Origin of the sequence: Cellulomonas jepli (assembly GCF_047229345.1) — a bacterium.
In the GTDB taxonomy this organism is placed as follows: Bacteria; Actinomycetota; Actinomycetes; order Actinomycetales; family Cellulomonadaceae; genus Cellulomonas_A.
In genome coordinates this window covers 1-40957 of sequence record NZ_JBFTER010000037.1, presented here as the reverse complement: position 1 = coordinate 40957, position 40957 = coordinate 1, and the positions used below count along the sequence as shown (strand labels likewise).

Here is a 40957-nt window from a genome sequence, read left to right as displayed (position 1 = left end):
GTGGCTGAGCAAGGCCTCCGCCCGGGTCGCGTGCCTGGCGCTGTGGGAGGGCGACCCGGTGGACGGCGTCCTGCGCGGCCCGGCGGTCGACGACGCGCAGGTGCCGCGTGAGCGAGAGCGCGAGCAGGATCGCCGCGACCGCGACCGCGAACGTCACGAGGAAGCCGAGGACCCCGGGGGACGCCTGCTCGGACAGCGGGACCTCGAGGGGCGAGGGGCTCGGCGTCGCCGCGAGCCGCACGACGAACGCCGCGCCGTTCACGGGGTGCCCGTCGCAGGGCTCGTGGGGACGGCCTCACGCACGCCCGCGAACAGGTCGTCCTCGGGCAGCCGGACCGGCACGCGCGACTCGGCGAGCTCGTACTCCTCGTACGGCCACACCTCGCGCTCGAGGTCGCGCGGCATCGCGAAGAAGAAGCCCTCGGGGTCGATCTGGGTCGCGTGCGCCCGCAGCGCGTCGTCGCGCGCACCGAAGAAGTCGGCGCAGGCGATCCGCGTCGTGACCTCGCGCTCGGGGATCTCGCGCGCCGCGCGGGACTCGACCCACTCCCCGAACGGGGACTCGAGGCCGCGCTCGACGAGCGCCTCGTGCGCCGCCCGGATCCGCGCCATCGAGAAGCCGTGGTTGTAGTACAGCTTGAGCGGCGTCCACGGCTCGCCGGAGTCCCGGTAGCGCTCGGGGTCGCCCGCGGCGGCGAACGCCTCCGCGGAGACCCGGTGGCACATGATGTGGTCGGGGTGCGGGTACCCGCCGGTCGGGTCGTACGTCGTGATGACGTGCGGGCGGAAGCGGCGCACGAGCTCGACGAGCGGGCGCGCGGCGACCTCGAGCGGCTGCAGCGCGAAGCACCCCTCGGGCAGCGGCGGGAGCGGGTCGCCCTCGGGCAGCCCCGAGTCGACGAAGCCGAGCCACTCCTGGCGCACGCCGAGCGCCTTCGCGGCCGCCGCCATCTCCTCGCGCCGGATCTCGTGCATCCGGTCCGGGTCGGCCACCGGCGGGTAGCTCGGGTTGAGGACGTCGCCGCGCTCCCCGCCCGTGCAGGTCGCGACGAGGACGTCGACGCCCTCCGCCGCGTACCGCGCGGTCGTCGCGGCTCCCTTGCTCGACTCGTCGTCGGGGTGGGCGTGCACCGCCAGCAGGCGCAGCCGTTCTCCGGTCACGTGGGGCCTCCGTGGGTCGGTCACCCGTGCGCGTGGCGCGCACGGGGCGAGGGACAATGATCGCGCACCTCGCCGCACGCCGGGTGCACGACGCCCGCTCGGGGCCGTCCGTCCCGGACGAGCGTCCGGCAGGAGCCGCCCGCGCCGGGCCGACCGGCAGGCGTGCCCGACGACCAGGAGCGGACCACGTGACGGAGCAGGACGCAGGTGCCCCGGCGGGCCGGTACGGGCACGGGACCCCGGTGCCGCGCCGCACGTGGGTCGTCGTGTCGGTGGTCGCCGGGGTGGTCGTCGTCGCGGTGCTCGCGTGGATCATGTCGGGCATGCAGCGCGACGCGGTGCGCTGGCAGGACCACGGGTTCCGCGTCGAGCCGGACCGCGTCGTCATGACGTTCGAGGTCACGAAGGACCCGGCGGCGACGGTCGAGTGCCGGCTGCTGGCGCTCAACCAGGCGGCCGCCGAGGTCGGGTTCCGCACCGTGACCGTCGGGCCGGCCCGCACGAGCGTCGTGCGCCTCACCGAGACCCTGGCGACCGCGGAGCTCGCGGTCACCGGGACGGTCGAGACCTGCGTCGTGGTCCCCGACGCCTGAGGCGCTCACCCACGCGCGTGCACCACCCGGACACCCGTCTTGCTATCCTTGTCGATTCATACGCCGCCCAGGGTCAGCGAGACCCTCCGGTCGACGCGACCGGCAGGCAGCTGGCAGGGCAGGCTCACCGCACACGTGCACGTCCCTCGTACCCGTGCGCACCGGACGAAGACGGCAAGGAAGGAGCGACCGTGACCGAGACGTCGCAGCCCACGTGGCTGACGCAGGAGGCGCACGACCGGCTCAAGACCGAGCTCGCACGCCTCGAGGGTGAGGGTCGTGCCGAGATCACCGCGCGCATCGCCGCCGCCCGCGACGAGGGTGACCTCAAGGAGAACGGCGGCTACCACGCCGCGCGCGAGGAGCAGGCGAAGCAGGAGGCGCGCATCCGCGAGCTCAAGCAGAAGCTGCGGAACGTGCAGATCGGCACGCCGCCCGACGACGGCGTCGTCGAGCCCGGCATGGTCGTGACCGCCCTCGTCGCCGGCGACGAGATGGTGTTCCTGCTGGGCTCGCGCGAGATCGCCGGCTCCGCGGACATCGAGGTCTTCTCCCCGACGTCGCCGCTGGGCGCCGCGATCAACGGGCGTGCCGTGGGCGACACGGTCGCCTACGAGGCGCCGAACGGTCGCGAGATCGCCGTCGAGATCAAGGCCGCGCACCCCTTCGCGGGCTGACCCACTGCCCGCTCGCGGGCCGCGCAGCACCCGGGACGGCGCCGTCCCACCACGCACGGGCGAGGCCCCGGCGGACCCACGTCCGCCGGGGCCTCGCCCGTCGGCGTCAGTGGTCCGCGAGCCGGAAGCCGCGGGCACGCAGGTGCGCGAGCACCTCGCCGCAGTGCTCGGGGCCCTTGGTCTCGACCTGCACCTCGATCTCGACCTCGTCGATCGCGAGGTCCACGGACGTGCGGACGTGGCCCACGTGCACCACGTTCCCGCCCGTCGCCGCGAGCTCGGACAGCAGGCCCGCCAGCGTCCCGGGCGAGTCGTCGATCCGCACGCGCAGCTGCAGGTAGCGGCCCGCGGACGCGAGGCCGTGCCGCACGACGCGCAGCAGCACGAGCGGGTCGATGTTGCCGCCCGAGAGGATGGCGACGACCGGCCCCTCGAAGGCCCCCGGCGCGGCCATGATCGCCGCGACCCCGGCTGCGCCGGACGGCTCGACGAGGAGCTTCGCCCGCTCGGCGACGAGCAGCAGCGCCCGGGAGAGGTCCTCCTCGGTCACGGTCCGGATCTCGCAGCCGTGCGCGCGCAGCACGTCGAACGGCACCCGCCCGGGTGTGCCGACCGCGATGCCGTCGGCCATCGTGCGCAGGTCCGTCATCGGCACCGGGTGCCCGGCGGCGAGCGACGCCGGGTAGGCGGCGGCGCGTGCGGCCTGCACGCCGACGACCCGGACGTCGGGGCGTGCGGCGGCGACGGCCGCGACCACGCCCGCGGCGAGCCCGCCGCCACCGACGGGCACGACGATCGTGCGGACGTCCGGCACCTGCTCGAGGATCTCGAGCGCGACGGTGCCCTGTCCCGCGACGACGTCCTCGTGGTCGAACGGGTGGATGAGCACGCGGCCCGTGCGGGTGCACTCCTCACGGGCGGCGACGAGCGCGTCGTCGACCGACGTGCCCGCGAGCACCACCCGGGCGCCGTACTCGCGCGTCGCGGCCACCTTCGGCAGCGCGGCGTCGGCGGGCATGAAGACGAGCGCGTCGATCCCCAGCAGCCGTGCCGCGAGCGCGACCCCCTGCGCGTGGTTCCCGGCGCTCGCCGCGACGACACCGCGCGCCCGCTCCTCCGCGGACAGCCGCGCCATCCGCACGTACGCGCCGCGGACCTTGAACGAGCCCGCGCGCTGCAAGTTCTCGCACTTGAGCCACACGTCGGTGCCCGCGACCCGGCTCAGCGCACGGCTGAGGTCGACCGGGGTGCGGGTCGCGACGCCCTCGAGCAGCGCGGCCGCGGACCGGACGTCGTCGAGCCCGACCGCGGTCACGACGTCGAGCCCGCTCACGCCTCACCGGTCAGGCGGGTCGTCCCGGGGGTGCTGCGGTCGACCTCGCTGGGCGGGACGACCGCCGCGGAGTCGGCGTCGTCCGGCTCCTCGGGCGCGGTCGGTTCACCGCGGACGATCGCGTGGTCGTCGTCACCGAGCCCGGGGAACTTGTCGTGCCCGTGCAGGTAGAGCACCACGGTGTTGATCACGGCGACGATCGGGACGGCGAACAGCGCACCGACGATGCCGGCGGCGAGCGAGCCCGCGGCGACGGCGAGCAGGACCGCGACGGGGTGCAGCGACACCGCGTGGCCCATGAGCAGCGGCTGGAGCACGTGGCCCTCGATCTGCTGCACGAGCAGCACGACGCCGACCATGATGAGGGCGACGACCGGTCCGTGCGCGACCAGCGCGACGAGGACGGCGACGGAGCCGCTGACGAGCGCCCCGACGATCGGGATGAACGAGCCCAGGAACACCAGGGTCGCGAGCGGCAGCGCGAGCGGGACCTGGAGGATCAGGGCCCCGAGGCCGATGCCGATCGCGTCGACGAGCGCGACGAGGATCTGCGTGCGCGTGTAGCCGCCGAGCGTCACGACCCCGCGCCGCCCGGCCTGGTGGATGCGGTCCCGCGAGGTCACCGGCATGAGCCCGACGAACCACGCCCACACCTGGCGGCCGTCGTGCAGGAAGAAGAACGTGCAGAAGACCGTGATGAGCGCACCGGCGACGACGTGCCCGAGCGTCGTGCCGACCGAGAGCGCACCCGAGACGAGGGACGACGCGTTGTCGCTGACCTGGGACTGCGCCTGGTCGATGTACTCGTCGATCTGGTCGGTGCTGAGGTCGAGCGGACCCGCCGACAGCCACCGGGCGAGCTCGCGGAAGCCCTCCTGCGCCTGGTCGCTGAGCTCCGCGAACCCGTTGACGAGCGAGCGGCCCGCGAGCGTCAGCAGGCCGGCGACGAGCGCGAGCAGCGCGAGCACCGCGGTCCCGGAGGCCAGCCCGCGGGAGAACCGTGCCCGGCGCTGCAGGAACCGCACGAACGGCGCGAGCAGGACGGTCAGCAGCACCGCGATGGCGACCGAGACGACGAGGACCTTGAAGTACCCGATGACCGCGAGCAGCACCGCGAGCGCCGCGGCGATCACGATGATCCGCCACGACCACGCCGCGGCCGCCTGGACCGACGGCGGGACGGCCGAGCGCGCGTCCGGCTGCGCGGGGCGCCCGGGCGACGTGCTCCCGGTGGGCTCCTTCGTGGTCGGCACAGCCGTGGTCGGGTGGGTCGTCGTCACCGCAGGGCCTTCTCGAGGTCGGCGAGAAGGTCGGCGACGTCCTCGATGCCGACCGAGAGGCGGACGAGGTCGTCGGGGACCTCGAGCACCGTCCCGAGCACCGAGCCGTGCGTCATCTTGCCGGGGTGCTCGATGAGCGACTCGACGCCGCCGAGCGACTCCGCGAGCGTGAAGACGCGCGTGCGCCCGCACACGTCGATCGCCGACTGCTCGCTGCCGGTGCGGAACGCGACCATGCCGCCGAACCCGCTCATCTGGCGCGCGGCGACCTCGTGGTCCGGGTGGCTCGGGAGGCCCGGGTAGATCACCTGCGTGACGCGCGGGTGCGTCGTGAGGAGCTCCGCGACCGCGGCGGCGTTGGCCTGGTGCCGGTCCATCCGGACGGCGAGGGTCCGCAGGCCGCGCAGCGTGAGCCACGAGTCGAACGGGCCGGCGACGGCGCCCGACGCGTTCTGGTGGAAGCCGACGGCGTCGGCGAGCGCGGTCGTCCCGGTGGGGCCGACGAGCCCGACGGGGAGCTGCGCGCCGTCCGCGACGACGACGGCGCCACCGACGACGTCGCTGTGCCCGCCGATGTACTTCGTCGTCGAGTGCACGACCGCGTCGGCGCCGAGCGCGAGCGGCTGCTGCAGGTACGGGGTCGCGAACGTGTTGTCGACGACGAGCAGCGCACCCGCGGACCGCGCGTGCGCGGCGAGGGCCGCGATGTCGGCGATGCCGAGCAGCGGGTTCGTGGGCGTCTCGGCCCAGACGACCTTGGTGCGGCCGGGCTGGATCGCCGCGAGCACCGCGTCGGGGTCGCTCAGGTTCACGGGTGTGTGCTCGACGCCCCACGGGCCGAGCACGCGGGCGAACAGGCGGTACGTCCCGCCGTACGCGTCGTCGGGCACGACGACGTGGTCACCGGGGCGCAGGACCGCGCGCAGCAGCGTGTCCTCCGCGGCGAGGCCCGACGCGAACGCGAAGCCCGCCGCGCCCCCCTCGGCCGCCCGCAGGGCCTCCTCGAGCGCCGCACGCGTCGGGTTGCCCGAGCGCGAGTACTCGTAGCCGCCGCGCAGCCCGCCGACGCCGTCCTGCTTGTAGGTCGACACCTGGTAGATCGGCGGGACGACGGCACCGGTCGCGGCGTCGGGGTCCTGGCCTGCGTGGATGGCCCTCGTCGCGAACCCGGCGGTGGCCCAGTCGTGGTCGAGGTCGGGAGTGGGGAACGGGTCGGTCGTCACGGTCTCAGGCTAGGCCGTGCGCCGGGTGCGCACGCGGTGGACGCGCACCGGGTCGACGCGCGCGGGCCGGGGCGACGGCGCGGGAACGGGACGGGAACAGACGCACCCCGCCGGACCGTTGTGCCTGGCGACGCACCGGGGACCCACCAGGCCCCGGGGCGCCGACCCGACGAGAGGTGGACCCCCCGTGAGCTGGCTGTTCGGATCGGCCCTCAAGACCCAGATGGTGACGCCGGAGCGCGCGCTGCCCGGCCGCGACGACTACCCCTACTCCGTCCCCGCGACGCACGCGGTGCTCGGCACCCCGCTGCGAGGCCCCTGGCCCGAGGGCACGCAGGTGATCTACCTCGCGCTCGGCTGCTTCTGGGGAGCCGAGAAGGAGATGTGGAACCTGCCCGGCGTCGTGACGACGGCCGCGGGCTACCAGGGCGGGATCACGCCGTTCCCGACGTACGAGGAGACGTGCACCGGCCTGACCGGGCACACCGAGACGGTCCTCGTCGCGTACGACCCCGCGGTGCTGCCGACCACGGAGCTGCTGCGCACGTTCTGGACGCTGCACGACCCGACCCAGGGCTACCGCCAGGGCAACGACGTCGGCACGCAGTACCGCTCGGCGGTCTTCACCACGACGCCCGAGCAGGCGGAGGCAGCGGCGGCGACCCGCGCGCTGTACGAGCCCGAGCTGCGGCGCAACGGCTACGGCGAGATCACCACGGAGGTCCGCCCGGTCGACGGCGAGGGCGGCGCCGGGACGTTCTACTACGCCGAGGACTACCACCAGCAGTACCTGCACAAGGTGCCGAACGGCTACTGCCCGGTGCACTCGACGGGCGTCGCGTGCCCGGTCCCGTGACGACGGCCCGGGACGACGCCCGCCTGAGCGGGTGACCGCCTGAGCCGGCGACGTCGGCCCGGTCCCCTCGGGGGCCGGGCCGTCGTTCGTCCGGGTGCATGCCCGGACGCACGGCGCCCGGCGGGTCAGCCCAGCGCGTCGAGGTACACCCAGGCACCGTGGTCGCGCACGAACCGGCTGACCTCGTGCAGCGACCCGGCGCCGTCCACGGAGCGGTAGAACGCCCGGAACTCCACGGTCCCGTGCGTGTCGGCGGGTCCCCCGCCGGTCGACCCGAGCACGTCGAGCCGGTACCACCGCGTGCCGTCGTCGAGGTCGAGCGCGGGCGGGCGTCCGCTCGCGTGCCAGGTCCGCCGCACGTAGTCCGCGTCGCGCACCGCGTAGGCGCTGTACCGCGAGCGCATGAGCTGCTCCGCGGTCGACGCGGCGCGCTCACCACGGTGCAGCGGGCCGCAGCACTCGTCGTAGGTCAGGCCGCTCAGGCACGGGCAGCGGGTCACGGGGTCAGCCTCCGTCGGCCGCGAGCGCGTCGTCGGCGGGCAGGTCGTCGGCCGGCCCGTCGTCCGCGGCACCGTCCCGTGGTGCGGCGTCGGGGGCCTCGGAGGCGGCGGTGCCCGCGCCGGCCGCGGACGCGTCAGGCGCCCCGGACGCGGCCTTGGCGTCGGAGTGCCCGAGCGGCTTGTCGGGCGCGACGCGGTCCCGCACGAGCTGCTTGAGCACCGTGATCTCGGGGAAGCCGCGGCGCTCGGCGCGGTCCCAGAGCAGGTCCCCGTCGACCTCCACCGTGAACACCCCGCCCGTCGCGGGCCGCAGCGCGACCTCCCCGAGCTCGCGGTGGAACGTCGTGAGCAGCTCCTGCGCGAACCACGCGGCACGCAGCAGCCACCGGCACTGCGTGCAGTAGGTGATGGTCACGCGCGGGAGCGGGGCGTCCGTGCTCATGGCGCCAGTCTCGCGCACGCTTGCGATGATCGGGTCATGGCGACGACGGAGACCCTGCGGAACTGGTCCGGCAACTACACCTTCCAGGCGGCCGAGGTGCACCGGCCGGAGACGGTCGAGCAGGTGCAGGAGGTCGTGGCGGCCACGCGGGGCGGCGCGGCCGGCCGGGTGCGGGCCATCGGCACCCGGCACTGCTTCCAGGACATCGCCGACACGACCGGTGGGCTCGTCTCGCTCGAGCGGCTCGAGCCGACGATCGAGCTCGACGAGGCGGCGCGGACCGTGACGGTCTCGGGCGGGACGCGGTACGGGACGCTCGCGGAGCACCTGCACGCGCGCGGCTGGGCGCTGCACAACCTGGCCTCGCTCCCCCACATCTCGGTCGCAGGGGCGGTCGCGACGGCGACGCACGGCTCGGGCGACGCGTCGGCGAACCTCGCGACGGCGGTCACGGCGCTCGAGCTCGTGACCGCCGACGGGAGCCTGCGGACGCTCACCCGGGCCGACGTCGACTTCCCCGGCGCCGTCGTCTCGCTCGGCGCGCTCGGCGTCGTCGTCCGGCTCACCCTCGAGGTCGAGCCGACGTACGACGTCGCGCAGGAGGTGCACACCGGGCTGCCGTGGGACGCCGCGCTCGCGAACCTCGACGCGGTCACGTCGTCGGCCGACAGTGTCAGCCTCTTCGTCGACTGGACCGGCGACGCCGTCCAGCAGGTGTGGCGCAAGACGCGCGTGGTCCCCGGCGAGCGGCACGCGCTGCGCACGGAGCTGTTCGGTGCCACGCCGTCGCCGGTCAAGCTGCACCCGCTGCCCGGGATCGACCCGGTCAACTGCACCGACCAGCTCGGCGTCCCGGGCCCGTGGCACGACCGGCTGCCGCACTTCCGGCTCCGGTACACCCCGAGCAACGGCGACGAGCTGCAGTCGGAGTACCTCGTGCCGCGCGAGCACGCCGTGGGCGCGATCGGGGCGCTGCGCGGGCTGAGCGACCGCATCGCGCCGCTCCTGCAGGTTTCCGAGATCCGCACGATCGGCGCGGACGACCTGTGGCTGTCGACCGCGTACGGCGGGCCGCGCATCGGCCTGCACTTCACCTGGCTCCAGCGGCAGGCCGAGGTCGAGGCGCTGCTGCCGGTGATCGAGGAGGCGCTCGCGCCGTTCGAGGCGCGGCCGCACTGGGGCAAGATCTTCGCCGACACCGGCCGTGACCTCGCGCGGCTCTACCCGCGGATGGACGACTTCCGGGCGCTCGTCGCGCGCAGCGACCCCGGCGGCGTGTTCCGCGGGCCGTTCCTCGACCGGCACGTGCTGCTCGGCTGAGCCGTCGGCCCGCGTCGGCGCGCATCCCCGCGCGTCCGGCCGGGCACCGGTGGACGGTCCGGACGCGCGAGAGGGGCCGCGGCACCGAGGTGTCGCGGCCCCTCTGCGGCGCAGGTGTCAGTTGACGCCGACGACGTCCACGACGAAGACGAGCGTGTCGCCACCCTTGATGCCGGCCTGCGGCACGCCGCGGTCGCCGTAGCCCTGGTGCGGCGGGATCGACAGCAGCACGCGCGAGCCGATCTGCTGCCCGACGAGCCCCTCGTCCCAGCCGGCGATCACGGCGCCGACGCCGATCGGGAAGTTGATCGACGAGCCGCGGTCGTACGAGTTGTCGAACACGTGCCCGTTCCACGTCTGGCCGAGGTAGTGCACGACGAGGTCGTCGCCCGCCTCGACGAGCGCGCCGTCGCCGCGGCTGAGCACCTGGACCTCGAGCTCGGCGGGTGCCGGGCCGTCGGGGAACGTCAGCGTGGGCTTCTCGCCGAACGAGCCGGAGGCCTGGGGCAGCTGTGCGGTCATGGGTGGATCTCCTCGCCTTGATGTCGGTACGTCACCCATCCTCGCCGCTCGGCCCGGCGTCGTGCGCGCCGGGGACGCCTGGTGGACGGGGTGAAGCCTGGCGCCGCGGGCTCACGGCAGGAGCGTCGGCTGCTCCGGGACGCCGCGACGTCGACGGCGCGCCCCGTCGCGTCAGCGCACCCCGGACCGCGCGTTCAGCCACGCGAGCTGGCGCGCGAGCTGCCAGCCCTCGCCGCCCTCGTGGTTGTTGTACCCGTAGACCTCGATCTGCTTGTCGGTGACCCCGGTGCGCTCGCCGTACCAGTTGTAGGCGGCGTACACGGTCGACGGCGGGCAGATCGTGTCCATGAGCGCGACCGAGAACAGCGTCGGGGCGCTCGCACGGCGGCCGAGGTGCACGCCGTCGAGGTAGGACAGCGTGCGGAAGACCTGCTCCTCGGCGTCGCGGTGCACCGCGAGGTAGTTGGTGATCTCGCCGTACGGGTCGGAGCCGGTGATCTGGACGGCGCGTCGGAAGTGGCAGAGGAACGGCACGTCGGCCATGACGGCGAGCAGCCCGTCGACCAGTCCCGCGACGCCCAGGGCGATCCCGCCGCCCTGGCTCGCGCCCGCGACGGTGACGCGCTCGGGGTCGACGAACGGCAGAGACCGGGCGGCCTCGACCGCACGGACCCCGTCGGTGATGACCCGGCGGTAGTAGTGCTCGGCGGGGTCGAGGATGCCCCGGGTCATGAACCCGGGGACGGCCGGCCCCGAGCCGACGGGGTCGGGCGTGTGCCCGCCGTTGCCCCACTTGCTGCCCTGCCCGCGCGTGTCCATCAGCAGGTACGCGTAGCCGGCGGCGGCCCACTGCAGCCGCTCGTGCGCGAACCCGCGCCCACCGCCGTACCCGATGAACTGCACGACCGCCGGGAGCGGCCCGTCGGCGCCGGCGGGCCGCGAGAGCCAGCCCTGGACGGGGTGCCCGCCGAAGCCGGCGAACGTGATCTCCGACGTCTCGATCAGCGTGAGCCCCGCGTCGACCGGCGTGACCTCGACGGCGAGGTCGTGCGTGCGGGTCTCGGCGAGGGTCGCCGCCCAGAACGCGTCGAGGTCGGCCGGCTCGTCGAGCTCGGGGCGGTAGGTCTCGAGCTCGGCGAGCGGCAGGTCGAACAGGGGCATCGTCGCTCCTCGGGGGTGTGCGCCAGGGGCGCGTCGTCCAGCGGTGGGGCCGGCGGGCGTGCCCGCAGCGGCCGGGCAGCAGCGTGTCACACGACGACGCCCGGCCGGCGCAGGCGGCCGACGGGTCGCCGGCCGCTCAGCGCGCCAGGAACCCCAGCAGGTCGTGCCGCGTGAGCACGCCGACCGGCTGCCCGTCGTCGACGACCATGAGCGCGTCGGCCGACTGCAGGGCCTTGCGGGCGTCCTCGACACCCTCGCCCGAGCCGATCAGCGGCAGCGGCGCCGCCATGTGCCGGTCGACGCGGTCGGCGAGCGTCGCCGCCCCCGAGAAGACCGCGTCGAGCAGCCCGCGCTCGCTGACGGACCCGGCGACCTCGCCGATCTTGACGGGCGGCTCGGCCCCGACGACCGGCATCTGGGAGACGCCGTATTCGTGCAGGATCGAGATCGCGTCGCGCACCGTCTCGTTGGGGTGGGTGTGCACGAGCGCCGGCAGCTCCCCGCCCTTGCTCCGCAGCACGTCCGCGACCGTCGCGCCCTGCTCGGAGGACAGGAACCCGTACGAGCGCATCCACGAGTCGTTGAAGATCTTCGAGAGGTACCCGCGTCCGCCGTCGGGCAGCAGCACGACGATCACGGCCTTCGCCGCCGCCTCCGGGTCCTCGTCCTGCAGCCGGCGCGCGAGACGGAGCGCAGCGACGACGGCCATGCCGCACGAGCCACCGACCAGCAGGCCCTCCTCGCGCGCGAGGCGCCGCGTCATCGCGAACGAGTCGGCGTCGGAGACCGCGATGATCTCGTCGGGCACCGACGGGTCGTACGCGGTCGGCCAGAAGTCCTCCCCGACGCCCTCGACGAGGTACGGCCGCCCGTCCCCGCCCGAGTACACCGAGCCCGCAGGGTCGGCGCCGACGACGCGCACGCGCCCGCCGTCCTCGGCCGCACGGTCGGCGGAGGCCTCCTTGAGGAACCGCCCGGTGCCGCTGATCGTGCCGCCCGTGCCGACGCCGAGCACCGCGTGCGTGACGCGCCCGTCGGTGTCCGCCCAGATCTCGGGGCCCGTCGACTCGTAGTGGCTGAGGGGTCCGTTCTGGTTGGCGTACTGGTTCGGCTTCCAGGCGCCCTCGATCTCCTGCGTCAGGCGGTCGGACACCGAGTAGTAGGAGTCGGGGTGGTCCGGCGCGACCGCCGTCGGCGTCACGACGACCTCCGCGCCGTACGCGCGCAGCACGTCGCGCTTGTCCTGCGAGACCTTGTCCGGGCACACGAACACGCAGCGGTAGCCCTTGCGCTGCGCGACGAGCGCGAGCCCGACGCCCGTGTTCCCGCTCGTCGGCTCGACGATCGTCCCGCCGGGGCGCAGCTCGCCGCTGGCCTCCGCGGCCTCGACCATCTTGAGCGCGATCCGGTCCTTCACCGACCCGCCGGGGTTGAGGTACTCGACCTTCGCGAGGACGGTCGCGGCGAGGCCGTCGGTCACCGAGGAGAGCTTCACGAGCGGGGTGTGCCCGACGAGCTCGGAGATGTGCTGCGCGTACTTCACGGCGGGGTGCTCCGGGAGGTGGGAGGGGGCGCGTGCGACGGTCGGCCGCGGGGCGCGGAGAGGGGCGCGGGTGGTCGCCAGGACGCACACGACCGCCCGGAGCGATCATCGCATCCGGGCGGTCGGTCCTGCAGTCGGGGTGGGTGCCGGGCGGGCCGGCACCCGGTCGCGTCAGTCGCCGCGCAGGATGGCGAGCAGGCGCAGCAGCTCGAGGTAGAGCCACACGAGCGTCACGATGAGGCCGAAGGCGGCGGTCCACGCCATCTTCGCCGGGGCGCCCTGCTCGACGCCGCGCTTGATCGAGTCGAAGTCCATGATCAGCGACATCGCCGCGAGGCCCACGGCCACGAGGCCGACGACCACGCCGAGGAGCCCGCCGCGCAGCGGGCCGAACATCTCGCTCGGGAAGACGAACGCCAGCACGAGGTTCAGCACCGAGAACGCGAGGTAGCCCACGAGCCCGATGATCAGGAACCGCGTGAACTTCGGGGTGACCCGGACTTTGCCGGAGCGGAACAGCACGAGCGAGGTGCCGAAGACCGCGAGGGTCGCGAGCACCGCCTGCGGGACGAGCCCGCCGCCGAACGCGTTCTCGTAGAACTTGCTGATGCCACCGACGAACACGCCCTCGGCGACCGCGTACGCCCCGATGAGCAGCGGGCTCGGGTTGCGCCGGAACGCGTTGACCAGGCCGAGCACGAGCCCGACGATCATGCCGAAGACCCACAGGCCCGGCGCGAGCGCGTACGTCGCCGCGGCGACCACCACGAGCAGCGCGAGCAGCCCGCCGGTCTTGACGATGACGTCGTCGTAGGTGAGGCGCCCGGTCTGGGCGGTCGTCGCCGACGGCGCCTCGTACATCTTGTCGAGGCTCACGGCGTCGATCGTCTGCGTGCCCGCGGCACCGTAGCCGGCTGCCTGGCCGGGCTGGACGGTGGTCCGGCCCTGCTGGCGCCCGCGCCTGGCGTTCGGGTCGCGGAATATCTCGCTGTTGTTGAAGACGGGGTTGCTCACGGCTTCCTCCTGGTCGCTGGCGGCCGGTTCTACCGTACGCAACGCTCGCGCGGTCGGCATCGTTCCCAGGTCTCCCCCGGACATCTCCCCGAGGTTCTCGGGGTGCCCTCAGGGTCACCCCAGGGTCGGTTCGGGGGTTGTCCTCCTTACGGCGTATCCCCAGGGCGGAGAAGGATGAGACTCAAGGACGTTCCGGGGGACCACCGCCCCGGCCTACGTTCGAGGAGTCCACCCACCCCTGCTTCTCACGAGGACGTCACATGATCGAGGCACACGGCCTGACCAAGCGGTACGGGCCGAAGACGGCGGTGGACGGCATCAGCTTCACCGTCCAGCCCGGGAAGGTGACCGGCTTCCTCGGCCCGAACGGCGCCGGCAAGTCGACCACGATGCGCATGATCGTCGGGCTCGACCGCCCGACGCACGGCACCGTCACCGTCAACGGCAAGCCCTACGCCCAGCACCGCTCGCCCCTCGTCGAGGTCGGCGCGCTGCTCGAGGCCAAGGCCGTGCACACCGGACGCTCGGCCGCCAACCACCTCGCGGCGCTCGGCGCGACCCACGGCATCGGCAAGGCCCGCGTGCAGGAGGTCATCGAGATGACCGGCCTGCAGACCGTCGCCAAGAAGCGCGTCGGCGGCTTCTCGCTCGGCATGGGCCAGCGGCTCGGCATCGCGTCGGCGCTGCTCGGCGACCCGCGCACGCTCATCCTCGACGAGCCGGTCAACGGCCTCGACCCCGAGGGCGTGCTCTGGGTCCGCAACCTCGTGCGCTACCTCGCGTCCGAGGGCCGCACGGTGTTCCTGTCCTCGCACCTCATGAGCGAGATGGCGCTCACCGCCGACCACCTCATCGTGATCGGGCGGGGGCAGATCATCGCCGACGCGCCCGTCCAGGACGTGATCGCCCGCGCGACGAGCACGACCGTGCGCGTCCGCAGCCCGCACGCGACGCAGCTCGTCGAGCTCCTGCGCAGCGCCGACGTCATCGTGACGACGACCGAGCCGGGGCTGCTCGAGATCACCGGGGCGTCGGCCGAGGTCATCGGCGAGACCGCCGCCGCGAACCGGCTCGTGCTGCACGAGCTCACGCCCCTCAGCGGCTCGCTCGAGGACGCCTACATGCAGCTCACCGCCGACCAGGTCGAGTACCACTCGGTCGCGGCCGGCGCGTCCACCGTCAGCGCAGCAGCCCAGGAGCAGGCCCGATGAGCACCCTGACCAAGCCGACGAGCGCGGCACCGACCGTGCCGCCCCACGCCGTCCGCGCCCACCTGTCGTTCCCGCACCTCGTGCGGTCCGAGTGGATCAAGCTGTGGACCGTCCGCTCCACGTACTGGATCCTGCCGCTGACGGTCCTCGCGTTCGTCGGCATCAGCTTCCTCGTCGCGTTCTTCTCGACGCAGGACGACGCCCAGGCCAACGGCGCGCCGCCCATGGACGCCAGCTTCCTGCTGACCCCGGGCGTGTACTTCGGCCAGCTCGCGATCGTGGTGCTCGCCGTGCTCACGATCACGGGCGAGTACTCGACCGGGATGATCCGCTCGACCTTCGCCGCCGCGCCCGCGCGGCTGCCGGTGCTGACCGCCAAGCTCCTCGTCGTGCTCGTCGTGTCGTTCCTCACCGGCGCGGTCGCGACCGCGCTGACGTGGCTCGTGACCCGGCCGGTGCTGGGCGACGAGCACGCGATCGACCTCGGCTCCACGGAGACGCAGCGCATCCTCCTCGGCGCACCGCTGTACCTCACGGCCATCGCGCTGTTCGCGTTCGCCCTCGGCGCGCTGCTCCGGCACTCGGCGGCGGCCCTCGCGACCGTCCTCGGGCTGCTGCTCGTCATCGAGACCGTCTTCTCGGCGATCCCGACGGACTTCTTCCGCAACACCGCGCCGTTCCTCCCCGGGACCGCGGGGCAGCGCCTCACGGCGTCGCAGCAGTTCATGGACATGACGGCGCAGATGTCCGACGCGCCGCAGCTCACCCCGTGGCAGGGCTTCGGGGTCCTCCTGGCGTGGGGCGTGGTCATCCTCGCCGCCGCCGCGGTGCTCGTGCGTCGGAGGGACGCCTGAGCGAACCCGCGCCGTGGGCGCCGCACCGGGAGGAGGGTCCCGGGGCGGCGCCCACCGGCGTGCCGCTGCTGCTCGACGAGCTCGACGCGCGGCCCGTCGGACCCGTGCGGCGGTGGCTGCGGCGGAACCCGGTCGCGACGGACTGGCTCGTCGCCGCGTTCTTCGCGGTCCCGGCCTTCGCCGGTGCCTCCACGCACCGGCCGTCGGCCGTCCCGCTCGTCCTGGCCCTCGCGGGGACCGGGGCGGTGCTCGTGCGGCGGCGGGCGCCGCTGTGGTCGGTGGGGGCCGTGACCGCCCTGGGGCTCGCCTCGGTCGGCCTGCACGGCGGGCTCAACGGCTTCGACGTCGGGCTCGGTCTCGCGTTGTACGCCGTCGCGACGCAGTGCACGCCCCGCCAGGGCTGGGTCGCGGTCGCCGTGCCGACGATCCTCCTGACCGGTGCGACGCTCGTGTGGGCGCCGCCGCAGACGCACGGCGTCGAGATCACCGGGCTCGCGCTCGTCGTGCTCGTCGGCACCGCGACCGGGGTCGGCGTCCGCAACCGCCGGCTGCACGGCCGGGCGATCGTCGAGCGCGGCCACGCCCTGGCCCGCGAGGCCGAGCAGCGGGCCCAGCTCGCGACCGCCGCGGAGCGGGCCCGGATCGCTCGGGAGATGCACGACGTCGTCGCGCACAGCCTCTCCGTCATGATCGCGCTCGCCGACGGTGCCGCCGCGGCCGTCCCCCGCTCCCCCGCGAGCGCCCAGGCGGCCATCACGCAGGTCTCCGAGACCGGGCGTGCCGCACTCACCGACATGCGGCGCGTGCTCGGCGTGCTGCGCGACGACGACGCGTCGTACGGCCCGCCGCCGGGCGGCACGGACCTCGCGGCGCTCGTCGAGGGCTACCGTCGGGCCGGGCTGCCCGTGCACCTGACGGTGGCGGGCACCGCGCTGCCGAAGGACACCGGTCTGCAGCTCGCCGTCTACCGGATCGTGCAGGAGGCGCTCACGAACGCGCTGCGCCACACGCGCGGCACGGGGCACGTCGAGGCGCGCGTCGCCCGCACGGACGGGACGGTCGAGATCGAGGTCACGGACGACGGCGGCGTCGCGCACCCGGGCGGACCGCCGCCCACGCCCGGCAGCGGTCGCGGCATCATCGGGATGCGCGAGCGAGCCGCGATCTACGGCGGGACCGTCGAGGCAGGACCGTCGGGTCCGGGCTGGCGGGTCCGCACGGCACTGCACTGGGACGAGGAGAGCACGTGAGCGACGGTCGCACGGACGGCACCCCGACGAGCCGCGGACGCACGCGCGTCCTGCTCGCGGACGACCAGGCGCTGCTGCGCATGGGCTTCCGCCTCGTGCTCGAGGCGGAGGACGACCTCGAGGTCGTCGGCGAGGCCGGCGACGGGCTCGAGGCGGTGCAGCTCGCGGCGGCGCTCACGCCCGACGTCGTCCTCATGGACGTGCGCATGCCGGGGCTCAACGGCATCGAGGCGACCGAGCGGGTCGTGGCCTCGGGGGCGTGCACGCGCGTGCTCATCCTGACGACGTTCGACCTCGACGAGTACGCGTTCGCGGCGCTGCGGGCCGGCGCCAGCGGCTTCATGCTCAAGGACGCGCGACCCGCCGAGCTCGTCTCCGCGATCCGCGCGGTCGCCACGGGGGACGCGGTGGTCTCGCCGCGCGTCACGCGCCGCATGCTCGAGATGTTCTCCGACGCGCTGCCCGCGGCCGGGCAGGAGCCGCCCGCACCCCACCCGGCGCACGCGCTGCTCGCGCAGCTCACGGCCCGCGAGGCCGAGGTGCTCGGGGCGGTCGCCGAGGGGTTGTCGAACAACGAGATCGCGCTGCGCCTGTACCTCTCCGAGGCGACGGTCAAGACGCACGTCGGGCGCATCCTCGCGAAGCTCGGCGTGCGCGACCGCGTGCAGGCCGTCGTGCTCGCGTACGAGTCGGGGCTCGTCGGGCGCTGAGCGGACCGGGCGTGGCACCCGGCGCGACGGCCGCACAGGTCGACCGCCTAGGCTCGCCGGTGCCGGCGGCCCACCCGCCGCGGCAGAGACGAGGAACCCGCATGCCCGACGCCCCCACGCCCGCAGCCGCCCCGCCCCGCGCCCGCCCGGCGCCGGTGCGCGCCGCGGTGCTGCGGACCGAGCGCGTCGCGGAGCAGCTCGTCCGGGTCGTCCTCGGCGGGCCCGGGCTGCGGGTCGTCAACGCGCCGACGCACGCCGACTCGTACGTGAAGGTCGTCTTCGTGCCGCCGGCGGCGCTCGCCGGCGCGACCGAGCGTCCCGACGGCCGCGTCGACCTCGACGCGCTGCGCGCCTCGCTCCCGGCCGACGAGCAGCCGCGCGTGCGCGCGTACACGGTGCGCTCCTTCGACGCAGCCACCGCCGAGCTGACGATCGATGTCGTCGTGCACGGCGACGAGGGGGTGGCCGGCCCCTGGGCCGCGTCCGCCCGGCCCGGCGACGAGGTCCTGGTCCTCGGGCCCGGCGGCGCGTACAGCCCCGACCCGGCGGCCGACCGCTACCTGCTCGTCGGCGACGCGAGCGCGCTCCCGGCGGTCGCCGTGGTGCTCGAGCGGCTCGCCGCCGAGCGCCCCGACGCGGTCGGTGACGCGATCCTCGAGGTGCACGGCCCCGGCGACGAGCTCCCGCTGACCGCCCCCGAGGGCGTCCGGGTCCGGTGGGTGCACCAGGGGACGGGTGTCGTCGGGCTCCGGCTCCTCGAGGCGGTGCGCGACCTCGCGTGGCCCGACGGCCGGGTCGACGCGTTCGTGCACGGCGAGGCGGGGACGGTGAAGGAGCTCCGTCACCACCTGCGGGTCGAGCGCGGGCTCGCGCGCACGGGCCTGTCGATCTCGGGGTACTGGCGCCTCGGCGCCGCGGACGAGGACTGGCGCGCGACCAAGAAGGACTGGGCCCGGTCTATCGAGGAGGCCGAGCAGGCGGCAGGCCTGGACTGAGGCTGCGCCGCGCGGAGCGGTGCGGTCAGCCGGGGCGGGGTGGCCGACGCCGCGGGTGGCCCGGGCTCGGGACGCGTCGTGCGCCGCCGGAGTGACCCCGTGCCGACTGCGGGCCCGGGCGACTGGGGCTGACGCCGTGCCGGCGGGTCGCCGCCCGTGCCGCCCGGGCACGCGCCTGCGGGTGATCCGGTGCCACCGCACGCCCAGGCGCCTGACAGCGCACCACCCGCTCCCCTACGGTGCTCCTGGCGCTCCCGCACGGACGCGTCGTCGCGTCGTGGGAAAGGGCCGTCGTGCGTTACCTGCCGTACCTCCTCGAGCTGGCACTGCTCGTGTACTGCCTCATCGACTGCATCCAGACCGACTCGGCGCTCGTGCGCAACCTGCCCAAGCCGCTGTGGATCCTGCTCATCGTCGTCGTGCCGATCGTGGGCGCGATCGCGTGGCTCGTCGCGGGGCGTCCCGAGCGCAGCGCCCGGACCCGCCACGTCCCGTGGCCGAGCACCGCGACCGCCGGCTTCCCCGAGTACGAGCGGCCGCGCCCGGTCGCCCCGGACGACGACCCCGAGTTCCTCGCGAGCGTGCGGAGGTCCGACGACAAGCACGAGCGGATGCTGCGCGACTGGGAGGCAGACCTGCGGGCGCGCGAGCGGCGCTTCGACGACACGCCCCCGGACGCGGACGCGGACCGGGACCACCCGGACGCGCCGCCTGCGCGACCGTGAGCACGTCGACGGCCGTGACCGGCCTCGGGAGGACCCCGTGAGCGAGCCGCAGGACCGGGCACGCGACGACGCCGGCGCGAGCGCGACGGGCGAGCCGCGCTGGCTGACCCCCGCCGAGCGCGGCGCGTGGCTCGCGCTCTCGGCCATGACGATCACGCTCCCGGGCGCGCTCGACGCCCAGCTCCAGCGGGACTCCGGGCTGTCGTTCTACGAGTACATGGTCCTCGCGATGCTCTCCGAGCAGCCCGACCGGACGTTGCGGATGAGCCAGCTCGCGCAGCTCACCAACGGCTCGCTCTCCCGGCTCTCGCACGTCGCCAAGCGGCTCGAGCGGGCCGGCTACATCCGCCGGGAGCGCTCGACGGTCGACGCCCGCGCGACCAACGCGATCCTGACCGACGACGGCCTCGCGAAGATCGTCGGGAGCGCACCGGGGCACGTCGAGGAGGCCCGCCGGCTCGTCATCGACGCCCTGACCTCGGACCAGCTCGAGCAGCTGCGGGCGATCGGGGCCGCCGTGATGAGCCGGGTCGACCCGGGATCGACGTTCCCCTCGGAGCCGGCCCCCGACGCGTCGGCCCGCTGACCCGCAGCGCACGTCGGTCTCCCGGGACGCGCACCGTTCAGGCGGCGTCCCCCGCGGCGGCGAGCCACGCGCGCGGCGAGCAGCCGAGCACCTGGGTGAACGCCCGCGAGAACGACGGCGGGCTCGCGTAGCCGAGCTCCGCGGCGACGGCAGCGACCGACGAGCCCGCGCGCAGCCGGTCCTGCGCGACGGTGAGCCGCCAGCGCGTGACGTACTCGGCGGGCGGCTGCCCGACGGTCTCCCGGAACCGCGCGGCGAACGCGCTGCGCGACATCGTCGCCTCCCGCGCCATCGTCGCGAGCGTCCAGGGCCGGCCCGGGGACTCGTGCACGGCGACGAGCGTGCGGGCGAGGCGCTCGTCGGCGAGGCCCGGCAGCAGGCCCGCGGGCAGCGCGAGGTCGTCGGTGTGGTCGAGCAGCCAGCGGAACAGCTGGACGAGCACGACCTCGAACAGCCGGTCCGCGACGACGCGGCTGCCGCAGCGCACGGCGTCGACCTCGGCGAACAGCAGGTCCAGCGCGGTGCCGAGCCCCGCGACCGCGTCGAGCGGGATCACGAGCACGGGCGGGAGCGTCCGGACGAGCGGGTGGGTCTCGCCGCCGTCGAAGTCGAGGGTCGCGCACGCGAAGTCGGCGCCCTCGGTGGGTGCCGTGCGGAAGGCGTGCTCGAGCGGCCGGGGGTAGAGCAGCAGGCTCGGTCGGTCGACGTGCACCGTCTCGAGCCGCCCGCCGGGCCCCTGGTGCGTCAGGTCCATCTCACCGTCGCGCAGCACGTGCAGGAACCCCCGCCCGGGCTGCGCGGCGAACGTCGTGACGCCGCACAGCGGTCCCGCGTGGAACAGGCGAGTGCGCACCCGGAACCGTTCGAGCAGGGGCGAGAGCCGGTCGAGGTGAGGCACCCGCTCACTCTGCCACGCAGCGAGACGATCTGGTACGCATCGAGGAGCATCTGTGACTTTTCGTCCGGCCGGACGCGGCAGGCTGGGAGCACGTCGCCACCCGGTCCGGGCGGCGACACCGCACCACGACCCCAGGAGACCACCATGTCGCACGTCCCTCTCGTCGCCCGCGAGTCCGCGACCGGCGCCGTCCGCGCCCAGCTCGACGAGATCCACGACGCGTTCGGCACCGTGCCCACGATGTTCCGGGCCGTCGCGCAGTCCCCCGCCGCGCTCACCAGCCTGTGGGGCTCGTTCGGTGCCCTCTCGGGCGGCACGCTCGGCGCCGCGGTGGGCGAGCAGATCGCGGTCGCCGTCGCGAACCGCAACGCGTGCGAGTACTGCCTCGCCGCGCACACCGCGCTCGGACGCAAGGCCGGCGTGTCGCGCGAGGCGCTGGCCGCGGCGCAGGACGGCGACTCCGACGACCCCCGCACCGCGGCGCTGCTCCGCTTCGCGCTGACCGTGGTCGAGCAGCGGGGTCAGGTCACGGCGGAGGACGTCCAGGCCGTCCGCGACCAGGGCTGGGGCGACGAGCACGTCGTCGAGGTCCTCGCGCACGTCGCGCTCAACCTGTTCACGAACTACGTGAACATCGCGCTCGCCGTGCCCGTCGACTTCCCCGTCGTCGGGCTGCGCCGCGCGGGCTGAGCCGCTCGCGACCGCCGGGCAGCTGCGGGTGCCGGTGCCCCCGGCGGGGTTCGAACCCGCACTGGACCGGGTTTAAGCCGGTTGCCTCTGCCGGTTGGGCTACGGGGGCCGCGCTCATCCTGCCAGGCCCCGGACCGGGCGCCGGCACCGCGACCCGAGGCCGACCAGGCCCGGACGCAGCGCGGCCCCCGTGCTGGCAGGACACGGGGGCCGCGCTCGTCGTGCGGTGCGCTCAGGCCTTCGACGCGTCGCCCGTCCCGGCCGGGTCGGACGCCGGCGAGCCGGCCGAGGTCAGCGCCGAGGACGCGCCGGGCGGGTTCTCGTCCGCGCGGCCGTGCGACGTCACCGCGGCGGCGTCGGGACCACCGGTGTCGGCCGCGTGCTCGGGCGAGGACTCCCGCTTCGTCGCGGCGTTGTCGGCCTCGACCCCGCCCGCCTTGGGCTTCGGCGGGGCGGCGGCGGCCTTGAACTCCGCGCGCGGGTCCTGCAGCGCGCCGAGCGCGACGACCTCGCGGCGCAGCAGCAGCGAGCCGGTCCACCCGGCCATGATGCGGATCTTCCGGTTCACCGTCGGCATCGCGAACACGTGGTACGTGCGGTGCAGGACCCACGCCGGGAAGCCGCGGACCTTGATCCGGCCGAACATCTGCGCGACGCCCTTGTACATGCCGAGCGACGCGACGGCGCCGACGTTGCGGTGCTTGTACTCGGTGACGGGCGCCGAGTTGAGGACGCGCGCGAGGTTGTCACCGAGGTGGTTGCCCTCGCGCAGCGCGTGCTGGGCGTTCGGCGGGCAGAACTTGCCGGGGTTGTACAGGTCGGGCACCGCGGCGCAGTCGCCCGCGGCGTACGCGTCGGCGACCACGTTGCCGTCCTCGTCGGCCACCTGGAGCGTCGGCAGGCAGATGACGCGGCCCATTTTGTCCAGCGGGAGGTCCGAGTTCTGCAGCACCGGGTTGGCCTTGACGCCCGCGGTCCACACGATGGTCTCGGAGTCGAACTCGACACCGCTCGAGAGCACGACGTGGCCGTCGACGCACGAGCTGAGGAACGTCGAGAGGTGGATCTCGATGTCGCGCTTGCGGAGCTGCTCGAGCGTGTAGCCGCCCAGCTCCTCGCTGACCTCGGGGAGGATGCGCGGCGAGCCCTCGACGAGCACGAACCGCAGCTCCTCCTGCTCGATCGCGCCGTAGTACCGGACGGCCGCACGGGCCATGTCCTCGACCTCGGCGAGCGCCTCGACCCCGGCGAAGCCGCCGCCGACGAACGTGAACGTCAGCATCTTCTTGCGCAGGTCCGGGTCCCAGGTGCTCGACGCGAGGTCGATGCGCCCGAGCACGTGGTTGCGGACCGCGATGGCCTCCTCGACGTTCTTGAAGCCGATGGCCATGTCCGCGAGCCCGGGGATGGGCAGCGTGCGGGCGACCGAGCCGAGGCCGACGACGAGGTGGTCGTACGTGATCCAGTACGAGTCGCCCTCGGCAGGGGTGATCTGCACGGTGCGGTCCGCGTGCCGGATCTCGGTGACCTTGCCCTGCAGCACGTCGACGTGCTTGAACGCGCGGCGGTGCGGTGCGACGACGTTGCGCGGGTCGATGCTGCCGGCCGCGGCCTCGGGCAGGAACGGCGCGTACGTCATGTAGGGGCGCGGGTCGACGACGACGATGGCCGCCTCACGCTTGCCGAGCCGCTTGCGCAGCCGGCGGGCCGCGTACAGACCGACGGTGCCGCCGCCGAGGACGACGACGCGGGGGACCTTGCGAGGCTTCCCGCGCTGCCCCGTGTGGGCGCTGTCGGGGCCTGTGCGAGGCCCGCTGTCCACCGTGGTCGACGCATCGTGAGACATGGAATCACGGTAACGCCGCCCGTTGGCGTCAGCGAGCGCGCGGCCCGTGATCCTGGGCACAGCGCCCCTCGCGCGCGACCGCTCCGGACGTTCGCCGAGCGGGCGCGTCACCGCGCGTCGAGGCCCCGGCGGGCGACCGAGCCCTGCGTCAGGGCTGCGGGCGCTCCGTCGCGAGGGTGGGGTCGGCCGCGGTCCCGGCGGGCGCCTCGGCCACGTCGTCCCCCGTGCCGGTGCCGGGCGTCGTCGGCGGCGACGGCTCCGGGGTCGACCGCGCCGCGGTGTCCGGGGCGACGTCACCGGTGCCGGGCAGCACGAGGGACGGCGCCTTGGCGAAGGGCAGCGGCGGGGTGCGGCTCCCACCGACGAGCACGTGCCCCTCGTCGTCGTCCCACTCGAACTCGCTGATCGGAGCCCCGGTGAGCGGGTAGACGTTCCAGCGCTGGCGCCCGTCGACGTCCGGGACCGGCACGAACGACCACGGCTCGCGCACGCCGGGCAGCGCCCACTCGGACTGGCCGTCGTCGAAGGTGGTGCGCACCGCCCGGCCGCGGTCGTCGTAGACCTGGACGTCGCGGAGCGGGTTGCCCTGCGCGTCGTAGACGAAGAGGTTGCTGACCGGCATGCCGTCGACCACGACGCCGTCCTGCGGCACGGTCGCACCCGGCAGCGTCTGCGTCTCGTAGACGACGTGGACGCGCTCGGTGTCCGCGCTCACGGTGCCGACCACCGGGAGGACGGCGAGCACGGCGACGACCGTCGCCGCCCCGCGGACCCACCGGCCCGTCGCACCGGGCTGCCACAGCCCCCGCCCCCACTGCACGCTCACGACGGTCAGGGCGGCGAGCGCGACCCAGCCGCCGAACGACCGCGGCATCCACACGAGCTCCGACCCGGTGAGGATCCCGCGCAGCACCTGGTAGAGCACCCAGGCGCGGGCGAACCACGCGAGCGGCCGCACGCTGCGGGCGAACTCGTCGAACGGGTCCCACCACGGCTGCGGGCGCAGCACCGCGAGCGCACGGTCGGCCTGCTCGCGCGCGAACCGCCCGGGGCCCTCGAGCGCCTGGCGCACGGCACCGACCGGCGCGCCCGGCTCGGGCAGTCCTGCGGACGTGCGCAGCTCGGCGGCGTACGCCCGCGGGTCGCCGAACCGCGCGACGAGGTCGTGCTCGGCGGCCCCGACCCCGGCTCCGTGCGCGTCGTGGTCGGCGAGCGCGTCGGCGAGGTCCGCCTCGAGGCCGTCGGTCAGGTCCTCGACCTGCTCGGACGAGAGGCCCGCGAGGTGGCGGCGCACCGCCGCCGCGTAGCCCGCCACGTCGGCCGCGTGGGTCCCCGTGCTGGTGCTCATCGCACACCCTCCGTCGTGAGCAGGCGCGACATCGTCCGCGCGAACTCGTGCCAGTCCTTGCGCTGCGCGTCGAGCATCGCCCGGCCCTGGGCGTTGATGCCGTAGTACTTGCGGTGCGGGCCCTCGTCGCTCGGCACGACGTAGGACGTCAGCGCGCCCGACGAGTAGAGCCGGCGCAGCGTCCCGTACACCGAGGCGTCGCCGACCTCCTCGAGCCCCGCGGCGCGCAGCCGGCGGACGACGTCGTACCCGTAGCCGTCCTCCTCGGCGACCACGGCGAGCACGGCGACGTCGAGGACCCCCTTGAGCAGCTGTGTCGTGTCCATCGCCGTCCTCCCCGGTCGCGAGGCGGGCGTTCCTCCGCTCCCGCAGTCGGCACACTACTCCAGAGTGCGCGGTACTGGCCACGACGTGATACCTCGGGCGTGTCGGGACAGGACCGGGACCCGGGCCGGGCCGGTCGCGCCTCCCGGGCGGACCGGCCCGCGCGGCTCAGCGCTCGGCGGCGCTCCAGGCGATGCCGTCGAGGATGTCGTGCTCGGAGGTCACGACGTGCGTGAGCTCTCCCCCGGCCGCCACCACGTCGTCGCGCACACGGGCGACCACGTCGTGCCACACGAGCGCACCGGCGCCGATCACGTCGACCCGCCCCGGGTGCATGAAGCCGAGCGCCGCGCGCGACGCCCGGTCGCGCGCGAGCAGGTCGTCGCACGCCGCGAGGACCTGCTCGACCGGCAGGACCGACCCGTCGATCCGTGCCGGGTCGTACGCGGGCAGGCCGAGCGCGTGCGCGGTCACCGTCGTCACCGAGCCGGCCAGGCCGACGAGGGTCACGGCCTTGCCGAGCGGCACGACACCCGCCGCGACGTCGAGCGCGGCCGCGACGTCGGCCCGCGCCGCCGCGACCTGGGCGTCCGTCGGGGGGTCGCCGAGCAGGTGGCGCTCGGTCAGCCGGACGCAGCCCACGTCCATCGAGTAGGCGGCCTCCGGCGCACCCGTGCCGAGCACGAGCTCGGTCGAGCCGCCGCCGAGGTCGACGACGAGGAACGGCCCCGGGTGCCGGCCCGCGAGCACCCCCGTCGCACCGCGGAACGACAGGGCCGCCTCCTCCTCGCCCTCGACGACCTCCGGCTCGACGCCCAGCGCGTCGCGCACGCCGTCCACGAAGTCCGCACGGTTCTCCGCGTCCCGCGAGGCCGACGTCGCCACGAAGCGGATCCGCTCGACCCCGAGCTCGTCGCACACCGCGCCGTAGCGCCGGGCGGCGTCGAGCGTGCGGGCGAGCGCCTCAGGGGCGATCCGGCCCGTGCGGTCGACGCCCTGCCCGAGGCGGACGACCTCCATGCGGCGGTCGAGGTCCACGAGGGTCCCCGCCTCGACGTCGACGTCCGCGACGAGCAGTCGGATCGAGTTGGTCCCGCAGTCGATGGCAGCCACACGCGTCATGGCGGCATCCTCGCACCCGGCGCCGCCGAGCGCCGCGCCCGCTCAGCAGGTGCAGCGGTCCGGGCGCCACGCGTCGCGCAGCAGCACGAGCACCTCGTCGCCCACCGGGTTGACCCCCGGGCCGGCCGCCAGCGCGTGCCCGACGAGGACGTGCAGGCACTTCACGCGGGTCGGCATGCCACCCGCGGAGACGCCCGCGATCTCGGGGACCTCGCCGAGCGCCTCCCGGTCGCGCAGGTAGGCCTCGTGCGCGCCGCGGTAGGCGCGCGCGAGCACGTCGTCCTCCGCGAGGCGCGCCGTCAGCTCCTTCATCAGGCCGCTCGCCTCGAGCGTCGACACCGCCGCGACCGCGGGCGGGCACGTCAGGTAGTACGTCGTCGGGAACGGCGTGCCGTCGTCGAGGCGCGGCGCGGTCCGCACGACGAGCGGGCGCCCGCACACGCAGCGCGCGGCGATGCCGACGACCCCGCGCGGCGGGCGGCCGAGCTGCTCGGCGAGCACCGCGACGTCGGCCTCGGACACCTCGGGCGCGCCGGTGCGCGCACGCGGGACCTCCGCGACGGGGGGCGGGACGTCGCTCGGGTCGACGGTGCCGACGACGGGGTTCTCGCTCACGGGACGTCCGTTCGGGCTCGCCCCCGCACGCGGCGAGGGTCGGTGGTCAGGGGGTCGGGGCCGGCTCGTCACCGGCCGGCGCCTGCTCATTGTCCCCCGGCGCGGGCTGCGTCCCGTCCGCCTCCGGCTCGAGCGCGGCCTCGCCGGCGATCCGCACCGAGTCCCAGACCACCGAGTACCAGGGCTGCGTCGAGTCGTCGCCCAGCACCGGCCCGCTGCCCTGGGCCGCGATCTCCGGGGCCGTCGGCTCGGGCACGACCTCCGGGTCGCGCACGCGGTAGGCCGTCTCGCCGGGCAGCACGAACGCGAGCCGGTCGCGCGCCTGGGCGATCACGTACTGGTCGTCGTCCCACCGCGCGAGGTCGGCCTCGAGGTCCTCGTTGCGCTGCCGCGCCTCGGCGACCTTGAGGTGCAGCTGCTCGAGCTCGACGCGCTGCGCGAGGTAGGAGCGCAGGGTCGGGAACACGAGGACGAACGCGAGCAGGCTCACGACGCCCAGCACCATGACGCGCACCGTGAACAGGCGCGGGACGCGCACCTGGACGCTCTCGGTGCGGGGCACCCCGCGGGGCGGCGTCGACGCACCGCGCGACGCGGGACGCGCGGAGGACGGGCGGGTCGCGGCACGCGGCGCGACCGGCGTCGCCCCGGTCCGGGGCACGGGCGGGCGTCCGCTCACGACGCGGTTCGCCCCGGTGCGCGAGCCGCTCGGGCGGGACGCGGCTCCCCCCGCCCGCGGACCGGCGCCCTTGCCCGGGCTCGGCGAGGCAGGGCGGCGCGGGGACATGCGTCGATTGTGCCCCGGGGCGGGCCGCACGCACCGCAGGCGGGCCGCTCGCCGTGTCCGTCACCCGTCCGTGGGAGCCGGGCCGGCGCCGGACGCGCCGGGTCCGGGCACGCCAGGTCCGGGCACCCCAGGTCCGGGCACGCCGGAGGCCGGCGACCACGTGGGTCGCCGGCCTCCGGGTGCCGCGGCGTCAGGCGCTCACGCGCTCCGGCGCCTCAGGCGCAGGGCTCAGGCCTGCTTCCAGCGCGGGAACGCGCTCGCGCCGGCGTAGCGGCCGGCGTCGTCCAGCTCCTCCTCGATGCGGAGCAGCTGGTTGTACTTGTTGATCCGCTCGCCGCGCGCCGGGGCGCCCGTCTTGATCTGGCCGGCGTTCGTCGCGACGGACAGGTCGGCGATCGTGGTGTCCTCGGTCTCGCCGGAGCGGTGCGAGGTCATCGTCGTGAAGCCGTTGCGCTGCGCGAGCGTCACGGCGTCGAGCGTCTCCGTGAGCGTGCCGATCTGGTTGAGCTTGACCAGCAGCGAGTTCGCCGAGCGGAGCTCGATGCCCTTGGCCAGACGCGTCGGGTTGGTGACGAACAGGTCGTCGCCGACGATCTGCACCTTGTCGCCGACCTCGCGCATGAGCTGCGCCCAGGCGTCCCACTCGTCCTCGGACAGCGGGTCCTCGATCGAGACCAGCGGGTAGTCCGAGACGAGCTGCTTGTAGTACGCGATGATCTCGTCGGTGCCGGTCGCCTTGCCCTCGAACTGGTAGGCGCCGTCCTTGAAGAACTCGGTCGCGGCGACGTCGAGCGCGAGGCCGACGTCCTTGCCCGGGACGAAGCCGGCCTTCTCGATGGCCGTGATGATCAGGTCGAGCGCCGCGCGGTTGCTCGACAGGTTCGGCGCGAAGCCGCCCTCGTCGCCGAGGCCCGTCGCGAGGCCCTCGCTCTTGAGCACCGACTTGAGCGAGTGGTAGATCTCCGTGCCGGTGCGCAGCGCCTCACGGAACGTGCCCTGGCCGATGGGCGCGACCATGAACTCCTGGATGTCGACGTTGGAGTCGGCGTGCGACCCACCGTTGAGGATGTTCATCATCGGGACCGGCAGGACGTGCGCGTTCGGGCCGCCGACGTAGCGGAAGAGCGGCAGGTCGACCGAGTCGGCCGCGGCCTTGGCGACCGCGAGCGAGACGCCGAGGATCGCGTTGGCGCCGAGCTTGCCCTTGTTGGGCGTGCCGTCCAGGTCGATGAGGGCCTGGTCGACGAGACGCTGCTCGGTGGCCTCGAAGCCGATGAGCTCGGGCGCGATGTCGTCGATCACGGCGTTGACCGCGTCCTCGACACCCTTGCCCAGGTAGCGGTCCTTGACGCCGTCACGGCGCTCGACGGCCTCGAACGCCCCGGTGGACGCACCCGAGGGCACGGCAGCGCGGGCGATGGTGCCGTCGTCGAGAGCGACCTCGACCTCGACAGTGGGGTTGCCGCGAGAATCCAGGATCTCGCGGGCGCCGACGGCCTCGATGCTGGCCATGGGTGCTCCTTCGACAGACGGGTGGGTTTGCTCCCTCAGCCTAGTGCCGTCCTGACGGGCCCGTGGTGGGACCTTTGACAGGTGGACACCCACCGGGTCAGCCGACGTACGACTTGACCCCCGCGAGAACCTGCGCGAGGCCCTTCTTGGCGTCCGCGAGCAGCATGCTGGTCTTCGGGTCGCCGTAGAGCTCGTTGTCGAGCCCCGCGTACCCGTGCCCGAGCGAGCGCTTGATCACGACGATCGAGCGGGCGTGGTCGACGTCGAGGATCGGCATCCCCGAGATGGCGTTGCCCGGCCGGCGCGCCGCCGGGTTGGTGACGTCGTTCGCGCCCACGACGAGCGCGACGTCGGCGGTCTCGAACTCCGGGTTGACCTCGTCCATCTCGAGCAGCTGAGGGTAGGGCACGTCGGCCTCCGCGAGCAGCACGTTCATGTGCCCGGGCATGCGCCCCGCGACCGGGTGCACCGCGTAGTACACGGTGATGCCGCGGTCGGTGAGGAGCTGGCCGAGCTCGCCGCACTCGCGCTGGGCCTGGGCGGCGGCGAGGCCGTAGCCCGGGACGATGATGACCTTGCGCGCGTACGCGAGCTGGATCGCGACGTCCTCGGCGCCGACCCGTCGGACCTCGAGGCCCTCCGGCCCGGCCGCCGCGTCGCCGCCCGCGACCGCGTCCCCCGTGCCGAACCCGCCGACCATGATCGAGAGCACCGAGCGGTTCATCGCCTCGGCCATCTGCTGCGTGAGGATCGCGCCGCTCGCCCCGACCAGGGCACCGGCGATGATCATGATCTGGTTGTCGACCACGAAGCCCGCCATCGCGACGGCGAGCCCCGTGAACGCGTTGAGCAGCGAGACGACGACGGGCATGTCCGCGCCGCCGATCGGCAGCACCATGAGCACCCCGAAGGCGAGCGCCGCGAGCACGACGACCCACAGCAGCCACGCGCTGGGGCTCACGACGACCATGACGCCGCCGACGACGGCCACGGCGGCCGACGCGACGCTCGCGAGCCGGGAGCCGGGGAACGCGACGGGCGCACCGGAGACCCAGCCCTGGAGCTTCCCGGCCGCGACGAGCGACCCGGAGAACGTCACCGCGCCGATGAGCACGTCGAGCACGACCGGCACCGAGACGCCCGCGGTCAGCGCGCCGTCGCCGTGCAGCCGCTGGAAGTCGACGATCGCGACGACCGCCGCGGCCCCGCCACCGACCGCGTTGAACACCGAGACGAGCTGCGGCATCGCGGTCATCTGCACGCGGCGGGCGCCCACGAGCCCGGCGAGCGAGCCGACGACCGCCCCGGCCAGCAGCGCCGCACCGGCGAGCGGGACGACCCCGCCGTGCTCACCGTCGCCCGCGAGCAGCAGGACGACGGTCGCGAGCACGGCCGCAGCCATGCCCGACGCCGAGAGCAGGTTGCCGCGCCGCGCCGTCGCCGGGGAGCGCATGAGGTGCAGGCCGAGCACGAACGTCACGGCCGCGCCCAGGTAGACGACCCGCACGACCGTGTCCAGCAGGGGAAGGGCCTCGCCGCTCATCGCGCCGCTCCGTCCTCGGTCGAGGCGGCGTCCGCCGCAGCGGGGGCCGGCCTGGGGCGGGCCCTGAACATCTCGAGCATCCGGTCGGTCACGACGTACCCGCCGACCACGTTCATCGCGGCGAACGCAGCGGCGACGAACGTCAGGACGTATGCGAGCGGGTCGTCGGCGACGGCCGCGACGAGGATCGCCCCGACGAGCACGACGCCGTGGATGGAGTTCGCGCCGGACATCATCGGCGTGTGCAGCGTCGCGGGGATCTTGCTGATGACCTCGAAGCCGACGAGCAGCGCGAGGACGAACAGGGCCAGGTTGCTGAGCAGCTCGGCGCTCATCTCACTCCCCTTCCGGGAGGGTCGCGGGGGCGTCCGCCGGCGCGTCGGTGGAGGTCGGGACGGGGGTCTGCGTCGCGGCCGGGACGTCGACGGGCTCCGCGGGCCGGACCCAGACGGCGCCCACGACCTCGTCCTGCGCGTCGAGCGCGAGCGCGCCGTCCCGCACCACCGCGGCGAGCAGCGCGGTGACGTTGCGCGCGTACGCCGCGGACGCGCCGGTCGGCATCTGCGCGGGCAGGTCGCCCGCCCCGATCACGGTGACCCCGCCGTCGGTCAGGACCCGCTGCCCGGGCACAGAGCCGTCGACGTTGCCGCCGAGCGGCCCCGACGCGAGGTCGACGACGACCGAGCCGGGCCTCATGGCCGCGAGCGTCTCGGCGGTGACGAGCACGGGCGGGCGCCCGCCGGGCACCTGCGCCGTCGTGATCACCACGTCGAACGTGCGGATCTGCTGGCCGAGCTCGGCCTGTTGGAGCGCCTGCTCCTCGGGGGTCAGCGCGCGGGCGTAACCCCCCTCGCCCGCACCGGCCGTCACGGAGGTGCGCAGGAAGCCGGCCCCGAGCGACGTGACCTCCTCGCGGGCCGCGGGCCGCACGTCGTAGCCGCTGACCTGCGCACCGAGGCGGCGCGCCGTCCCGATCGCCTGCAGGCCGGCCACGCCGGCGCCGAGCACGAGGACCGTCGCGGGCCGCGCGGTCCCGGCGGCCGTGATCATCATCGGCAGGTACCGGCCGAACGCCTCGGCGGCGACGAGCGCCGCGCGGTAGCCCGCGACCGACGCCTGCGAGCTGAGCGCGTCCATGGTCTGCGCCCGCGAGAGCGTCCGCGGGAGCAGGTCGAGCGAGAGCACGACGACCCCGCGCGCGGCCAGCGCGTCGAGCCCGGCACGCGCCTCGCCGCGGGCGTCGAGCAGCCCGATCAGCACCTGCCCGCGTCGCAGCCGGTCGAGCACCGCCGGCTCGGGACGGCGTGCCGCGAGGACGACGTCGGCCGCGGCGAGCACGGCGTCGAGCGCGTCGACCTTGGCACCCGCGGCGACGTACGCGTCGTCGGGGTGGAACGCCCGCGCGCCCGCGCCGGACTCGAGGAGGACCTCGTAGCCGTCCGCGACGAGCCGGGTCACGACCTCGGGGACGAGTGCGACGCGTTGCTCCCCCGCCGCGCGCTCCACGAGCGCCGCCACCGTCAGTGCCGTCGTCATGCGCCCTCGCTCTCAACCGTGCGGGCCGCGCACCTGTGCGCCGACGGCCCGGCTGCCGTCCCCCTACGGTGACATCGTGGCGTGCTGCGCGTCGCGCGACCCCGGACCTCCGTCCTGGGAAAGCGTCTTCCTACTGCTCGGCGGAAGAGCGCTCGATCTGCTGCACCTGCTGCTCGACCGCCCGCACCGCCGCGCGCAGCGCCGACTCCGCGTCGACGCCGAGCTCGTCGGCGGTCGCGACGAGCTCGAGCAGCCGTCGCCCCACCTCGGCCTCCTGCCAGCCGGCGGAGGCAGGGTCCGCGGGCGACGTGACCTGGGCCTCGGCGCGCCAGCCGGTGGCCGCCGCACCCCCGAGCTCGAGGCCCGCGCGGCGGGCCCGGCCGAGCACCTTCTGTCCCCGGGCGAGCGCACCGAGCGCGAGCGGGACGCCCTCGAGCACCGACGACCGCTGCTTCTCCGCCTGCTTGATCCGGTCCCACTGCACGTGCAGGTCGCCGGTCCCCGCGGCCGCGCCGGCTCCGTCGTCGGCCACTGCTCCCTCGCCGGCCGGCGCCGTCCCGGCGTCGGGCACCGTCGCACCCGCGCCGTCGGTCCCGAACACGTGCGGGTGCCGCCGGACGAGCTTCGCGGTGATCCCGCGCGCGACGTCGTCCAGGTCGAACGGCTCGGTCGGGTGCTCCTGCGCGAGGCGCGCGTGGAAGACGACCTGGAGCAGCAGGTCGCCGAGCTCCTCGCGCAGGTCCGCGCGGTCGCCGGCCTCGACCGCCTCGGCGACCTCGTAGGCCTCCTCGAGGGCGTACGGCACGAGGCTCGCGTGGGTCTGCTGCGCGTCCCACGGGCACCCGCCCGGCGACCGGAGGCGGTCCATCGTCGCGACGAGCTCGCGCACCCCGTCCCCGGTCCGGTCCGCGCCCGCGGCGGTCACTCGACCGCGGTCTCGTCGTCGCTCGTCACGAGCCACGGCCGCTCGACCGCGACGAGCTCGTTGCTCTCGTCGACGGCCCCGAACCGCGGGCTGACCTCGACGTCGAGCTCGCCGAGCTCGAGCTGCAGGTCGGGGACGAGCGTCTGCGCGTCGGGGAGCGCCGTGAGCTGCTCCCAGACGAGCAGGTACCGCGAGACGGCGACCGCCGGTTCACCGAACTCCTCCGTGGTCGCCACCTCGAGCTGGGCCGCCGCGTCGGTGAGCTGCGCGCGCGCCGCCTGGTCGGACACCGCGACGCCGTGCTCCTGCGCGAACGCGCGGATCGTCGGCTCCTGGACGAGCACCGCGAGCACGTTCTGGGACGTCGCGCCCTCGAAGAACGGCGCGAGCTGCTCGACGGCGGTGTGCACGTCCTCGACCGGGATCACGCGGCCGTCGACGACCGCCGCGGCCCCCGGCTGCCCGGCGCACCCCGTGAGGGCAGCCGCGGCCACGAGCCCCAGGACCGCGCCCGTGCGCAGCCGTGCACGCCGGCGGGTGCCGGGCCGCCGGCCTGCGTGCTCGTCCGGAACCGTCGTCACCGTCGTCACCCTGGGACCTCCCGCGTCGTCGCTCGTGGATCGGGGCCCATCGTAGGCGTACGGCTCACGTCCGGGCCGACGCCGCCCGCCGCTCGTCGGCAGCGAGGCCCGGGTGCACGCGCACGCAGTCCCGGCCGCCGTGCTTGGCGTCGTAGAGGGCGGAGTCCGCCGCGTCGACGAGCATGTCGGGAGCCGCGGTCGGGGACCGGGTCGCCGCGACGCCGATGCTGACCGTGCGCGCGCGGGCGGCACCGTCCGCCGCGCACGCGGGCGGCTCGGCGCACCGCGCGCGGACCGTCTCGGCGACGGCCGCCGCGGCCGCGGTGCCGGCGCCGGGCAGCACGACGAGGAACTCCTCGCCGCCCCAGCGCCCGACGAGGGCGTCCTCGGGCGTGACCTCGCACAGCAGCCGCGCCAGGGACACCAGCACCTCGTCGCCCGCACGGTGGCCCCACCGGTCGTTGACCTGCTTGAAGTGGTCGACGTCGACCATGAGCACCGCGACCGGTGCGCCGTGCGCGTGCGACGCGGCCATCGCGTCGGCGAGGCCGACCATGAGGCGGCGGCGGTTCAGCAGCCCCGTCAGCGGGTCGCGCGACGCCTGCTCGGCGAGGTCGGCGCGGAGCACCTCGATCGTGCGGAGCTGCTCCCCCAGGCGCTCGTTCGCCGCCGCGAGCTCGCGGCGCTGCTCGTTGGCCTCCGTGACGTCCCGCCCCACGAGCACCACCCCGAGGTCCACCCCGCGGTTGTCCACGAGCCGCGAGGAGCTGAGCTGGAGCTCGACCGTCCGGTCGTGGCCCTGGACGACGCGGTTCACGTCCCCGCCGCCGGAGAGCAGGTCGCTCACGTCGAAGCCCCCGAGCGCCGACGAGGCGGACGACCCGAGCAGCGTCGCCGGGCCGCCGGGGTTCATCGACCGCACGAACCGGTCCGCCGCCGGGTTGACGTCGAGGATGCGTCCGTCCGGGCTGATGACGATGACGTACTCGCCGATGCGGTCCACCACCAGGGCGCGCGCCACCGGGGCGAACGCGATGAGGTCCTGCCGGAAGATCGCCCAGGCCATGATCGCGCCGGTCGCGGCGAACCCGAGGGGGGTCGGCTGCGTGAGGCCCGGGAGGGCGCCGACGACGCTCAGCACGTTCACGGCCATCGGCACGAGCGACGCGAGCAGAACGCTGAGGTACTGGCGGCGGAAGACCTGCGGCGCCTTCCACCAGCCGACCGCGAGCGTGACCGTGCCCGCCAGCAGCAGCCCGTAGCTGTACGCGGTGTGCACCCAGAACGCCGGCCCGTGCTCCCAGAGCAGCGGCGTCGCGAGCTCGTGCGCGCCGGGCCCGTGGTAGAGCAGGCGGTGCCACGGGTTCGTCGCGGCGACCGCGGTCACGAGCACGGGCTCGATCGCGAGGAGCGCGAGCAGCCGCCGGCTCGGCGACCAGTCGCCGACCGCCACGCTGCGGGCGAGGACCGTGAAGGCGAGCACCAGGAAGCCGATGCCCGGGTAGACGGCGAGGCTCGACACCGCGGTCACGACCTCGGAGGCGCCCCCGGCCTGGAGCGCCGCGACCACCGACCACCAGCCGGCACCGACGGCGACCGCCGCGAGCGACGTCGCCGTCACCACCCGCCCGACGCGGTTGCGCCAGGCGTAGACCGCGACGGCGGTGCACAGGATCGCCGACGCGGCGTACACGGACGCGACGAGCGGACCCATACCGACCTTCCCGGGACTGCGCGGCCCGGCGGGCCCCGTCGACCTGCCCCATCGGCAGCCGGACCCGAAAGGCAAGCCGTCGGCCGACCGTACGGTCAGGATCGTCCGTCCGGGGGTCTGCTCAGGCCCCGGCGACCTCGTCGGCCTCGTCGCCCTCGTCCGCCGGGTCGAGCCGCACGGGCCGGGCAGGAGCGCGCGAGCCGTCGCCCGGCGGGGGTGCGCGCCGGACGAGGTTGCGTCCGTGGTCCTTCGCCTCGTACAGCGCCCGGTCGGCGGCCAGGAGCAGGTCCGTGACCGTCCCGCCGCTGACCGGGTAGGCCGCGACCCCGGCGCTGAGCGTGCACCGCACGACGCGTTCGCCGCTGCCGAGCGGCTCCGCCTCGCACCGGCGCCGCAGCGTCTCCGCGAGCACCGCCCCCTCGGTCAGGTCCGCCCCCGGCACGACGACGACGAACTCCTCGCCGCCCCAGCGCGCCGCGAGCGCGCCCACGGGCACGCACTCGCGCAGCCGCTGCGCCATCGCGATGAGCACCGCGTCCCCCGTGAGGTGACCGTGCTCGTCGTTCACGCGCTTGAACCGGTCGAGGTCCAGCACCACGACGGCGAGCGCGTCCCCGGAGCCGGCGGCCTCGTCGAGCATCGGGCCGAAGCGCTCCATCAGGTGACGCCGGTTGTGCAGGTCGGTGAGCGGGTCGCGCACCGCCTGCTCGGCGAGGTCGCTGCGGAGCCGCTCGATCGTCGCGAGCTGCTCGACGAGCCGGGCCCGCTGCGCGTTGACCTCGGTCACGTCGCGCGCGACGAGCACCGTGCCGATCTCGCGTCCCCGACCGTCGACGAGCGGCGACGCGCGCACCTCGAGGTCGACGGGCGTCCCGGCGACGAGCAGCGTGAGGTGCGCGGGCTCGTCCTCCGCGGCGACGAGCCGGCCGTCGGCGTCGAACAGGCCCCAGCACGACATGACGACCCGCGCGGGCATCCCGATGAGCTGGGTGGTGCCGAGCCGCGGGCCGGCGGTCGCGACGAGCAGCTTGAGCGCCGCCGGGTTCGCGTCGATCAGGCGCCCGTCCGGGCTGAGCGCGATCACGGGGTCGCTGATCCGCTCGATGAGCACGTCGCGCGCGACGGGCGCGAAGGCGATGAAGTCCTGCCGGAACATCGCGTTCCCGATGACTCCCGCGGTGACCGCGAAGCCGAGCGGCGTCGGGTCGCCCAGGTCGCCGAACGCGCCGGTGAGGTTGACGACGTTGACGAGGACCGGCACGACGGAGGCGAGGAGCAGGTGCCAGCGCTGGCGACGGAACGCGGGCGGGGCCGTCCACCAGCCGCGCGCGACGAACACGAGGCCCGCCGCGATGAGGACGTAGGAGTACAGCGCGTGCACCCAGAACAGCGGCGCCCGCTCCCACAGCATCGGGTCGCCGAGCGTCGCGGCCTCGTGGCCCGAGTAGAAGAGCTCGTGCCACGGGTTCGTCGCGGCGACCACGGTCACGAGGACGGGCTCGACGCTCAGGCCCGCGAGCACCGCCCGGCTCGGGGCCCACCCCGTCCCCGTCGCGCTGCGGCCGAGGCACGCGAACGCCCCGACGGCGACGGCGACGCCGGGGAACGACGCGAGCGCGGCGACGGACTGCACGCGCGGGTCGAACGGTCCGACGCTCACGGCGTCCGCGACGCTCCACCACGCGCCGGCGACGGCCAGCACCCCGAGCGACGTCGCCGTCACGGTGCGCGGGCCGCGGCGCCGGAACGCGCCGACCGCGACCACGACGAAGACCGCCGCGGCGGCCAGGTAGACGAGCATGTGCACGACCGGGCTCACCTGCCTGCACACCCCCTCGCCCCCGCGTGAGCGCTCACGCGCGCTCAGGCCGCGCGCGACGGCGACCTGGGTGGCCGGGCGAGCAGCTCGTCGTCCGCGGCGCCCCCGGCGGAGGCACGCGCGGTCAGTGGTGCGATGGCTTCACACCGGTGTCCAGGTCATCGTCGCACCTCGCCCGCGGGTTGTGCGTCCGGCGATCGGGGGAGCCTCAGCGCCTCGCGCCGGTGCCCACCGTGGCCGCTGCGGACACGTCGCCGAGGACCACGGCGTCGATGAGCTGGCGCGCCCACGCGAGCAGCGCCTCGCCGTGCAGCGGCTTGCCGCCGATGCGGGCCGTCGTCGGGAACGGCACGAGGATCGTGCGGATCGCCGGCTTGAGCACCGTGCCCGGGTAGAGCCGCTTGAGCCGCATCTGCGCCGACTCCGGCAGCTCGACGGGCGCGAAGCGCACGAACTTCCCCTGCGCGGTCACGTCGCTCAGCCCGGCCGCCCGCACCCGGGTCCGGAACGCCGCGACGTCGAACAGGTTGTTCACGGCGTCGGGCACGGGGCCGTAGCGGTCCACGAGCTCCGCGCGGACCTCCGCGAGCGCCGCCTCGTCGACCGCGGCCGCGATCTTGCGGTACGCCTCGAGGCGCAGGCGCTCGTGCGCGATGTAGTCGTGCGGCAGGTGCGCGTCGACGGGCAGCTCGATCGTGACGTCCGGCAGCTCCTCCTCGACCTCGCCGCGGAAGCCCGCGACCGCCTCGCCGACCATGCGGATGTAGAGGTCGAAGCCCACGCCCTCGATGTGCCCGGACTGCTCGCCGCCGAGCAGGTTGCCCGCACCGCGGATCTCGAGGTCCTTCATCGCGATCGCCATGCCAGCGCCGAGGTCGGTGTTCGCGGCCATGGTCGCGAGCCGGTCGTGCGCGGTCTCGGTGAGCGGGCGCTCGGGCGGGTACAGGAAGTAGGCGTACGCCCGCTCGCGCCCGCGGCCCACGCGCCCGCGCAGCTGGTGGAGCTGCGAGAGCCCGAGCAGGTCGGCGCGCTCGAGGATGAGGGTGTTCGCGTTGGAGATGTCGAGACCCGTCTCGACGATCGTCGTGCAGACGAGCACGTCGAACTTCTTCTCCCAGAAGTCGACGATGACCTGCTCGAGCTGGTGCTCGGGCATCTTGCCGTGCCCGACGGCGATCCGGGCCTCCGGCACGAGCTCGTTGAGGCGCGACGCGACGCGCTCGATCGACTCGACGCGGTTGTGCACGTAGAAGACCTGGCCCTCGCGCAGCAGCTCGCGCCGGATCGCCGCGGTGATCTGCTTCTCGTCGTACCCGCCGACGAAGGTGAGCACCGGGTGGCGCTCCTCGGGCGGCGTCGCGAGCGTCGACATCTCGCGGATGCCCGTGACCGCCATCTCGAGCGTGCGCGGGATCGGGGTCGCGCTCATCGCGAGCACGTCGACGTTGGTCCGCAGCGCCTTGAGCGTCTCCTTGTGCTCGACGCCGAACCGCTGCTCCTCGTCGACGATCACGAGCCCGAGGTCCTTGAACCGGACCTCCCCCGTGATGAGCCGGTGCGTGCCGATGACGACGTCGATGCTGCCGTCGGCGAGCCCGTCGACGATGGCCTTGCTCTCCGCGGCGGTCTGGAAGCGCGAGAGGGCCTTCACGACGACCGGGAACGCCGAGTACCGCTCGGTGAACGTGTCGAGGTGCTGCTGCACGAGCAGCGTCGTCGGCACGAGCACCGCGACCTGCTTGCCGTCCTGCACGGCCTTGAAGGCCGCGCGCACGGCGATCTCGGTCTTGCCGTACCCGACGTCGCCGCACACGAGGCGGTCCATCGGGACGGGCTTCTCCATGTCGGCCTTGACCTCGTCGATCGTGGCGAGCTGGTCGGGGGTCTCGACGTACGCGAACGCGTCCTCGAGCTCGCGCTGCCACGGGGTGTCCGGCGCGAACGCGTGCCCGGGCGTCGCCATGCGCGCCGAGTACAGGCGGATGAGCTCGGCGGCGATCTCCTTGACGGCCTTGCGCGCACGGCCCTTGGTCTTGGCCCAGTCGCCGCCGCCCATCTTGTTCAGGCTCGGCGCCTCGCCACCGACGTACTTGGTCACCTGGTCGAGCTGGTCCGTCGGCACGAACAGCCGGTCCCCCGGCTGCCCCCGCTTGCTCGACTGGTACTCGATGACCATGTACTCACGCGTCGCGGCCGTCGCCCCCGAGCCGATCGTGCGCTGCACGAGCTCGACGAAGCGCCCGACCCCGTGCTGCTCGTGCACGACGTGGTCGCCGGGGCGCAGCTGCAGCGGGTCGACGGTGTTGCGCCGGCGGGACGGCATCTTGCGCATGTCGCGCGTCGAGGTGCCGGTGCGGCCGGTGAGGTCCGACTCGGAGAACACCGCGAGCCGCAGCGCCTCGGCGACGAACCCGGGGCCGACGGGTGCGGGCACGACGAGCACGACCCCGCCCTCGGGCGGCTCGGCGATCGTCGGCACGAGCCGCGCGGGCACGTCGGCGGCCTTGAGCTGCTCGGTCATCCGCTGCGCGGGGCCGTGGCCCTCGGTCGCGAGCACGAGGTGCCAGCCGGCCTGCTGGAGCGCGCGCACGTCGGCGACCGCACGGTCCACCTCGCCGCGGTACCGCTCGACGTCGCGCGCCGCGACGACGAGCGTCTCGCCGGCGCCGGTCAGCACGTCGCCGGTCGCGTGGTCGTCCGTGAGGCCCGCCCGCTCGATGCGGTTCCCGGTCTCCTCGGCGCGCGCGACCCCCTCGGCGTCGAGCGTGAACGGGCTGAGCGTCCACCAGCCGAGCCCGCGCACCGCCGCGAGCGCCCGCACCTCGGCGAACGAGGCGAACGACGCCGCGGACAGGTCGAGCGGCGTCGCCCCGCCCGCCGCGGCCGAGGTCCACGCCGCCTGGAGGAACTCCTCGGTCGTGGCCACGAGGTCGTGCGCGCGCCGCCGGACCCGCTCGGGGTCGACGAGCACGAGGAGCGCGTCGTCGGGCACCAGGTCCAGCACGGGGACCATCCGCTCGACGAGCGCCGGCGCGAGGGACTCCATGCCCTCGACGGCGATGCCGTCCGCGAGCTTCTCGAGCATTTCCGCGGCGCCCGGCAGGCGGTCCATCAGCGCGATCGCGCGGCCCCGCACGTCGTCCGTCAGCAGGATCTCCCGGCACGGCGGCGCCCAGAGCCCGTGCGAGGCGATCTCGAGGCTGCGCTGGTCCGCGACGGAGAACCACCGGATCTCCTCGACGTCCTCGCCCCAGAACTCGATGCGCAGCGGGTGGTCCTCCGTGGGCGGGAACACGTCGAGGATCCCGCCGCGCACCGCGAACTCGCCGCGCTTCTCGACCATGTCGACGCGCGCGTACGCCGCGCCGACGAGCCGGTCCGCGAGCTCGGCGAGGTCCGCCCGGTCCCCCACCGCGAGCGCGACGGGCTCGAGCTCCCCGAGACCGTCGACGACGGGCTGCAGCAGCGCCCGCACCGGCACCACGAGGACGCGGATCGGGCCCGTGAGGCCGTCGTCGTCGCTCGGGTGCGCGAGCCGGCGGAAGACCGCGAGCCGGCGCGCGACCGTGTCGCTGCGGGGCGAGAGCCGCTCGTGCGGGAGCGTCTCCCACGCGGGCAGCACCGCGACCGCGTCGTCGGGCAGGTAGCAGCGCAGCGAGGCGGCGAGCTCGTCGGCGTCGCGCCCCGTCGCCGTGACGACCACGAGCGGCCGCCCCGCAGCCTTCGCGGACGGCCCCGCGC

General features: G+C 74.8%; 38 protein-coding genes, 1 tRNA gene and 1 pseudogene. 12 read left to right on the top strand and 28 right to left on the bottom strand.

Annotated elements, in window-relative coordinates:
- Together AB6N24_RS10795 and mca are read right to left on the bottom strand one after the other, a co-directional pair.
- Positions 1-262: pseudogene (locus AB6N24_RS10795) on the bottom strand (hypothetical protein); the annotation flags it as partial.
- Positions 259-1161, bottom strand: coding sequence for a mycothiol conjugate amidase Mca (gene mca / locus AB6N24_RS10790; RefSeq protein ID WP_412869405.1), 903 nt, complete (start codon positions 1159-1161; stop codon positions 259-261). The pseudogene AB6N24_RS10795 and the gene mca, both read right to left, overlap by 4 nt.
- Before the next feature lie 188 nt (positions 1162-1349).
- On the opposite strand from mca, the gene AB6N24_RS10785 reads away from it, so the two are divergent.
- Both AB6N24_RS10785 and greA read left to right on the top strand, forming a co-directional pair.
- Positions 1350-1754 carry a DUF4307 domain-containing protein gene (locus AB6N24_RS10785; RefSeq protein WP_412869404.1) on the top strand — a complete coding sequence of 135 codons (405 nt, stop codon included), beginning with the start codon at positions 1350-1352 and terminating at the stop codon, positions 1752-1754.
- Positions 1755-1945: 191 nt separating this feature from the next.
- Positions 1946-2431 (top strand): transcription elongation factor GreA, encoded by a 486-nt coding sequence (greA, locus tag AB6N24_RS10780; RefSeq protein WP_258724018.1) that lies wholly within the window; start codon positions 1946-1948, stop codon positions 2429-2431.
- A gap of 106 nt (positions 2432-2537) precedes the next feature.
- Here the strand turns inward: greA and ilvA are convergent, their stop codons facing one another.
- Genes ilvA through AB6N24_RS10765 form a run of 3 tightly spaced genes read right to left on the bottom strand, consistent with a single transcriptional unit; the run spans position 2538 to position 6267 of the window.
- Positions 2538-3764: a threonine ammonia-lyase gene (gene ilvA / locus AB6N24_RS10775; RefSeq protein ID WP_412869403.1), complete on the bottom strand. Its 1227-nt coding sequence runs from the start codon at positions 3762-3764 to the stop codon at positions 2538-2540.
- Positions 3761-5044, bottom strand: a complete 1284-nt coding sequence (locus AB6N24_RS10770; protein WP_412869402.1) for an AI-2E family transporter — start codon at positions 5042-5044, stop codon at positions 3761-3763. Before AB6N24_RS10770 ends, ilvA begins: the two co-directional genes overlap by 4 nt.
- Positions 5041-6267, bottom strand: coding sequence for a cystathionine gamma-synthase (locus AB6N24_RS10765; RefSeq protein ID WP_412869401.1), 1227 nt, complete (start codon positions 6265-6267; stop codon positions 5041-5043). Before AB6N24_RS10765 ends, AB6N24_RS10770 begins: the two co-directional genes overlap by 4 nt.
- Before the next feature lie 223 nt (positions 6268-6490).
- Between AB6N24_RS10765 and msrA the strand changes: the two genes are divergently transcribed.
- Complete coding sequence (msrA, locus tag AB6N24_RS10760) at positions 6491-7123, top strand: peptide-methionine (S)-S-oxide reductase MsrA (protein WP_412869407.1); 633 nt, start codon at positions 6491-6493, stop codon at positions 7121-7123.
- Positions 7124-7248: 125 nt separating this feature from the next.
- Here the strand turns inward: msrA and AB6N24_RS10755 are convergent, their stop codons facing one another.
- On the bottom strand, positions 7249-7623 hold the full coding sequence (locus tag AB6N24_RS10755) for a YchJ family protein (protein ID WP_412869400.1): 375 nt from the start codon (positions 7621-7623) through the stop codon (positions 7249-7251).
- 4 nt (positions 7624-7627) lie between these two features.
- Positions 7628-8065 carry an Rdx family protein gene (locus AB6N24_RS10750; protein WP_412869399.1) on the bottom strand — a complete coding sequence of 146 codons (438 nt, stop codon included), beginning with the start codon at positions 8063-8065 and terminating at the stop codon, positions 7628-7630.
- Between the two features lie 36 nt (positions 8066-8101).
- Between AB6N24_RS10750 and AB6N24_RS10745 the strand changes: the two genes are divergently transcribed.
- On the top strand, positions 8102-9385 hold the full coding sequence (locus AB6N24_RS10745) for an FAD-binding protein (RefSeq protein WP_412869398.1): 1284 nt from the start codon (positions 8102-8104) through the stop codon (positions 9383-9385).
- 117 nt (positions 9386-9502) lie between these two features.
- On the opposite strand, the gene AB6N24_RS10740 is transcribed toward AB6N24_RS10745, so the two are convergent.
- From AB6N24_RS10740 to AB6N24_RS10725, 4 genes are all read right to left on the bottom strand, one after another.
- Positions 9503-9907, bottom strand: coding sequence for an FKBP-type peptidyl-prolyl cis-trans isomerase (locus tag AB6N24_RS10740; RefSeq protein ID WP_412869397.1), 405 nt, complete (start codon positions 9905-9907; stop codon positions 9503-9505).
- A 171-nt stretch (positions 9908-10078) separates the two neighbouring features.
- Complete coding sequence (locus AB6N24_RS10735; protein WP_412869396.1) at positions 10079-11068, bottom strand: acetylxylan esterase; 990 nt, start codon at positions 11066-11068, stop codon at positions 10079-10081.
- A gap of 136 nt (positions 11069-11204) precedes the next feature.
- The gene (locus AB6N24_RS10730; protein WP_412869395.1) at positions 11205-12611 is read right to left on the bottom strand and encodes a cystathionine beta-synthase; all 1407 of its coding nucleotides are present in this window, start codon (positions 12609-12611) and stop codon (positions 11205-11207) included.
- 171 nt (positions 12612-12782) lie between these two features.
- Positions 12783-13625, bottom strand: coding sequence for a Bax inhibitor-1/YccA family protein (locus tag AB6N24_RS10725; RefSeq protein WP_412869394.1), 843 nt, complete (start codon positions 13623-13625; stop codon positions 12783-12785).
- 260 nt (positions 13626-13885) lie between these two features.
- Here AB6N24_RS10725 and AB6N24_RS10720 point away from each other — a divergent pair, with 260 nt between their 5' ends.
- The 7 genes from AB6N24_RS10720 to AB6N24_RS10690 all read left to right on the top strand — a co-directional run bounded on the left by AB6N24_RS10720 (position 13886) and on the right by AB6N24_RS10690 (position 19956).
- The gene (locus AB6N24_RS10720) at positions 13886-14836 is read left to right on the top strand and encodes an ABC transporter ATP-binding protein (RefSeq protein ID WP_412869393.1); all 951 of its coding nucleotides are present in this window, start codon (positions 13886-13888) and stop codon (positions 14834-14836) included.
- A complete protein-coding gene (locus AB6N24_RS10715) occupies positions 14833-15690 on the top strand; it encodes an ABC transporter permease subunit (RefSeq protein WP_412869392.1) in 858 nt (285 codons plus the stop codon). Before AB6N24_RS10720 ends, AB6N24_RS10715 begins: the two co-directional genes overlap by 4 nt.
- Before the next feature lie 59 nt (positions 15691-15749).
- Positions 15750-16940, top strand: coding sequence for a sensor histidine kinase (locus AB6N24_RS10710; protein WP_412869391.1), 1191 nt, complete (start codon positions 15750-15752; stop codon positions 16938-16940).
- 80 nt (positions 16941-17020) lie between these two features.
- On the top strand, positions 17021-17650 hold the full coding sequence (locus AB6N24_RS10705; protein ID WP_412869406.1) for a response regulator: 630 nt from the start codon (positions 17021-17023) through the stop codon (positions 17648-17650).
- Between the two features lie 101 nt (positions 17651-17751).
- Entirely contained in the window at positions 17752-18645 is an 894-nt protein-coding gene (locus tag AB6N24_RS10700) for a siderophore-interacting protein (RefSeq protein ID WP_412869390.1), read from the top strand.
- Between the two features lie 293 nt (positions 18646-18938).
- Positions 18939-19370 (top strand): PLD nuclease N-terminal domain-containing protein, encoded by a 432-nt coding sequence (locus AB6N24_RS10695; RefSeq protein WP_412869389.1) that lies wholly within the window; start codon positions 18939-18941, stop codon positions 19368-19370.
- A gap of 37 nt (positions 19371-19407) precedes the next feature.
- On the top strand, positions 19408-19956 hold the full coding sequence (locus AB6N24_RS10690; RefSeq protein ID WP_412869388.1) for a MarR family winged helix-turn-helix transcriptional regulator: 549 nt from the start codon (positions 19408-19410) through the stop codon (positions 19954-19956).
- Positions 19957-19993: 37 nt separating this feature from the next.
- On the opposite strand, the gene AB6N24_RS10685 is transcribed toward AB6N24_RS10690, so the two are convergent.
- The gene (locus AB6N24_RS10685; protein WP_412869387.1) at positions 19994-20854 is read right to left on the bottom strand and encodes an AraC family transcriptional regulator; all 861 of its coding nucleotides are present in this window, start codon (positions 20852-20854) and stop codon (positions 19994-19996) included.
- A gap of 144 nt (positions 20855-20998) precedes the next feature.
- Here AB6N24_RS10685 and AB6N24_RS10680 point away from each other — a divergent pair, with 144 nt between their 5' ends.
- Positions 20999-21544 (top strand): carboxymuconolactone decarboxylase family protein, encoded by a 546-nt coding sequence (locus tag AB6N24_RS10680; RefSeq protein WP_412869386.1) that lies wholly within the window; start codon positions 20999-21001, stop codon positions 21542-21544.
- A gap of 35 nt (positions 21545-21579) precedes the next feature.
- Here the strand turns inward: AB6N24_RS10680 and AB6N24_RS10675 are convergent.
- From AB6N24_RS10675 to mfd, 16 genes are all read right to left on the bottom strand, one after another.
- Positions 21580-21653: transfer RNA gene (locus tag AB6N24_RS10675), tRNA-Leu, on the bottom strand.
- A 123-nt stretch (positions 21654-21776) separates the two neighbouring features.
- Complete coding sequence (locus tag AB6N24_RS10670) at positions 21777-23390, bottom strand: NAD(P)/FAD-dependent oxidoreductase (RefSeq protein ID WP_412869385.1); 1614 nt, start codon at positions 23388-23390, stop codon at positions 21777-21779.
- A 148-nt stretch (positions 23391-23538) separates the two neighbouring features.
- Entirely contained in the window at positions 23539-24738 is a 1200-nt protein-coding gene (locus AB6N24_RS10665; RefSeq protein ID WP_412869384.1) for an HAAS signaling domain-containing protein, read from the bottom strand.
- Positions 24735-25064, bottom strand: coding sequence for a PadR family transcriptional regulator (locus AB6N24_RS10660; protein ID WP_258724040.1), 330 nt, complete (start codon positions 25062-25064; stop codon positions 24735-24737). Before AB6N24_RS10660 ends, AB6N24_RS10665 begins: the two co-directional genes overlap by 4 nt.
- Before the next feature lie 166 nt (positions 25065-25230).
- Positions 25231-26184 carry a Ppx/GppA phosphatase family protein gene (locus AB6N24_RS10655; RefSeq protein WP_412869383.1) on the bottom strand — a complete coding sequence of 318 codons (954 nt, stop codon included), beginning with the start codon at positions 26182-26184 and terminating at the stop codon, positions 25231-25233.
- Between the two features lie 42 nt (positions 26185-26226).
- Positions 26227-26799 carry a DUF501 domain-containing protein gene (locus AB6N24_RS10650; RefSeq protein ID WP_412869382.1) on the bottom strand — a complete coding sequence of 191 codons (573 nt, stop codon included), beginning with the start codon at positions 26797-26799 and terminating at the stop codon, positions 26227-26229.
- A gap of 46 nt (positions 26800-26845) precedes the next feature.
- On the bottom strand, positions 26846-27361 hold the full coding sequence (locus AB6N24_RS10645) for an FtsB family cell division protein (RefSeq protein WP_412869381.1): 516 nt from the start codon (positions 27359-27361) through the stop codon (positions 26846-26848).
- 453 nt (positions 27362-27814) lie between these two features.
- Complete coding sequence (gene eno, locus AB6N24_RS10640; protein WP_258724043.1) at positions 27815-29098, bottom strand: phosphopyruvate hydratase; 1284 nt, start codon at positions 29096-29098, stop codon at positions 27815-27817.
- A gap of 97 nt (positions 29099-29195) precedes the next feature.
- Positions 29196-30641 carry an NAD(P)(+) transhydrogenase (Re/Si-specific) subunit beta gene (locus AB6N24_RS10635; protein WP_412869380.1) on the bottom strand — a complete coding sequence of 482 codons (1446 nt, stop codon included), beginning with the start codon at positions 30639-30641 and terminating at the stop codon, positions 29196-29198.
- Positions 30638-30976, bottom strand: coding sequence for an NAD(P) transhydrogenase subunit alpha part 2 (locus tag AB6N24_RS10630; RefSeq protein ID WP_412869379.1), 339 nt, complete (start codon positions 30974-30976; stop codon positions 30638-30640). The genes AB6N24_RS10635 and AB6N24_RS10630 overlap by 4 nt, the downstream gene beginning before the upstream one ends.
- A 1-nt stretch (position 30977) precedes the next feature.
- On the bottom strand, positions 30978-32177 hold the full coding sequence (locus tag AB6N24_RS10625) for an NAD(P) transhydrogenase subunit alpha (protein WP_412869378.1): 1200 nt from the start codon (positions 32175-32177) through the stop codon (positions 30978-30980).
- Positions 32178-32307: 130 nt separating this feature from the next.
- Positions 32308-33102, bottom strand: a complete 795-nt coding sequence (locus AB6N24_RS10620) for a MazG nucleotide pyrophosphohydrolase domain-containing protein (protein ID WP_412869377.1) — start codon at positions 33100-33102, stop codon at positions 32308-32310.
- Positions 33099-33683: a SurA N-terminal domain-containing protein gene (locus AB6N24_RS10615; protein WP_412869376.1), complete on the bottom strand. Its 585-nt coding sequence runs from the start codon at positions 33681-33683 to the stop codon at positions 33099-33101. Before AB6N24_RS10615 ends, AB6N24_RS10620 begins: the two co-directional genes overlap by 4 nt.
- Before the next feature lie 64 nt (positions 33684-33747).
- Positions 33748-35397, bottom strand: coding sequence for a histidine kinase N-terminal 7TM domain-containing protein (locus AB6N24_RS10610; protein ID WP_412869375.1), 1650 nt, complete (start codon positions 35395-35397; stop codon positions 33748-33750).
- Positions 35398-35518: 121 nt separating this feature from the next.
- Entirely contained in the window at positions 35519-37216 is a 1698-nt protein-coding gene (locus tag AB6N24_RS10605; protein WP_412869374.1) for a histidine kinase N-terminal 7TM domain-containing diguanylate cyclase, read from the bottom strand.
- A gap of 208 nt (positions 37217-37424) precedes the next feature.
- Positions 37425-40957 (bottom strand): transcription-repair coupling factor (gene mfd, locus AB6N24_RS10600; protein ID WP_412869373.1); only part of this gene is annotated, 3533 nt, incomplete at its 5' end.

Bases quoted from the DNA above. Each gene is read 5' to 3' on its own strand.
- msrA (WP_412869407.1), top strand. From the start codon at position 6,491: ATGGTGACGCCGGAGCGCGCGCTGCCCGGCCGCGACGACTACCCCTAC.
- AB6N24_RS10665 (WP_412869384.1), bottom strand. From the start codon at position 24,738: ATGAGCACCAGCACGGGGACCCACGCGGCCGACGTGGCGGGCTACGCG.
- AB6N24_RS10720 (WP_412869393.1), top strand. From the start codon at position 13,886: ATGATCGAGGCACACGGCCTGACCAAGCGGTACGGGCCGAAGACGGCG.
- AB6N24_RS10670 (WP_412869385.1), bottom strand. From the start codon at position 23,390: ATGTCTCACGATGCGTCGACCACGGTGGACAGCGGGCCTCGCACAGGC.
- AB6N24_RS10625 (WP_412869378.1), bottom strand. From the start codon at position 32,177: ATGACGACGGCACTGACGGTGGCGGCGCTCGTGGAGCGCGCGGCGGGG.
- AB6N24_RS10660 (WP_258724040.1), bottom strand. From the start codon at position 25,064: ATGGACACGACACAGCTGCTCAAGGGGGTCCTCGACGTCGCCGTGCTC.
- AB6N24_RS10635 (WP_412869380.1), bottom strand. From the start codon at position 30,641: ATGAGCGGCGAGGCCCTTCCCCTGCTGGACACGGTCGTGCGGGTCGTC.
- AB6N24_RS10740 (WP_412869397.1), bottom strand. From the start codon at position 9,907: ATGACCGCACAGCTGCCCCAGGCCTCCGGCTCGTTCGGCGAGAAGCCC.
- AB6N24_RS10680 (WP_412869386.1), top strand. From the start codon at position 20,999: ATGTCGCACGTCCCTCTCGTCGCCCGCGAGTCCGCGACCGGCGCCGTC.
- AB6N24_RS10610 (WP_412869375.1), bottom strand. From the start codon at position 35,397: ATGGGTCCGCTCGTCGCGTCCGTGTACGCCGCGTCGGCGATCCTGTGC.
- AB6N24_RS10715 (WP_412869392.1), top strand. From the start codon at position 14,833: ATGAGCACCCTGACCAAGCCGACGAGCGCGGCACCGACCGTGCCGCCC.
- AB6N24_RS10735 (WP_412869396.1), bottom strand. From the start codon at position 11,068: ATGCCCCTGTTCGACCTGCCGCTCGCCGAGCTCGAGACCTACCGCCCC.
- AB6N24_RS10750 (WP_412869399.1), bottom strand. From the start codon at position 8,065: ATGAGCACGGACGCCCCGCTCCCGCGCGTGACCATCACCTACTGCACG.
- eno (WP_258724043.1), bottom strand. From the start codon at position 29,098: ATGGCCAGCATCGAGGCCGTCGGCGCCCGCGAGATCCTGGATTCTCGC.
- AB6N24_RS10630 (WP_412869379.1), bottom strand. From the start codon at position 30,976: ATGAGCGCCGAGCTGCTCAGCAACCTGGCCCTGTTCGTCCTCGCGCTG.
- AB6N24_RS10705 (WP_412869406.1), top strand. From the start codon at position 17,021: ATGGGCTTCCGCCTCGTGCTCGAGGCGGAGGACGACCTCGAGGTCGTC.
- AB6N24_RS10700 (WP_412869390.1), top strand. From the start codon at position 17,752: ATGCCCGACGCCCCCACGCCCGCAGCCGCCCCGCCCCGCGCCCGCCCG.
- AB6N24_RS10745 (WP_412869398.1), top strand. From the start codon at position 8,102: ATGGCGACGACGGAGACCCTGCGGAACTGGTCCGGCAACTACACCTTC.
- AB6N24_RS10655 (WP_412869383.1), bottom strand. From the start codon at position 26,184: ATGACGCGTGTGGCTGCCATCGACTGCGGGACCAACTCGATCCGACTG.